This window comes from Belliella marina (genome assembly GCF_042682445.1).
GTDB classification, from domain to species: Bacteria; Bacteroidota; Bacteroidia; order Cytophagales; family Cyclobacteriaceae; genus Belliella; species Belliella marina.
Window position 1 is genome coordinate 57,672 of sequence record NZ_JBHUHR010000006.1, and the last position, 54,169, is coordinate 111,840.

Consider the following 54,169-nt stretch of genomic DNA (forward strand, 5'->3'; position numbering starts at 1 on the left):
TTCTTTGATGCGCTTGTCCAGGAAAGGGCCTTTGAATTTGCTGGTGAAGGAATCAGGAAATATGATCTGATCAGATGGAATCTTTTGGAGACAAAGCTAAATGAAACCAAAGCAAATCTTGCGGCTATGGCTACCAGAACAGGGGAGTACGCAAATTTGCCTACCACGATGTATTATGAGGCTGGCTCAACAGAGTTGAATTGGTTGAATTCGTTCTACCAGCCACAGCCTACACCTGCACCAGCAGGTTCGGCGAGTGTGTCGTGGGTTGGTCCAAACATCAACACCACAATCCTGACCTTTTATGCTGTTGGTTTTACACCGGGTAAGAGTGAGCTGCTACCGCTTCATACATCAATTTTGGATGCCAATCCAAAATTGAAGCAAGAATATGGCTATTAATGTTGACCCCAAAAACCTAAATGATATGAAAATCTTAAATAATAATGCATTCAGATTTGTAGCATTGCTGATGGTATTGGGCTTGGCATTCTCAGCCTGTACCGATATGGACAATGATTATGAAGTGCCTGACGATATGAAGCGATTCAGGCCTGTAAGGATTACAGGTGCCAACGGGGAAACTGCGGTGACTTTGACTTGGCCGGTAGCCTTGTTTACTGACCCGGGGCAAGTGAATTACAAAGTACAGATCTCCCAAGATAGCTTGTTTTCTTCCGTTACATTGGAAAAAGAAACTGTGGCTACTACCCTTGAAATCACTGATGAGGAGTTGGAAATACAGGTTGAATATTTTGCAAGGGTTAGGGCGCTTGGACTTTCATCAGCCCAAGATTCCGAGTGGCAAAGAACAATGGAGCCTTTCCAAATTACCGGGGAGCAGATTTTCTTGCCTACTTTCGATAATGAAATCGGCTCTTCAACGATTCTTTTGAGATGGAGACCAACATCAAACCCAACTAGCATCGTGGTAACTGATGCCATGGAAAACGTTACAACTTTCACTTTGACAGATTCCGATAGGGAAGCTGCACATAGAGTTTTGGAAGGCTTGACTCCGTTAATGGCTTACACAGCTGAGATATTTGAAGGTACCCGTACAAAAGGCAGTACTTCTTTTGTGATGAAAGAAGAGAGCATCTTTGATATTGTAATTGGTCCTGGGGATAATTTCAGGTCGATTATAGAGGATGCCGAGGATGGTTCCATCATTGGCCTTCAAGCTGGAACCTACGATGTAGTTGATTCGGAGGGAGCGTTTGCCAATCTGAGAATCATGGGTAAGACGATCACATTACAATCAGTTTCGGGTGATCCATTGGATACCAAAGTGAATTTCAGGGAATTGACTTTCACGGAAACAGGTGCTGGAATTACTGTGAATGGAATCACATTTGATGGTGGTCCTGGGGGAGGATCCTACTTCTTGAATTTTGCAGGTGGTGCGGCGCAGTTTACGGATATCATCGTCGAAAACTGTATTGTTGAAAATGTTGGGACTTCATTTTTCAGGGCCAATAGGGCAGGAAACAATGAACATAAAGTAGGATTGATCAAGGTATCAAGCACAATACTGAGAAACCATGCTGTTGACAATTACCATGTATTCCATTTGGACAAATTGGAGTTTCAGGAAATAGAAATAACCAACTCCACTTTTTCAGCTTTGGGAAGCAGGGGCTTTATCGGATGGGCGACCAATCTGACGATGTCATTTACACCAAAGATCACTGTGAACAATGTTTCCATCAATGGACTTGGTTCCAGAAATAGAAATGATGTCTTATTGGATTGCAACAACAATCTGGTTGAGTTTTCAATGAGGAATTCCATTTTGACCAATATGCCATTTGAAGACCAAACAGTTGGCTCTAGATTGGTAAGGGCAAATCCTGATTCCCAGATTTTGTTGAGCCATATGAATATGTTCAACCTCACTACTGGTGGTGCAGAACCTGAGCAATTGACATTGCAGACTTATGTCCAAATTTCCAATATCCTGAATGTTGATTTGGGATGGAATTCAAAAACCACAACACTGACATTACCGGCTGCTTCTCCATTGAGGACTGCAAGTACTACAGGTGGTCCGATAGGTGACCCTAGGTGGGCGTTCTAAAACAAAAATGTTGAATTGATTTATAAACCCTAGGCTATGGGATGACAGCTAGCCTGTTGTTCCATAGCCTTTTTGTTTGGCCCTGAGACATTAGATAAAAGAAGCAAGAGACGAGAAGCAAGAGACGAGTGTGACCATGACCACTAAGTCACCTCGACGGCAGGAGAGGTCTCGTCCCGTCTATGGACAAGTAAGTGAAAAATGAAAAGGATGTCTTGATTTCAGTTCGAGATTTCTCTCTACTGTCTCCCTATCGTGAGATAAATTCGAAATGACCACCAGGTGACTTCGACGGGAGAGAGGGTTCTTTACTTGGACTAAGAGGTATTTAAGAGAATTGAAAACAAAAGAAAAACAATAAAAAAATTGTCAACTAATTTCAGGACGTGACACTTGTCTTGATGAAAATCAAGGATACAAGAAATTTAGGTTCTGAAAAACCCCGAAAGGGGTTAAACCTTGATTAACCCCGGGTTGCAACCCGGGGTTCAAAGGAAATGATGGTACCAACAACCACGAAGTGCCTGCCTGGCGTCAGACAGGGTTGAATCTCTTCATTTGAAAGGAAAAAAGTGTCAAGCTTTAGGGGTAGATGCTAGATGTGAGACAAAAGATACAAGACCATTGAAATAAAGTAGAAATACGATAGAAATAAATTGAAATACACTGTCTCGAATATTTTTGATCCATTATTCGGAGTTCAAAATTCTAAATTAAAAAATGTCAAACACTGAATGTCAAATTTCGAATCACGAAGTATAGGATAGAGAAATGATGTGTTTTTCTGTCGTGCGTCAGCCAATCCCTATAAATCGGAACAAGTTCCTTCAACCTTCCAACTTTAAAACCTTATAACCTTCAACGAATCTCTATAATGAAAAACTTAAATTTATTTTCTCTTTTGCTTATTTTCTCTCTTTTTTGCTTCGCTTGTTCAGACAAAGCCGACATAGATCCAGTAATTGAAGATGAAGAACTACCTTCTGGATTCAATCCCGTTGAGGAGGAAGCGTTTGCTTTTCCTGGAGCAGAGGGATTTGGAAAAGTGGCAACAGGTGGGCGTGGCGGTAATGTGATCAAGGTGACCAACTTGAATGATTCCGGGGCCGGAAGTTTTCGGCAGGCAATCATCACTCCAGGTGCAAGGATTATTGTCTTTGAAGTTTCCGGAAATATTGAATTGGCAAGTAATATTGTAATAGGGACAGGAAATGTAACTGTAGCTGGTCAAACAGCACCTGGAGACGGGATCACCCTAAAAAACCATTCACTCATAGTCAATGCAGATAATGTGATCATCAGGTATATGAGGTTTAGAATGGGCGATGAAGGAGCTGCGGAAGCTGATGCCCTCGAAGGAAGATACAAAAAGAACATCATCATAGACCATTGCTCTATGTCTTGGTCGACAGATGAAACAGCCTCGTTTTATGGAAATGAAAATTTCACCATGCAATGGTGTATTTTGTCCGAAAGCTTGACACTATCTGTGCATGAAAAAGGGAAGCATGGCTATGGAGGGATTTGGGGCGGCAAGAATGCTTCTTTCCACCACAACTTATTGGCACATCATGACAACAGAAACCCAAGGTTTGACCACCCAGGAGTATACAATGCTACAAATTCAGTAGAGAACCTAAGAGGTGTGGTAGATTTCAGAAACAATGTAATCTACAACTGGGGTACGGATGCCGCATATGGCGGGGAAGCTGGAACTTTCAATTTGGTCAATAACTTCTTCAAGCCCGGGCCTGCAAGCAAAAATAAAAGCATGTTTTTGAATGCCTACAAGCAGGCATCCAACAGTGCGCCGGTTTATGGATATGGGAAGTTTTTTGTGGAAGGAAATAAACTGGATGGAAGAGATGATATTAGTGCCGACAATTGGCTTGGAGTCGTTGCCAAACAGGGAAGTGCGACAGATAAAGCGAATATGAAATTGGATTCTCCACTCGATTTTGGCACGTATGGTTTTGTACACAATGCAGTCCAAGCTTACGAAAAAGTCCTGGAATTCGGAGGTGCGAGTTACAAAAGGGATCTTGTTGACCTTCGGGTTTTGGCTGATGTGAAAAACGGTAGCTTTACAGCTGAAGGATCCAGGGGAAGTACCAATGGCCTGATAGATTCACAGCAGGATGTAGGGGGGTGGCCTATGTTGAATTCACTGCCCGCACATTTGGATACAGACAATGATGGCATGCCTGACGATTGGGAAAAAGCCAATGGCTTGGATCCAAATAAAAACGATGCCAAAGAAAGAAACCTGAGTACAGCCTATGACAATATTGAAGTATACATCAATAGCTTGGTCAAAGATATCACGCAAGGGCAGTATGGGAATTAGTTCGTTGGTTATTGGCTGATTATGCAATTGGTGATATTGAATGATATCTTCTTTATGAAGTATAGTTATTTGTTGCGATAGGTTGTTCCAATAGCAATGCTGATGGCTAACTTTAGCAACAGAAAACCTGTATCCATTATAAAACTATAAATATGAAATTTGAACACTTCGCAATAAATGTTACCCAGCCATTGGAAATGGCGGAATGGTATGTTGACAATCTGGGATTGAAAATCGTCAAACAAATGGAAGAGTCTCCCTACATGACATTCCTTGCCGATGACAGTGGAATGATCATGCTGGAAATCTATAGCAATCCTAAGGGTGCAATTTTGGATTTTGAAAAACAGCATCCATTGGTTGTCCATTTGGCATTTGTATCTGAAAACCCAACGGAGGACAAAGAAAAATTGTTGGCTCAGGGGGCAACAGAAGTTTCTGATGATGTCTTGGAGGATGGATCACACTTGGTCATGCTGAGAGACCCTTGGGGATTTTCGATCCAATTCTGCAAAAGAGCGTTTCCGATGTTGAAAAGCGCCAACTGAGCACCTCTAGCAATTGAAGTTCGATTTCAAATTATTGAAAGCCAAGGTTTTCAAGCAAACTAGCATTTCCATGAAAAATATACTTATCACCTTTAGTTTATTATCCTTTACCATCGCTTGTAAAGCACAGGTTGTCGTACAAAATACGGATAGTGAAGTTAGTCAGCAAGATCAAACCTTGGCATTTCCGGGAGCTGATGGTTTTGGGAAATTCACTACAGGAGGAAGGGGAGGTGAGGTGTATATCGTGACTTCCCTTGCTGATGATGGCCCAGGAAGTCTGCGGGAAGCGATCAGAAAAAAAGGACCGAGAACTATCGTATTCGCCGTTTCGGGAAATATTGAGCTAAAATCAGCCTTGGATATCAACAATGGGGATTTGACAATCGTCGGTCAGACTGCTCCCGGAGATGGGATCACCATCCAAAACTACCCGATCAAAATCAAGGGAGACAATGTCATTATAAGGTTTATCAGAAGTAGGCTGGGAGACTTGTATGATGTTCAGGATGATGCTATGAGTGCCATCCGTAATAAGGACATCATCATAGATCATTGTTCTTTGAGCTGGGCAACGGACGAATGTGGATCGTTTTATGACAATGAAAATTTCACATTGCAGTGGTCGATTATTTCCGAAAGCCTAAACGAATCAGTCCATGCCAAGGGAGATCATGGTTACGGTGGTATTTGGGGAGGCAAAAAAGCTACTTTCCACCATAATTTACTATCGAACCATAACAGTAGGCTTCCTAGGTTTAATGGCTCTAGGTACCACAAGGAACCCGAGTTGGAAATTGTGGATTTCAGGAACAATGTTCTTTACAATTGGAAGAGCAATAGCTCTTATGCCGGCGAGGAAGGCAAGCATAACATAGTGGGCAATTACTACAAATTTGGACCAGCAACACGATCCAATAAATTTAGGATTATAGAGCCATACAAGCCATACGGCACCTTTTTTTTGGAAGGTAATTATGTTTACGGATCTGAGAAGACCAGCGAAAACAACTTAAATGGTATTGATGGGGTAGCCGCTGAGATTGTTGCAGTTATTACTCCCTACGAATCCCTTTTGGCATTTGAAGAGTCGGCGCAATCTGCATTTGAATCTGTTTTGGGTTTTGCGGGAGCGAGTTATAGAAGAGATGCCGTTGATCTGAGGTTGGTGGAAGAAGCCAAGCAAGGTGAAAGCAACAGGGGCAAAAATTCAGATGGGATCATTGACTCCCAGAAGGATGTCGGCTCTTGGCCCGTCTTGCAAAAAGGGGAGGCGATGGTGGATACCGACCAAGATGGCATGCCTGATCTGTGGGAAGTAGAAAATGGACTTGATCCAAACGATCCATCCAATGCAAATTCCTATGACTTAGATTCCAAGTATACGAACCTGGAGGTGTACTTCAATGGTTTGGTAAACCACCTATATCCCAAAGGAGTGATAAAGTGATGGCATAAAAATCCAAAATACATAAACAACCTGTCCAATCGACATGGAAATATTACTTTTAGCACAAAATCTCGCATTCCCTTGGCATCTGTCCCCACAGACCAAAAGCATTACCTTGGTATGTGTCCTCATAGACTAAAAGAGATCGGCCTAAAATGGGAATCCAATTCCGAGATTGCTAAAAGCGATTTTCCTGTTATTTACAGAGTTTTGGGGCTGATTATTGCTTATGTGATAGTATTGTGATACATTTAGTCTCATATTACAGATTGATTACCAAATAGCAGAGCAATTTTACATGTATTCATTTTTTCTATATTTAATGAGTGGATTATATGTTTTTGCTGGAGTGATGCATTTTGTGAAACCAAAAATGTATCTCCGAATAATACCCCCATACATACCCTTTCCGAAACTGATGAATAAATTGGCAGGAGCCTTTGAAATTCTTTTTGGAATAGGTTTGTTGTCAGAATTGACAAGGCATTATGCTGCGTTTGGGATAATTATTTTATTGATTGCGGTATTTCCTGCCAATCTTTATATGTATCAGAAAGGGGCAAAGGGAATTCCCAAATGGGTACTGTTGCTTCGGCTTCCCCTGCAATTTGGTTTGATTGCATGGGCTTATTTATATACTTAAAATCACAAAAGTTTTGAATTTCAATAGTTTTAATTTTGAGGCGTCACTACAAGAAGGACTTGACGCCATGGGTTTTGAAAAGCCAACCCCAGTTCAAGAAATGGCAATCCCTATCATTTTGGAGGGAAAGGATATCATCGCCTGTGCCCAGACAGGAACAGGAAAGACGGCAGCATTTATTTTGCCGGTATTGAATAAGATTGCAAAATCAGGGGAAAGCAAGCTGAATACTTTGGTATTGGCCCCTACCAGGGAATTGGCTATACAAATAGATCAGCAAATCCAAGGGTTTGCATATTTCCTGGGGATCAGTTCTATCTCAATCTATGGTGGTGGTGATGGTTTGGTATGGGAACAGCAGAAAAGGGCACTCGAACAAGGTGCGGAAATTGTAGTCGCTACCCCAGGTAGGTTGATTGCACTGCTTGCAGGCGGGAAAATCGACTTGGCAAGTTTGCAGCATTTGATTTTGGATGAGGCTGATAGGATGCTCGACATGGGATTTTCCGAAGACTTGTTGACCATTGTCAATTATTTGCCTAAGAATAGACAGACAATATTATTCTCTGCCACAATGCCTCCAAAGATCAGGCAGTTTTCCAAAAAACTCTTGAACAATCCGGAAGAGGTAAGTTTGTCATTGGGGAAAACAGCGGAAGGTGTAACCCAATCTGCATATTTGGCTTACGATTCCCAGAAAGAGGATTTGGTAAAACATATCCTGAGACAAAAAGAATATGAGGCTGTCATCATTTTTGCATCAACAAAAGACAAGGTAAAAAGCCTCTTCAAGGTTTTGAAAAAAGAATTTGAAGTGGAAGCTTTCCATTCGGATCTAGAGCAGGTTGAGCGTGAACAGATCATGTCAAGGTTCAAGAATAGGGCTTTGAGGATTTTGGTCGGGACGGATATCATCTCAAGGGGAATTGACGTCGTGGGTATTGAGTTGGTGATCAACTTTGATACTCCAAATGATCCAGAGGATTATGTCCATAGGGTAGGCCGTACAGCAAGGGCTGATAGCAAAGGTGAAGCCATTACTTTTGTCAATGACAAGGACAAATTCAAGTTCAACAGAATAGAAAGTCTAATAGGAATGGAAATCGAAAAGATACCATTGCCCGAAGGGTTTGAATCTGGCCCTTCTTATTCCGGTTCCAAAGGAAGCGATTCTAAGCCAAAGAAAAATTTCGGAAACGAAAGCAATAGGAATTCAGGTTCGGGGAAGAAATTCTCTAACAAACCAAAAACCAATGATTCGGCCAACAGACCGAGAAGGCAGCGGGAAAATAGTGAGATATCAAAGGAGGTACAAAAAGAAACACCACGTCCCGCATCAGAAAACAAATCGATCAAACCGAGAGTCAATCCTGTCATAGAACAGAGTCCGGAATTTGACAAAAAACCAAAGGAATCTAAGTTTGGCTCGAGAAAAAATGTGATCGACTAAGCCATTTATTTAGATTGCCAATAAGAAAAAACCCTTCGAAGGTTTTCAATCCTCGAAGGGTTCTGTGGTTTGCTTTTATGATTTTTTACAGTTTTGCCAGACGACAGAAAACTGTCGATTGATTGGCTAAAACAGCATCAAGAATACATTTCGGCTCTCAAAGCTTTGATTTCAGCACTTTCCAAGTAGTCATCAAATGGCATCCTTCTGTCGATAGTACCTTTTGGGGTAAATTCAATAATCCTGTTGGCAGAAGATTGAACGAAGGCATGATCATAGGAAGTCATCAGAACAGTTCCGTTAAAATCTATGATTGCGTTGTTGAATGCGGTGATGGATTCCAAATCCAAGTGGTTGGTTGGCTCATCCATAACCAGTAAGTTCGGGTTTTGAAGCATCATCTTGGAGACCATACAACGAACTTTTTCTCCTCCGGATAGAACCGAACATTTCTTCAAAGACTCTTCACCTGTGAAAAGCATCCTTCCCAAAAATGTGCGGACATGTGCCTCTTCTTGGTTGGATGAATATTGTCTCAGCCAATCGATCAAACTCAAATCGGATTTGAAAAACTTGGAGTTGTCATTTGGCAAATATGCTTTGTTGATTGTTACTCCCCATTTGAAAGTTCCTTTTTGGGTAGGGATTTCTTCCATGATCGTCTGGAAGAATTTGGTGACAGCCTGTTTGGTTTTTGAGATAAAGGCAATTTTATCCCCTTTGTCCACCATCAGGTTGACATCTGTAAAATAAACTGCGTTTTCATCTTTCAACTCCAAGCTTTCAGACATAAAAACCTGGTCTCCAGCTTCCCTTTCAGGTTTGAAGATGATACCCGGATATTTTCTGGTAGACGGTTGGATATCGTCCACGTTGAGTTTTTCCAACATCTTCTTTCTCGCAGTTGCCTGCTTAGATTTGGCAACGTTGGCAGAGAATCGCATGATAAATTCCTGCAATTCTTTTCTTTTTTCTTCGGTTTTCTTGTTCTGATCAGATTTTTGCTTGGCGGCAAGTTGTGAAGATTCGTACCAGAAGGTATAGTTACCTGAATATATTTTGATCTTGCTGAAATCTATATCTACAATGTGCGTAGATACCGCATCCAGGAAATGCCTATCATGGGAAACTACGATTACCAAGTTTTTGAAATTCACCAAGAAATCTTCCAACCAATTGATGGTTTCAGCATCCAGGTCATTGGTAGGTTCATCGAGAATCAGAATGTCTGGATTTCCGAATAATGCCTGGGCCAATAATACCCTTACTTTTTGGTTACCGGCCAATTCTTTCATCTGCATGTAATGCATGTCTTCAGAAATACCAAGACCGGAGAGCATGGATGCAGCATCTGACTCCGCATTCCATCCATCCATTTCAGCAAATTCAGCTTCCAATTCAGAAGCCCTGATTCCATCCGCTTCGGTGAAATCTTCCTTCATGTATATCGCATCTTTTTCAGACATGATTTCATAAAGCTTCTTATGGCCCATGATGACTGCTTTCAACACTTCCACTTCGTCAAATTCAAAGTGGTTTTGATTTAGCACCGCCATTCTTTGTCCCGGCGTTACATTGACTATACCCGAGGTACTGTCTATTTCACCTGATAGAATTTTAAGGAAGGTTGATTTTCCCGCTCCATTTGCCCCAATTACACCATAGCAGTTGCCTGGGGTGAATTTAAGGTTAACATCTTCGAAAAGTGTTCTTTTACCAAATTTGAGCGAAAGGTTGTCTACTGAAATCATGAATTGCTATTTTTTGAAGGTGCAAAGATAAGCATTAATGTGATTGATCACAGGATTTCATCAATATTGATCTGTTCCGCTTTGTTGGTGATGTTTCTGATGATATTATCCAATTCATTGGTTGAGGTGACGATTTGCTTCAGAATCTCTGATTTAGGGAAATCTGCATCTTCATTTTCCATGGAGAGAAGGTTGACCAGTCCCATCAACCTCGCCAACGGAGCCCTTACGACATGGGATTGAATCCATGCAATTTCCTTCAATTTAGCATTTTGGGTTTCTATGGCGTCTATATATTGATATTTCAACGTGACATCATTAGCCAATACCAGAAAGGCCTTCTGTCCTTTGAAATCTATTTGGTTATAGCTGATCTCCACATGGATCATTTCACCATTCTTTTTGAAATGTTGGAAGGTGCCCGGCGTGTTGATCTCTTTGCCTTCTACATTTTTTGAGATAATGTCAAGGGCTCTCTGTTTTTCGTGGTCTGGCCTGATATCCAAGACGGTCATGTTGAGAAATTCCTCTTTCGTATAACCATAGTGGGATATGGCAGTCCTATTGACATCCAAAAACCGGTACGTGTTTTTGTCAAAAACGTACATGGGCAGTGGGCTTAGGTGGAAGAGTTCCCTGTATCGCTTTTCTGAGTCTTCCAATTGGTTGAAAACCTTTTTTCTTTCAATGGCATAGATGATGCTTTTTTGGAGTATGTCTGGTTGCATCTCATCTTTCAACAAATAATCAGCTGTCCCCAAGCTGATAGATTTGATGGCGAAATTCTTGTCCGAATACCCAGTAAGGACAATTACAGGGATGTTTTCTGCTTTTTTGAGAATGTCATTGACCAAATTCTCACCGTCCTTGTCCGGTAAGCTCAAATCCAGCAAGATCACATCGTAATGGGATGGTTTTTTGTCCAGAAAATCCCGATAGGTTTTGGCCCGATCAATCCTCAGGTTTTTGAATACCTCCTCCAAATATTCAGAAATGAGAATAAAATCCCCCAAATTGTCTTCTATGATGAGTATGTTTTTTGAACTCTGGGCTTCAGTCATAAACAATCTAATTGTGGGTGGGAAGTTTGACGAGTGACAACCAAAAATCTTCAATCTGAGAGATGACTTTAAGAAATTCAATGCCTCCTACTGGTTTGGTTATATAACAATTTGCATGTTCCCTGTAGGATTTTTGGATATCTTTTGGTGTGGAAGAAGTAGTCAGCATGATGACGGGTATCTGCTTTATTTCCTCAGACTGTTTGATATGCTTCAATACCTCATGGCCATTTTTCTTTGGCAGATTGATGTCTAGTATGATGATGTCCGGTTTCTGGCCAATGTCTTTGTCCAGAAAAAGTATTGCATCATGGCCATTTTTGATTACCTGGAGCTCATAGGGGATTCTGCCTTCTTCCAAAGCCTCTTTGATCAACAAAATATCTCCATCGTTGTCTTCGACTAATAAGATCTGTATTTTTTTCATACTTGAATAATAGATTAGAGATATGTGTTGGTGTAATAAGAGGGTAGAATTATCGGAAATCTCATTCAATGATGTTTGCGTTTTTGTTGTTTTCCGGTTTCCATTTCGAATTCAATCAGAACCAGAATTTTTTGGTTTTGACCAAATGTGCTTTATCCAAATTGGAAAACGGTTTTGTAAAAGAGCGAATTGTTCCTTTGGATTATTCGTTAAGACTAAATATACTAAAAATGTTTTTCTAACCACTTATCCGAATATGATTTTCAGCGAAATTGGACAATTGGAAATCATTTTTTGATGGTAAAAACAAACTTGCTTCCCAATCCTTCTTCTGACTCTATATGTATGGAACCACCAGATTTTTCTATTATTTTTTTACAGATTGCCAATCCTATACCAGTGCCTGAGTATTCATCTTTTTGGTGCAGTCGCTTGAATATTTCAAACACTTTGGTTTGATACTCCTTGGGAATACCTATTCCGTTATCTTCGATTGCAATTTCCCAAAAACCTTCCAGATCTCTGCCTGTAACGAGTATTTTGGGAATTGAACCTGGAAATTGATATTTCAATGCATTGGTGATAAGGTTCTGCAACACCTGCATCAAAGGCCCTTTTTCAAAATAGACTTTGGGAAGATTTTCCCAACTGAGTATCGCCCCCAAATCATCCAAAGTGTCCTGGTTAATCAATTTGATCTCCAACATCAATTCGTTTAGATCTATTTTTTCCATTGGATTATCATTTTTCCCAATGCGTGAAAACTCCAGTAAATCCAAAATGATCTGTCTCATCCTGACTGCCCCATCAGTGGCATAATGGAGGTATTGCAATCCCTTTGTATCCAAGGTGTTTGAATATTTTCTTTCAAGCTGACTGAGGAAACTGGTCACCATTCTCAGGGGTTCTTGCATGTCGTGGGAGGCTATGAATGCAAACTGTTCCAATTCGGCATTGGATTCAGCCAATTCTTTGGCTTTTTTCGCCAATGTGTCATTGAGTTCGAGCATTTGTTCCTCGGCAGCTTTTCTGTCGGTAATGTCCCTGAAATAAACTGACAAACCTTCATCGGATGGGAAAGCACTGATCTCGTACCAAGATTTCAATGGAGGGAAAAATTCTTCAAACCTGACTGGTTTGTTTTTCTTTTTTGCTTCGGCAAAGTAAGGGTGGAATTTGAGTGTTATGGCTTCTGGAAACATCTCCCATATATTTTTGCCCAAAAGTTCCTCCCTCTTTTTGCCAAGTAGGACTTCCGCTTCATGGTTCCAATAAGTGATGGTTGCCTCATTGTCTATTGCATAAAACCCATCTTGTATGCTTTCCAAGGTATCGGAAACTTTCTTGTTTGATATTCTGATGGCTTCTTCCTGTTGCTTTTTCTCTGTGATGTCTTTGGCGATTCCAAACATCAGCTTTTCTTCCAATATCGGTGTGGATGTCCAAGCCAGCCAGACATATTCTCCAGATTTGCTTAAATATCTATTCTCAAAATAGGAAATAGATTTGCCCGAGTCTAAGGTGTCTACAGAGTTTTTGGTTTTCACCTTGTCATCAGGATGTGTGAATTCATAATAATTTTTTTTCAGCAATTCTTCTTCAGTATAGCCCAAAGTCTTGTAAAAAGATTTGTTGACTTTCTTGAAATACCCATCGAATCCTGCGATACAAAGCAGGTCTGGAGACAATTCAAAGAACATATTGAGTTCATATTCTGCTCTTTTTCTTTTGATCATGGATCCCAGCTGTACAAGAAAATCGCTGTCGAGTACGGGGATGTCTTGAAAATCAACATTTCGATCTATACTCGAAAGGATGATTCCAGCAATAAATTTACCATTGAAAGTTATGGGGTAAGCCATAGCTGATCTGATGTTGTTATCATGGATAAAGGGACTGCTGGCGATATTTTGGTAATTCCTGAGGTCTTTTATAAAGATGGGCTCATTGCTTTTGAATAATTCGGTTATCAGACCAACTTTTTCGTCATTTGATCTGATTTCTTTTTTTGGTTGGATATAATCCGGTCCTTCGTGGGCAGCAAGGACTATGTTGTTGGAGTCCAAACTTTGGAGCCAAGCTTCGGCATAGTCAAGGCCAGAATATTTCAAAAACAATCCCAATGATTTTTTGATGGAGCTTTCGAGATTCAGCTCTTCGGAAAACACTTTGTTGATGGCAACTCTTAAACTATTGTTGCGTTCCTCTTTTTTCTTATGGGTGATATCTGTCATGATGCCCCTCAGCAGGCTCGGCTTTCCTTTTTCTAAAATGACACTCACTACATCATTCAGCCAGACCACAGTACCGTCTTTGGCAATAAACCTGTACTCAAAATTGTGGTTTGAGCCTTGCTGGACCTGGCTTGAACAAAAGTTGATTGTATTTTCCCGGTCGTAGGGATGGATTCTGGATTCCCAAAACCCCTCTGCTTTCCACTCTTCCGGATGGTAGCCGAGAAGCTTGTAAGATTGGGGACTGACATAAGTGAATATGAGTGGATTGACCTCAGCTTCCCAAAATATCCCATCAATAGACGTGATCAGGTCATGGAGTTTTTTGCTTGTGCTGAAAAGGGCTTTTTCGGCTTCCATTGCCATGGAGATATTTTCGGTTGTGTGCAAAATGTGCGTCAACTCATTTTGTTCATTGAAAATTGGCGTGAAAAGTGGATCCCAATACCTGACTTCAAATTGGTCTGTCCCTCTTATTGGGATATCATATTTTTGGATGGGTGCACGATAGGGAGCTTTTGTTTCCAGTACGGTTTTGATGGCCTTGAGTATTTTGTCCAAGGCTTCGGAACTCTCATTTGGGTTTTGTGGAAAAGCCTCGAAAAGACCCTTGCCGATCAAGTCACTAGGTGCCCCATTTATAATTTTGTAGTATGCATCGTTGGCTTCCAGCAATGTGAAGATAGGATCATTCGCCAATATCAATAGCGAGGGTAGGGGTGAAGCATCAAATAGCTTTTTAATCAGCAGGTTATCGGTCATTTGAAGATTGGTTTAGTTCTTTTTAGGCAAGGAAAAGAAGAAAGTGCTCCCTTCCCCGTACTTGGATTCTACCCAGATTTTACCGTCATATTTCTCAAGGATTTTTTTGCAGATGGAGAGTCCCATACCTGATCCATCGTATTGGTCTTTGGGATGTAGTTTTTGAAAAAGGATAAATATTTTGTCCAAATAATCAGGCTCTATGCCTATCCCATTATCCGAGATGGAGAATATCCAATTATCCCGGTCCTCGATATAACCAATGTTTACTTCAGGACTTTCTTCGGTTTTGTGGTACTTGAGTGCATTGCTGATTAAGTTTTGGAATATTTGATGTGCTGGCGTTTTTTCTATCCTTATTGTAGGCATTTCAGACCAGTGGATTTTTGCATTTTTTTCTTTTATGATCCTCCTGTACAAGATGACTATGTTCTTCAGCACTTGGTCTATCTGAATATCTTCAACTTTTTCGTCATAATTCCCAATTCTTGAATATTCCAGGAGATTTAAGATAATCTGGCGCATCCTTTTTGCCCCATCGGTGGCGTAGAAAATGTACTTTTGTCCTTTTTCATCGAGGACATGGTTGTATTTCACCTCCAATTGATTCAGAAAACCAGTGATCATTCGCAGGGGCTCCTGCAGGTCATGGGAAGCGCAATAGGCAAACTGTTCGAGTTCGGTATTGGAGATTTCCAATTCTCGTGCCCTTTCAGCCAGTTGCATGCTTACCTGAATCAACTCGTTTTCAGATATTTTTCTTTTGGTGATATCTTTAGTAGCCCCAATCATTCTGGTAGGATTCCCAATTTGGTCACGGATGATTAAGCCTTTGTCCAAGACGTATGCGTAGTCACCATTTTTCTTTTTGAAGCGAAATTCACACTCCCAGTATTCTTCCATACTCTTTCGGACCTCAGCGAACTCATTTTCAACCCGAACCCTATCGTCTGGATGGACGTGGTTTATCCAGAACTCAATTGTTGAATTATTTTTGTCAACTGTATACCCAAACAATTTTTCGAAATTGTCAGATCTGTATACATTTCCTGTTTTGACTTCCAGATCCCAAATCGCCTCCGAAGTTGCCTTGGCTGCAAGTTCAAATCGGGTATTGCTTTCCTTCAGTTCACTTGTTTTCAAATCCAACTGCTTTTGTAATATGGAGGGCATTTTGGTCAAATAATAGGCCAGAACCCCAAGAAAAGCTGACAGAACGATCCTTAGGATTAGAAATGGCATGACCTCCTTCAAAGCAGTAGACTCCTTTAGTTGTACAGAGAGCTTCCAATCCCCTTCTTTCAAGATCGTCTCGTTTTTGTATCCAGTGAGTGGTTTGGCAGGAAGTGGGAGGAAAAAAACTTCTTTTTTGTCTGTCAGGTTGATTTTGGAGATTTGTATGTGAAATGGGTTTTGTTCTGACAGTTTGATATCTGCAATTTCCAAGATTGCATCGAATTTGATAATGACAGCGGAAAAACCCCAGAATTCCCCGTTTTTAAAAATAGGATTTCTACCTACAACACCTATACCACCTTGTTTTAAGGTCATTGGGCCGGCAAAATAGAGCTGTTTTCTTTCAATTGCCAGCAGTGCTTCTTCCCTAGTCTCAGGGTTGTCCAAGATATTGTATCCGATTACCGATTGGTTGCCCTCCAGGGGATAGGTGAATTTGATCGTACCTCCTTCGACTAATTGGATGGCATCGATGAAGGTGTTTTCATTGATCAGTTCAGCTGCGATAATGTCAAAATCATTGTCGATACCATATGTATTTTCAATGTATTCTATGACCCTGGTAGTTGAGATGCTATTGCTTAGTGCATCGGAGATTTGTTTTTGTATTAGGTTCAATTGATCGTTCACCCGCTGGCTTTCTTTGTTGAGTTTGAGGTCATAGTCCTTCACTGTAAAGTACTGTAATCCTGTAATCAAGATGAATACAAGTGTTCCCGATATAACAGGGTATTTTAAGAATAAACTCTCTTTTTTTTGGGGCATTTACTTTCGGTTATAAAGGTTCTGAAAGGGTTTGACCAAGATTTGTAGTTTGGGGATGGGCATATGTGACAGTGGTTTGGTGATCAAATCAATTCTGTCCCAAACACGGATTGTCCTGACTCCTCTTAAAGGGCATAATTGCTTTTGAATCACATTAGAGATTTTTTTGGGGAATGGTAAAATAGAATATACTCCCTTTGTCAATCTCCGATTCAACCCAGATATTTCCCCCAAGATATTCGATGATTTTCCTGCAGATTGCCAACCCTATCCCAGACCCAGAGTATTCGCTTCTATCATGCAATCTCTGGAAGATGACAAATATTTTTTCAAAGTATTCAGGCGCTATTCCCAATCCGTTGTCTTCAACCGAAAAAAGCCAGTCATCACCTTGTGTTTTGCAACTTATCCTGATTTCTGGTTTGTTGTTTGGTTTTTGGTATTTCACTGCATTGGAAATCAAGTTTTGCAAAAGTTGGGAGAAGGCAGTTTTCTTGGTGGTAATCATGGGTAGATCTTGAGACCGAATTACAGCCTTACTGAATTGTATTTGGGTTTTGAGCAAATCTATGACTTCAATGAGGACGGCTTTGGAATCAAAGGTTTGGTTTTCAACTTCGCCCATTCTTCCTACCCTGGAATACTCCAGTAGATCTAGAATGATATTGCGCATTCTTTTGGCACCATCACTGGCAAAATGGATGTAGGATTTTCCCTTTTCGTCCAATATGGCATCGTATTTTTTTTCTATCAATGCGAGAAAACTTGTGATCATCCGGAGTGGCTCCTGCAAATCATGCGAAGCAGCATAGGCAAACTGTTCCAATTCTGAATTGGAGGCTGCCAGGTTTTTGTTGCTTATTTTCAGTTCATGGTTCAATTCTTTGAGGGAATTTTCAAAATCTGCTTTTTCGATGGCAACTCCCAAATTGGAAGCAATTGTCTGAAGAAAAGAAATATCATCTTCCAACCAGACCCTTTCAGTAGTGCAGTCATCAAAGCCAATAGTTCCGAAGAAAGTGTTCTTGAAATATATGGGGATCAATAGTATTGACTTGATATCCTGATCTTCCAGAATTTTACGTGATGCACCTGTGAGTTGGGATCTTGTAGCAGTGAATGGGGATTTTTCCATTGCAGCTTTCAGGAATTCGGGATGGAGCTCCAATGGGATTTCTTGATAATCAGGATTGTCGATTTGTGGAATAATTCCCTCCTTACACCATTCGCAGATATGTCTGACAAATAATCTTCCTGAATTGGGATATTGGTGGTTTTTCAAAAAATAGGCTCTATCCACGTCCATCACACTGCCCAATTCACTGAGGCTTTCCTGCAGGACGAAGCCCCAATCCTCATAGACCAACAAGGATTCCACAATTTTTGAAATGGATTCCAGGTATTTTGATTTCTTCAAGATAGCAGCCTGATACCTTTTGTTTTCTGTATCGTCAATCACCGTGGAAATCACAAGGTTTTGATCTGGAACAAGGATGCTTTTGGCGGTAACGGTTCTTTTTTCACCCGCCTTGGTTGTGATTTCCACATTGTTCCACATCATCCTGCTTGGATCTAGGCTCAGGATATCAGAATAGAATTGGCTGGTGATGTGTTTTTTGTATTCAGGATCGGGGAAAACCTTTTCGTAAAATTTCTCCAAATCCTTGATCTCATCCTCGGGCCAACCATATATTTCCGAAAAGGTTTTGTTTACCAAGGTGGCTTCTCCGGTGATGATGTTATTTACGGTAATTCCTATTGGGATATTTTCCAGTGTAGTCTCTATAAACTGGTTTCTTGTCAACAATTCGTTTTCAGCATTGCGTCTAGATGAAATATCCTGCATGGCACCCACTATGTGCAATGGCTTATTGTCTTGATCACGGATTATCAACCCCCTGTCCGAAACCAAAGCATACTCTCCATTTGCTTTTTTGAGTCTATATTCTTCTTGCCAACTATCAAAATTACTTTTGATTACGTTTGACAAACTTTCGGAGATCTTTTTTTGCTCATCAGGATGGATAAGGCTGATCCATTTTTCTCTGGTACTATCCAATTCTTTAAGATCATATCCAAATATATAATGGTATCCTTCACCCCATGTGACCGTGTTGTTGCTTATATCCAAATCCCAAACTGCATCAAATGTGGCTTTTGTGACATAATGGTATTTTTTGATCAGATATTTCAGGGATTCATCTTCAGAGATGTCAACCGTATTGATGATTACCCTGTCAAGTTTGTTTTCATAGCCGGGCACTACCGACCATTTGAATTGGCTCTCTTTTGCCTTGCCTTTTAGTGTCCGTATTTTGCTTGTGATTTCAAAATATTTTTTATCGGCGCAAATTTCAGTGATCAGTTCCAGATGGGCGTCAAAAGGTTCTCCAAAAAATGCAGGGGAAAGTTTTTCAATCAGTTCTTCTTTTGAATCTGTTCCATACAAATCCAAACAGGCTTTGTTGAAATTGAGGATTTTCGCCTTTTTGATGCATTCAAACAGGTTGTTTGGGTTTTTTGAAAAGTATTCCTTTACAAGGTCGTCATTACACCCAAAAATCCGGATGTCGACCAAATAGGATTTTAAATCAGAAAAATCCATTTCCCAGGTTGGGATAGGTAAAATCTCAAAAATAGATTCATATCGAGAATCTTTTTCTTTCATATTCGATCAGCTTAATAATGAAATTGCCATGCCCTTTGAACATGTTATTTTTATAGAGTACAGTCTAGAAATATCTATTCTGAAATCCTAATCAATATCACAATTTATAACTGATATGTGAAATATAATAGTGTAAATATTCTGTATTCCAATACTTTTTGATGAAATTCAAAGGTGAAAGGAATTGTTCCTTTCACCTTTGAATTTCAAACCATTTACCTTGTCTAGGAAGCTTCGTGAAATAATCTGTGGGGAGATAATCTTGATAGTAGTTTTTGAAACAGGCTCATTCCTATCTACAAATAGACCATTTTCCCTGATTTCACTGATTCATCACAGGCAAAGGCTATTTTCAGACTATTGAGAGCATCTTCAAGATGTTCCGTCAAATCAAGGTTTTCCTTGATGGCTTTGAAGAAGAATGCCTGCTCTCTGTCGCAGAGTTCCTGGTGGTTAGGCTCATCTTTCATCTCTATCCACTCATCTTCAAATACGAATTGATTGTCCTGATTTAAGTCAGATTTATGTATTTTGATTTTTTCTGTTTGGGTGTGGGAATCGATATTGTCTGATTTTCCTTTTCCTGAAGCACTGTCTGCCACTATGGAAACCGATCCTTTGGGACCAAATACGTCCTTGATAAAGAATGCATTGTCAGATACCATAGGCCCCCATCCAGCTTCATACCAACCTACCGAACCATCTTCAAAGCGAATTTGCAACTGGCCATAGTTGTAATTGTCATTTGGGACTTCTTCTGAAAGTCTCGCCCCGATGGCAGATACCGCCAAGGGCTTGCTTCTGGTCATCTGACACATGACATCGATATAATGCACGCCACAATCTACGATGGGACTGAGGCTTTGCATCAGGTTTTTGTGTACATCCCACATATATCCCTGTGATTGTTGGTTGAGGTTCATGCGCATGACCAATGGTTTGCCGAGGTTTTGGGCTTCTTTGATGAACCGTTCCCATGAAGGGTGGTGTCTCAGGATATAGCCCACCACTACTTTTTTGTCAGCTCGCTTTGCTGCTTCCAAGATTCTTTCAGAACCTGTGATGGTAGCCGCTAGTGGTTTTTCAATGAATACATGACAGCCGTTTTCAAGTGCTTGGACAGCCATGTATTCATGTGAGTCCGGATAGGTAGAGATACATACTGCATCGGGTTTTGTCTCTTCCATGGCATTTTCAAAATCGTCAAACAAGGGATATGAATTGCCTAGTTCCTTGTTCAATGTTACTTTGCTATCACCCCTTGCAACCAGTCCACAAATTTGAAATTCTTCCATTTGGTGATAGGCTTTTGCGTGCGAAGCACCCATATTTCCACAACCAACAATGAGTATTTTTATCTTTTCCATGCTTAACTATTTATTATCTTGCCTTTTGATTTAAGTTTTTAATTTATTTAATTCATTTTAAAATTTCAACCTAATATGACACTTATCAGAAATGTAGTCTTTGCTACGCATTTTTCCATTTTGATGATAGTTTTGTTTTCTTGTGAAAATTACAAATCGGATGGATTCTCTTATTCAATCGGAGATTCAGGTGAATATGAAGAAATGCTTGACATACCAATCACAGAACAAGCTCCTCCACGGATAAATGGGCAAGAAGAGCAAGTTGATGAAATGGGCTTAAAGAAATTTATCAAAACAGGTGGAGTTGAGTTTGAATCCAAGAATGTTGTTGATGATTTTGTTAGAATCCGTCAAATTTTACCCAAATATAAAGCATACATCGAATCAGAAAACCAAGTAAACAATAGATATCAAATAACCTATACTTTAATAATCAAAGTGCCTTATTTAGTGTATGATTCTGTTTTTCATCAATTGTCAAACATTGGAAAGCGAGTGGATCATAAGTATTCAAATATTGAGGATGTTACTTCAAGGTATAGTGATCTCGAAGCTAAAATCGAAACCAAAAAACTTTTGGAAAAGAGGTATAGGGAGTTGCTGGCTAAAGCTATCAGTATAAAGGATATGTTGGAAATTGAAAAGAGTCTCAATGATCTACGGGCTGAAATAGATTTATATGAATCAAGGTTTAAAGTCCTGAAACAACAAATCAAGTATAGTACTTTGCATGTCAGGTTTTATGAAAATTTGGAAAGCAATTCGCTCCAAAATGAGAAGGGTTTCTTTGTGAAAATCGGAAATGCTGTTAAAGAGGGTTTTATTCTTTTACAGAGTTTTATCGTTTTCATGTTCAAACTCTGGCCCTTTATTCTAATTCTGGTTGTTGGGATTTTTGTTTGGTTGAGGATAAGAAAAGTTTAGATTTAGCAGAAACCTTATGAAAATAGGATATTGAAGCTGTTTAATATCCTATTTTTTTGTTTTTGCATGTTTTTTTTTCGGATTTTTGTAACCCCAAATGAATAGAAATCCGTTATTCATTGAAAATTCATCACCCTATGCGCTTTTTATTGAAGTTTATACTTTCATCTTTTCTTTTCTGTCTAGTAAAATCAAGTCTAGTTTTGGCACAGACAAATGAACATGTTGAAGGAGTAATATATGAAGTTTCCAACAACAATCCACTGCCCGGTGCAAATGTCTATTGGGAAAATCACGCCCAAAAGGGTGTGGTGACAGATTTGGATGGCAGTTTTCGTTTGCAGAAGATTGATTTGCCGGCAAAGTTGATCGTTTCGTTTATTGGATTTGAAGAGACCATTCGCATCATCAATGAAAAAGATCTAGGCAAAATACAGAAATTCTACCTGAAAGAATCCCAATTGGCACTGGAAGAGGTCATCATCAGGGATAGAAGGCCTGACGAAAATGTCAAGAGCTTGGACATGGGGAAGTCCGTTGTACCCATCGAAACGATTAAGAATATCCCGGCTCTTTTTGGGGAAGTTGACCTACTGAGAAGCTTACAGCTTTTGCCTGGAGTACAGACAGCAGGAGAGGGGACTACGGGGCTATTTGTCAGGGGAGGCTCGGCAGACCAGAATTTGATTCAGATAGATGGAGCACCTGTGTACAACCCTTCCCATTTTTTTGGTTTTTTCTCGGTTTTCAATCCGGATGCCCTGAATGGGGTGGAGTTTTACAAAGGCAATATACCGGCAAATTTTGGAGGGAGAATTTCCAGTGTGATTGATATATCATTGAAGGAAGGGAATTATGAGAAGATCAGGGGAGAAGGAGGGATTGGATCTATCAGTTCGAGGTTGACGGTGGATGGTCCCTTGTTTTCGGAGAACTCAAGCTTTGTGATATCCGGTAGAAGAACCTATGCCGACATGTTTTTGAGGTTGTCATCCGATCCCGAAATCAAAAACAATGACCTTTATTTCTATGATTTAAGTGGAAAGTTTACATTCAAACTTGGGGAAAAGGATAAATTGGCGGTATCCTCCTACATGGGATCCGATTATCTGGGTTTCGCGATGCAGTTTGGATTGGGATGGACTAACTGGGTTTCCTCCGTTACTTGGAACAGGAATATTTCAGATAGGATGTTTTTTGATCTGAATGCCTACCATAGTGCCTATCAATACAGTATAAAGCTGACCGACCCTGATACTGGGTTTGATTGGGGCAATCGCTTGTCAGAGTCGGGAATCAAAGCTACTTGGAATTTCAGTCCGAATGAAAAGACCATGGTCAATTGGGGAGTCCATTCCCAATTGTATAATTTTGCTCCTATCAACCTTGATCCAACCCCGGGAAGTGCGATAGAGCCCATCGCTACCAATCCAAGAAACGGCATGCAAAACAACGTGTTTATTGGTGCTGCCACTGATGTGTCCGATAGATTAAGGGTAGATGCTGGGCTAAGGTTGGGCATCTACCAACTCCATGGCAAGGGGGTAGATTATGTCTATGAAGGGGGTATTCCTTCTCCAGATGTAGCGATTACTGATTCGCTTGTTTATGGTTCGTTTCAAAGGATCAAAGGCTTTGAAGGTTTGGAACCCAGACTTTCCCTGAGGTACATGTTGGATGATGAATTGTCCATCAAAGCATCCTACAACCGAAACTTCCAGTACCTGCAAGTGGCATCCAGCAGTTCTGCAGGATTGCCAATAGACCGGTGGATTTTGGCTGGGACATATGTGCCACCGATTCGGGGAGACCAAGTTTCGCTTGGACTTTTCAGGAATTTCAACAAAGATCGTTGGGAGGTATCTGTGGAAGGTTACTATAAAGACATCAAGAATGTCATTGACTTGAGGCAAGGTGCAAACATTTTGTTTGAAGACAATGTCGAAGCCGAGATCCTGACAGGCAATGGATACGCTTATGGTTTGGAATTTTTGTTGAGAAAAAATTCTGGGAAGACGACTGGTTGGCTTAGCTATACGTATTCGAGAACTTGGAGGCAAATTGACGGGATAAGTTTCGATCAGAGATATAATCCAAGGTTTGACAGGCCACATGATTTGACGATGGTGTTGAACCACGAGTTCAACAAACGGTGGTCAGCGGGCTTGACCTTCGTATACACTACTGGACAGGCTGTGACTTTTCCGGTAGGTTCTTACGAAGTGGACAATCAAAGACTGCCTTTGTATAGCGGAATTAGAAATGATGACAGATTTCCTGACTACCACAGGATGGATGCTTCCGTTACCTGGAAAAACGTAGATAGGGGAAGAAAATGGAAGGGAAGTTGGAATTTCAGTATTTATAACCTATACGGTAGGAAGAACCCATTCTCCTATCAGTTTACAGAAATATACAATGACCAAGTTAACTTCACCCCTACAATGGATAATGTAGTGGAGTCCAGACGGCCTGGGGTAGTCATGACCTATCTTTTTACTTTTTTGCCATCAGTCACTTATAACTTCAATTTCTGATATGAAAAATTTCATTTATATATTGATTGCAATAATCTTGGTTTCATGCCAAGAGGAAGTTTTTTTGGAACTGAAGGATTCGGAAAACATTCCGGTGATCGAAGGTATATGGACAAATGTTAGTGGGTTGAATCAGGTGAAAGTCAGCTATTCCAAAGATTATTATTCAGAGGAATCCGGCCAGATCGAAAAAGATGCAGAGGTCTTTATCATCAATCAAACTGACAACGAAATGATTTCATTCAAATTCAACGAGCAGCTTTCGAGCTATCTGCCTGTCAACAATAAGACGGGGGAATTGGGGAAATCATACGAACTGCATGTCATCATGGATGAAAAAGAATACATTTCTAAAGGCACTTTGCTCGAACCACCGACCTTGGATTCCCTGACTTACAAATTCCATGAAGTAAGAGGTTTCAAAGAGGAGGGCTACTATGTGACCTTATATGGGAAAATCCCATTTGTAGAGGAAAACAATTATCGGGTAAGGGTAATCAGAAATGATACCTTACTCAACAGAAATTCAGATTATTTGTTGTTTGATGATACATTTGGGACCAGTATTTTGGACAGGGGATTTGAACTTGGGGGCTTTACGTTTAGGGAAGGTGATCGGGTAAGGTTGGAGCTTTTCAGGCTTAATAATGATGTCTACAATTATTTGTTCCAATTGGTAAACCTTCTTTTCAATGATGGTGGGCTTTTCAGTCCGCCCCCACAAAATCCAGTGTCAAACATCAAGGTGGCTGATGGAAAGGGAGATGTCTTGGGGTATTTTATGGTCAGTCCATATGTGAGTGCCAATATAAATATCGAAGATGGCGATTCTGATGAATGAAAAAAGTTAGGGTGTCAGACAGATTCCTTACTTTTGCATTATGTTAGATTTTACGCAAAAAGGAAAAGTAGTCATTACTTTTAAAGATAGGTTTTCCCCGTTCGTTGAGCAAGAGCTTATCGATCTTGGTTTTAAACCCAAAAATGTTTTCAGGACCTATATAGAATTATACGCATCGTTGAATGAATGCATGTTCCTCAACATGCATTTGAGAGTGGCCAGTCATGTTCTTTTTGAGATCAAATCATTTTATCTTCATCATGCAGATGATATCTACAGAAGGGTAAAGTCACTTCCATGGGAGGAGTATATTACAAATGACACTTATTTCTCCGTGAATTCACATGTGGAAAATGACAGTGTTGACAATCCGCTCTTTGTGAATGTCAGGATAAAGGATGCAATTGTAGATAGGTTTAGGGAAAATACAGGGGTAAGGCCTGACACCGGGTCGGCTTATGAAGGAGCTGTTTTTCAATTGTTTTGGAAGGAAACACAGGCTACACTATATATCAATACCTCCGGTGAGACGATCGCCAAACATGGTTACAGGAAAATCCCGGGGAAAGCCCCGATGCTTGAAGCTTTGGCAGCAGCGACAATCTATGCGAGTGGTTGGGATAGAAAAAGTCCTTTTGTAAACCCCATGTGTGGTTCTGGTACATTGGCCATAGAAGCGGCATTGATTGCTACCAATAGGTTTCCCGGTTTGTACCGTGATCATTATTCTTTTATGCATATCATCGGCTATGATGAATCAGTGTATCAAAAGCTGAAGACAGAACTGGAAGAGAAAATATCATCCATGGGGGATATCCAGATCATCGCCAGCGATATAGCCGAACAAGCTGTATTGTTCACCAAAGAAAATGCGGCAACGGCAGGGGTTGAGGATTTGCTATCTTATGAGGTATGTGATTTTGAGGATACCACCATTCCCGAAAGTGAGGCAGGCATCATGATGGTCAATCCAGAATATGGGGAGCGATTGGGGGAAGAAGATGAATTGGAAGCTACCTACAAGCGTTTGGGAGACTTTATGAAACAAAAATGTGCCGGCTATACAGGCTTCGTATTTACGGGAAATTTGGACCTAGCCAAAAGGGTGGGCTTGAGGCCATCCCGTAAGATGGAGTTCTATAATGGGACGATAGATTGTAGGCTTCTCAAATATGAATTGTATAAAGGCAAGAAAGATCAATAAAACTTTTCATGATTTTTATCAGGAAGCGGGTTGATTTATGTTAGGATTTTGATGGTTGTATAGCGGTAATTTTGGTACTTATACTAAAATCTACCGCTTATGACTTTCACAGATATCAAGCCACATACTTTCCATATCCCGGTAATGGGACTTGGTTATACCTTAGAAACACCCCTCAAAGTAGGCAAATTCGGGATTTCTTCCGTGGTTTCGATTATGGATGACATGCTTTTGGAGAATATGAGACGCTTGAAAAGCCGGCAACTTGGTGTCCCTTATCTACCGATTGGGGATCTGGTAGAGGATGGAAGGGCCAAACGGATCACCGCATACCTTGATTTTTTGGACAAACAGGTAAAGACTCAAACAGAAAATTTGAAGAGCCAAGAATTTGGTAAAGGCAACGAAATAGATATGTACTTTGAGTTGCTTCCAGAAACGCATCCTGCAAAAAATATATATAGGAAATTATATTATTTGAATGGGGATGTACGTGCTTTGGTGGAAGGTCTATTGAGAAAGTATATATCTGCTGGGAAAATTGATGTCAATATCATGACCAAGGTAGACAAGCTGAATTATGATCCTGATGGGGAGACATTGCCAAGGGAGTTTTCGGATGCGTTGTCTGCACTGAGAGGGTTTGCAAACAGCACCCTGGATTCTTCGGTGGTATTTTCGGCAGGGCTTAATCCGGCATTGTTCAGCTATTTGGAGCAGTTCAAAGACTTTTTTCCAGATAGGGAAGGAAGCATCAAAAAACGGGTTATCTTAAAAGTGAGCGATTACAGATCTGCACTGATTCAGGGTAAATATCTTGCCAAAAAAGGAATTTGGGTATCTGAATTCAGGATAGAATCTGGATTGAATTGTGGAGGTCATGCCTTTGCTACCGATGGGGTTTTGCTGGGACCAATTCTTGAAGAATTCAAGGAAAATCGTGCTACGCTCAACCAAACACTACTGGAAGCCTGCAATCAAGCATTGCTGTCCAAAGGCAATTCTCTTTTGCTTTCGGATGAAAAAATCAGGGTCACTGTTCAGGGTGGGATAGGAACGGCGGTTGAAGATGCTTTTTTGATCAAGCACTACCAGCTGGACGGAACTGGTTGGGGAAGCCCATTTTTGATGGTGCCAGAAGCGACCAATGTAGATGAAGAGACCTTGTCCAAGTTGGTGAACGCCAAAAAATCAGATTATTACCTGAGCCATGCTTCACCTTTGGGAGTACGGTTCAACAATCTCAGGACAAGCAGTTCGGAAGAGCAAAGAAAACAAAGGATAGAGAAAAACAGACCGGGCAGTCCCTGTTACAAGAAGTATCTTAGTTTCAATACGGAGTTTACCGAAAAACCAATCTGTACAGCATCAAGACAATACCTAAACCTAAAGCTGAAGGAAGTGAAGTCCAAGCTCAAAGATACTGTAGATTTTGAAAAATATTCCGCCAAGATATTGGAGAAAGATTGTATTTGCGAAGGATTAGGCGCTCCAGTCCTATTGACAAATGGGGAGATTCCTGCAAGGAAACTCAAAGCTGTTACGATTTGTCCTGGCCCAAATTTGGCTTATTTTTCAGGTGTTTTCAGTCTCAAAGAGATGGTTGGCCATATTTATGGAAGGTTTTCTGTTATGCGTGATTTGGAGCGGCCTCATATGTTTGTGAAGGAACTGCAGTTGTATATGAAATACCTCAAAGAGGAAATGGAAAATTACCTGGAAGAACAACCAGCCAAATTTGAAGCATATGTCGAAAAGTTCAAGACAAACTTGGGAAAAGGTATAGCTTATTATCAAAAAATGTTAGAAGAGGTTCCGGTCGATACCGGAGAGGTGGTTGAGCAAATGAGAAATCAATTCCAGAAGACAATCTCAGAATTGGAAGAGATGGAGGTCCCTGCATACAGTTGATTCTATATCTTTCAAGATAAAAGGGCTTTCAGGTTTCTGAAAGCCTTTTTATTTGGCTTATATCATTAATTTTTTTAGTTGCTCTTTTTCTATTTTTTGGTATTTCCAGATAGCGATGATAGAAATAATCAACAACATCGCCACTGCCCAATATACCCATGAAGGGATGGGTACAGGATCACCAGCTGCATAGGAATGGAGACCTGAAAGGTAATAATTCACTCCAAAGGAAGTCATGATAATGGAACTAAATGCCCAGAGACTTGCCAAGTTATAGATGAGACTGTTTTTCAAAGAGGGGATCAATCTCAGATGCAATACGATGGCATAGACGATCACTGAGATCAATGCCCAAGTCTCTTTGGGATCCCAAGCCCAGTATCTCCCCCAGCTTTCATTGGCCCATACACCCCCTAGGAAAGTCCCCACAGTGAGCAAAAACAAACCGATGGTAATTGACATCTCATTCACAATATTAAGCTCCTGCAAACTCAGCCACCATTTTGCTTGTGGTTTTGTAGGCTTGAAAATCACCAATATCAAGCTCAATAATGCGATGATTGCAGAAAGTGCCAAGGGGGCATATCCACTGACGATGATGGCCACATGGATTTTGAGCCAATAGGAGTGGAGTACAGGCATGAGGTTGGTGATTTCAGGATTGAGCCAATCCAGAAAACCTACAAAGAGCAAAGTGCCTGAAAACAAGAGGGAAAGAGGAATGGTAAATTGGGATTTATTGGAAAAAACCAATCCGAAAAATAGGATTCCCCAAGCAACAAATACCATCATTTCAAATCCATCTGACCAAGGTGGATGTTTGGCAATATACCAGCGCAATGCAAGGTGGAAGGTGAATAAAATGAACCCAAGCCAAGTAAGAATCATTCCTATTGTCCAGGCTCTGTTGATTGTAGGGGAGTTTTTGAATAGCTTTGAAATTCCCAACACCAACATCAGAACTCCCAAAAGCCAAAATGGACCAAACAAACGGGCACTAAGCCTAAGCTTGTTGTAGAGCAGTTCTGCTTTGATTTCAGTCTCCCTTGGATAGACTTCTTCGCCTGCTTTTTGTTGATATAGGTCGATGTATGAGAGTGTTTCGTCTGACTCTTCCCAATCACCAGTTCTTATACCCTTATCCAAAGCCGCCAAATAGATGTTTGTGATGTTTTTGACAAATAAGGCATCATCTTCATCAAAACCTTGTGTCCATTGTTGGCTGGTAAACCAGGTGTTGTTTCCATCCAATTTGTTTGGGAATAATCTCAGGAAATCACCTGTCAGAAGGGCGTAGAAAATATTGAATCGTTCATCTGTTTTGAGGATTTCCTTATCAGACTCATTTCTTTCAGAAGGTTTAAGTTTATTGCTCGTCTCTACCAGTTCCTGCAATAGATAATTGCCGTCTTCATCCAAAAAGACCCTAAAACTCAACTGGTCAACAGGTTCGACCCCCAAAGCCTGAAATGCCAAGTGGGATTTCTTCCGGTCTATTTTGATCAAAGGCAGATGGCTGAATGTAACGGGATCAAGTTGAATTGCCAACAGAAACTGCTCTGGACTGAAATGGACAAACCCTGCTTCGGTAGGCACTTCAATCTTTGTTTTACCACTAAGTTTGCGGATGATCTCATTGGCTAGGGTATTGAGTGGTTTCATTCTTCCATCCAAATCCTGAACGATCAGCTTTCCATAGTCTTTAGCATATTCATCGGGTACCAAAGATTGTCTTGGATCTTGCATTGGAACTTCTTGGGCTATGGAAAAAGGCAAAGCCAAAAGAAGCAATACCAAAGTCGAGGCTGCTTTTTTACGGAGTATTCCCAGTTTTTTGTTCATCAAACTGAATCTACTTCCTTTTGCAAAAAGTGTCAGCATCATTCCAATTGTCAGCAGTGCATAACCCAAATAGGTAATGTATGTGCCAGGCCTATCTTGGTTCACTGAGAGGATAGTCCCTTTTTCGTCATTGTCATAGGAAGATTGATAAAACCGATAGCCTTTGTGATCCAAGACATTGTTCATGAAAATCCTGTAGGGAAACTCCTCACCATCAGAAATGACCATCACTTCACTGGCATAGGATGCAGGACTTTGGCTTCCGGGGTAACGTTCCAATTCAAATGCATTCAGATAAATCTCAAAGGGTATTTTGATCGCTTTTGGTCCGTAAGTAAGCGTATAATTCACACCTTGGTAACTGAATGGATACCAACTGGGGTTGAAGCTCACTTTTCTGATGTAAGTACTGAAAATCAATTCCCCCTTGGGATCAGCCACTTCCAGCTTGACTATATCAGGCATGTTTTTGGCCAGCATTTCATCCGATTCTTGCTGATAGACGATGGAAGCATCTTCTATGATTGATTTGATCATCAGTGCTCCACCTTCCCATTGGTAAAGTGAACGAAGTTTCAGTGGACTGGTATCACCTTGATGCATCACGGCCATTTGCTGTGTGCTCATTTCCATTATCTGTAGGTGGACTTCTGTGGAGATCATCCAAACACCATCCTCTTTGAATATTTTGATCGGGCTGTTTGTATTCTTTGAAGTGCCGAAGGATATATTTCCTAGGTTTATTTCATTTCCTTTTGTCAAAATAAAATCTTCCCTTCCTACACCCATGGCCACGGCGATGTCAATGTAGGTCTCTTCCCCGTCGATATATTTCTCGACTCCGCCTTGGATAAATTCTTTTATTTGTATTTGAAACCTGTTCTCCCCAAAATTGACTCGATGGACTTCAGGCTCAAACCTGTGTGGGATAATATCGATAGGCTTTTCGAATTTCAAACCACCCTCGTCCTGTATCATTTTGATTTGAAGGTAATCAGTGGTGGTGTAGAAAGAATCCACGGAGGAACCTTCCCGAATATGCATCACCCCATCTACACTGAGATATCTGGTGATTCCAGCACCAAGCAGAATTATTACAAAAGATATGTGGAAAAGTCCTACAGGCCAACGGTTTCGGTGGAATAGTCTGTATTGTCCAATGTGTGCCATAAAATTGAAAGCCAGCCAAATCATGATGGTTTCAAACCACCATGCATTGTACACTAGTCTCCACGCTACAGGTATCCCATGATCGTTCTCAATGAAAGTAGCTACAGCCATGGAGATGGCAAAGGTTACTAATAGGATTAAACTTACTTTGGTTGAAAACAGGATTTTCAAAAACTTCATATAGTTGGGGTAAAATTCCTCTAGGTTTATTTTTCAAAGTTGATCTCAAGATCAGCCAGAAATAAGCATTTTATTGGCGTATTAAAATGCTCCTTTGTGTTGTGTATTTTAACCCTTATCTACTGCTGATTACATTAATCGGTTTCTTGGCTTCCCTTGCTTTTCCATCCTTGAGCCATTTTGGTATGACTTGCTCCAGGAAAGTTTCCTTGGCTACTTTTTCGGCAGGTATATCCAGCCCGATGTAAGCTTGAAGTGTTTCTTTGTCAAACACTGGCATTTCTACAGGTTTGTTATAGCCCATGTCAGCCAAGAGTCTAGCCAATTTGATACGGGTTTCCTGAGCAATGCTTGTGGCGGAAGTTACTATTCTGCTAGTCTCCAGTGGAGCGTGGAATGCAGCTCCGTGTGAAGCTACTGCATAATCCCATCTCCACTGGGAATGACGGATACCCAGGAGGATGTCTTTCATCTGTGCCTCACTTGCCCCGAGTTCCCAAGCCCTGGCAGCTTCAACATGTGCCATGGCAAGGATTTTTTGGAGTTTGGAAGTGCCTTCCTTTATTTTTCTTTGCCTGTCATACACATCGGTCATCAGGTCTGTTTCTTTTTCTCTATGGCATACAAAGCAGGAATTCTCTACATTGCTCAGTGGGGAACCTATATGGTGGTCTGTGAATTTTTGTCCCCCTTCTGTTTTGTAAGGCATATGGCAGTCAGCACAAGAGACCCCTCTCTTTGCATGTACTCCCTGGGTGAAAAGTTCATAATCAGGATGTTGGGCTTTCAGCATTTTGGCTTTGGATAGGGGATGTACCCAATCGGCAAAGTCAATGGCATCATAATAGGCTTCAACAGATTCTACATCCATCCCGTCTTTCCAAGGGAAGGTTAGGTATTGCGCATTTTCCTTGCCCGGTTTGGTCTTGTCAAAATAGTACTCGACATGACATTGCGCACAGACTAATGAACGCATTTCTTGGTGGGATGCCTGATTGATGTCTTTCCCCATGGCCTCGTATGCTTCGATCAAGGCAGGCCTGGTGATGGTCAGGTTCATGGTTTCCGGATTGTGACAATCTGCGCAGCCAATGGAATTGATGACTTCAGATCCTAAGTCAGAGAGTTTTTTGCTGTAATATTCAGTCACTCCAAGTTCATTCATCAATCTGGGGACATCGGGGCTTTTACAGGTCCAACAGGTGCTTGGCATCACGCCATCTCCGGCTTGCATAGGTGAACCGATCCGCAATGTGTTCTGGACATCAGTAACGGCATAAGCATGCCCACGTGGTTGGTTATAGTCCTTGCTGAAAGCATATCCTGCCCACAGAATCACCAACTCAGGCTGCTCGTCCAACACACTCCTCAATGCGGAGGTGTTATACATGCTGCTAAAGGTTGTATCTTGGGTTTTCATGTAGGACTGATACTGTCTTGGGTAATTCAGCCCCCATACTGAATCCCTGGGCTCAATGTCTTCCAAACTGACTTTCGCTTGATAGGCAAACCTAGCTTCGGTTTTCCTATCCATAATCGTGTAGGCTAGCATGGCAAGTAAAAATACCGAAAGTGCTGTAAGGCCGAAAAGAATCCAATTTTTCATAGGTGTGGTTATTTATTTGATGCTTTATTTTCTTTTTTGCTATCCATTGACTCTTTTAGCCATTTGGGGACGATGCTCAAGTCTGCTGGGGAGTGGGCCTTGATCGGTTCTATTTGATGGCCAACCGAGGAAAGGCTTCTGGTACGGCCATGGGGTACTTCCCGATGGCATTCCCAACAGATTCTGTCTGTTCGTTTGGCATGGTGATCTTCTACAAAAGAAGCAGTCTTGGCATCCGTTACTTGTGGTTCATGGCATCTGATGCAGTTGCTCTGGATTACTGCAATCGAAGGTGCGAGGGCCTTGATTACTTCAGGCTCCCCTCTGATCGTGAATATGGAAGCATGATAGAGTCCATCCTTAGCTTTGAAAAAATACTTGTTGAATACATTGTCATGTGGTACGTGGCAGTCATTGCAATGGGCGACTTCCCGATGCGAGCTATGGGTCCAAGTTATATATTGGGGAGTCATGATATGGCAGTTGACACAGGCTTGTGGATCATCAGAAAGGTAAGAGACAGCATTGCTTAGTCTTAAAACATAGATGCCTAGACCAAAAATAGTAGCTATCAAAATGGTGGCATAAGGTCTCCATCTTCTAGGAGGGACAAGACTATACCTAAAAAGAAATTTTTTGAAACCTTGAAATTTAGACATGGTACCGGGATAGTTTGTGGTTCAAAGTTAACTTAACCTATGTCAATAGAATATGACAAAAATCATGGTTTTGATTAAATTTACAAAAAATATAACATATACAAGTGGTTTTCCCTAATATGATCAGTGAAATCCCTTTTTACAATTTCAAAACGAGAAACCCTTCGAGGAGGTGTCCAATTTAGGTGGATTGGTCTGTGGGGACACAGACCAAGGTGATTAAATTTACCCCCCTCCTAAGATTTTTTGGCTAAAAGCGATTTCCCTGGAAATATCATAGAACAACTCCAATAAATTTATTCCTCATATTTGGTCTGAAGATCAACATGAGATATGCCCAGTTTTGGTTGTTTTTAAGAGTTCCTCTATTCTGTAAGCTTTCAAAGGTGTCTGAGTGAAAGAACTGACTGTATCCACCCTGGAGAGAGATTGCCGAATTGAAGATGTAGCCAAAGGACAAATCTACTTCTGTCCCCAAATTCTTTTCTAGAGTATACATTCTATTGCTTGAATAGACATCTGCTTGCGCTAAAAATTGATGGACATCCGCTTGGACAAAAAAATTGGGATTGAAATCATATCTTCCCTTTACAAAATAATCCTGCAAGCCAACATTGCTTTCATGTGATCCCCCTACATAAAAAAGATCCATGTATCCATTGAAAATATGATTGGTACCATACAACGGAGTGAAAGCGTTGTTTTCTGCATTGCCAGTATTTGGGTTTCCACTAAGGATTTCCAATCCCCCAACCAATCTGAATTTTTTTCCTGCTTCCTTGTCAATATCAAACTGTTGTGTAATCTGGGCAGAAACATCAAACGCCTTGATTTTTCTGCCAAAAAAATCTTCACCAAGTTGATGGTAATAAAATCCACTGAGGATAGTATTGCGTTTTTGATATCTCAGGGTAGGGATTCCTATGGTTTGTCTATAATTGATTCCTTCTTCATCGATTCCTCCTGTGTCATTTAGAATTGTATACTGCCTTCCGTCATTCCAGAAAAGTAGGGAAAAATCAATTGGACCAAGCTTATTTTCATAACGGACCATTTGTGCAGTTTTGTAATTGTTCCCCACATCGTAGATGTCTCCTGCTAAGAACTGTCCACTTTGATTGTACCCACCTCCGAAATGTAGCTTCATGTCATCCTTTTCATACTTGACCAAAGCAAAATCATGTGCCCTTGCCTGAAGTGCCCAGTCTAGATTGCCAAGAAACCTGAAATTATCATAATTGAGCTCTTGTCTGCCGAGTTTGATTTTCCAATTTTCCCCAAGATTCGTTTCCAGCCAAGCTTCATGTACCGAAAGGAAATTATCTGTGGCTTTGATCTGAGGTGTGTTTCCCCATGTTCTCACATCTTGGATTGCCATGTAGAAGGTGATATTCTCCATCTTGTAGCTAGCTTGGAGTCTAGCTCTGTGGGCTATGAATTTTGCCGGTATTTCATTTTCAAGGATGGCTCTGTTGAAACCATTCCTGAATTCTCCTCTTTGTATTAGTTGACCATCAAGACTGAATTGCCCATAAGTTTGGTTGAATGAAAGTGCCATCAGAATGGTGATGGTAACAAGTAGTGATTTTCTCATATTGCTGGATTTGAAGTGTAATTCAGTTTTTGAAATGTGGAAACAAAAGATTGCGTATTACTGAATAAATCGATTGTAAGTTGCTATACAATATAATAGCCTTTTAAAAGCACGTATAGGATGCATTATAATACCTTATTAGCAATCAATAATGTAATATTAAGTTTTTGAGGTTGTTGAGAAAATATTTAAGATGGTGAAAGTTAAAGAGCTAATTCGGGAATAGAGATTAATTTATAAAACAAATTTATACTACTTATATGGCAAATGATATTACATGGATTCGAAAAGTTTTGACTATTTTAGATTTTAGTTAGAGCAGTAATGATTTTGTGTATGAAAAATTCCTATTGGGTAGTTTTATTCTTTGTTTTAATAATTAATACTAATCATGTAAACGCAAAAGGTGGGTTTGATTATGAAGGTAAATGGAACCAAGTAGAGGTTTTTGAGCTTAAAGACCTCCCGAAGTCAGCTCTGCTGCTGGTAGATTCCATTTATCATCAGGCAAAAGATGAAAACAATCTTGAACAAAGAGTAAAATCTTTAATTTACCAAAGTAAATTCACTATGGTTCTGGAGGAAGATTCCGAATTGAAAATTTTCAAAAGATTTGAAGAAGAAATCGACCTTACCGAGGGTTATCATAAAAACATATTGCAAAGTGTGTTTGCCAATTTGTTGCAGGAATACTATTCTAGATATCGTTGGCAAATATTGAATAGAAGCCAAATATCAGGAGCTGTCAAGGGCGATGATTTCCGTATTTCGGATGCTGAAAGTTTCATGGATTACATCACAGGGCTTTACCTTGAATCACTGAAAAATGAGGACTTGCTAAAAGAAGTTCCCCAATCTGCTTTGAAATTCTTCATTCTAGATTCCAAGGAAGAGCTATCAGTTTCCTCATTTTTTGAACCCAGCCTTTATGATATTTTGATCCAAAATGCACTTGAATTTTTCAAGAAGTTCGAAAAACCAGGAAGCCGTCCATTCGATAGTTTCACCATAAATTCAAAAAATCACTTTTTGAATTATAAAATTCAAGGGAATCAATCTAATGAGGAACAATCATTCGAAGAGATAACATTGAATGTTTATCAAGATGTGATTGATTTTCATATCAATGCAGCCCCAGAGACAGCAAGTGCATATTGGCTAATCGATAGGTTGGATTATGTGAAAAATAATGCAGTAGGGTTAGACATTAACTCCAATTACAATCGTGCATTGTTTTTATTGATTGATAAATATGAAGGGCTGGAGATCGAATCATTCCTTCGTTATAAACTAGCATATTCGTATTATGACTTGGCTAGAAAGAATGAAGAAAAGAAAGATCTGAGCTTAGGTCAATATTATGTTAAAGCAATAGAATCATGTGACAAAGCTATTTTTGATTTTCCTGAAAGCATTGGGGCAAGGTATGCAGAAGAATTGAAGGCAAAAATTTCAGCCCCATTTTCAGAACTTGATTTTAGTGGAGTAATTCCAAGCCAAACTCCCACTAGAGTAATTGTCAACTATAAAAACTTAGATAGTTTGACATTTAAAATTTTCAGGTTGACTCCCTCAAATAAGAAGGCACTTAAATCAGCTTTCAATAGAGAGGATAAAAATCTAATCATCAATCAGCTGAATGAAGTTTTTCAATGGACTGAAGAGTTTGTTGATCCAAAAGACCATACTTTTAGAATGATGGAAACTATGGTTCCAGCCCTTGATTTCGGTTCTTACTTAATGCTTACCCAACATCCAATTGATGAAGTAATTCATGGATATTCATTTTTTGATGTTTCAGATATTTCATTTTTCAAGCAGGATCTTGAAGGTAAAAGTGTATTGAAAATTGTTGATAGAACGACAGGAAAGCCAATTTCAAATGTGGAAGTGAGCTTCAGCACTTCTAATATAAATGCCAAAGGTAACTACTTTGGAAAAAAGTTCTATTCAGACGATAAGGGGATTGTCTCAATTGACTTCTTCGAAAATGTTTATGGTCTTAGCATTGATCTAAAGCAAGGAAATGACAGTATCCACTTTGAAAATTTTAGTTTGTATAAATACAACAATGTTATTGATAATGATGAGATTAATGTCAATGCTTTCATTTTCACGGATAGACAAATCTATCGACCTGGACAAAAAATATATTTCAAAGGGATTTTGGTAAAAAACAAAGCAGGTATAAGTGAAATTGTGAAAGGAGAATCACTTGTGGTTTCTTTGATAAATCCTAATGGAATAACAAACGAAGAAATTAAAATTTCAACAAATAAATATGGGAGTTTCTCAGGTGAATTTGAAATCCCAACATCAGGATTGACAGGTGAGTATGAAATAGAAGTGGAGGAAGATGATGAAGTAGAGAGTAAGTTTTTTGACCATGAGGATGTGTATTTTGATTACTCTACCAAGCGAATCGATGTAGAAGAATATAAGCGTCCGAGATTTGAGGTGAATTTCGACGAAATCAAAGAAAGATTTGAAGTAAATGACACCGTGAAATTGCAAGTTCATGCACGTGCATATTCAGGAAATCCCATTTCTTCTTCCGAAGTCACTTACAGAGTTTTCAGAAATATAAAAATGTATCCTCGGTATTATGATAGACGAGGGGTGGGGTTTTATCCAAGTGGTTCAAGACAAGAAATGGTAAATGGAAAATCCAAGACTGATTTAGATGGCAAGTTTGAAATAATTTTTCAAGCTATTCCGGATGAAAGTTTGAACAAAAAGGATTTGCCTGTTTTTGAATACGTTGTGGAAGTAGAAGTGACTGATATAAATGGAGAAACAAGGACTTCTCAAAAATCAGTAAATGTAGGTTATCATTCGATGATTCTTGTGGCGCATGTTTCAGATAAGATATCAAAAAATAACGCTGAAGAAAAAATTGTGGTTTCGGCTATGAATTTGAATCAACAAGAAACCAAAGCAACAGGAACAATTGAGTTTTTCAAAAAAAGCTATTCAAACCGTGTTACAGCCATCCCAAACCAAATGTTGGTTCCTGATTTTCCAAGATGGTCAGCTGATGAATTTGAAGGGTTGTTTCCGTTCGAACCATATCCATTCGATGAGTCAATTGCAAATACTACCAATGCAAAGAAAGTGGCATTTATGGAATTCAATACTGCAAATTCCAAAGAAGTCATTTTCAATGATTACGCAGATTGGGAGCCTGGAGCTTACTTTATCAAAATCACCTCCTATGATAGTTTGGGGACAGAAATAACTATTGAGAGAGATTTCGAATTAATTGATTTCAATGATTCAAAAGTGTCAGATAATAAGTTGTTTCAAATTTTCACAGATAAAAAGAGCTACCAAGTAGATGATAAAGTACTGCTTAGATTGGGGTCGGCTGCAAAGGATCTTACGGTGTACCTTCAGGTGGAAAAAAGCGGAAAGATCGTAATGGATCAAGCTTTCAATCTTTCAGAAGAAATAAAAGAAGTGAAAATTCCTGTTGAACAATTAGATGAAGGAGGTTTTGTGATACATTATTTTTATGCGTATGGAAACAAATCAGTTTCTGATTACTTGCGTGTACCAGTAGAAAGTCAATTGAAACCAATCAAAATTGTCACTGAAACATTTAGAGATGTACTTGCGCCTGGAGCCAAAGAAACATGGTTATTTAAAGTGGTTGGACAAAACAAAGAGAAATTCACCTCTGAAGTTTTAGCAGGTATGTATGACCTTTCACTTGATCAATTGTCATATTTTCCAAATAGATGGGCATTTGACCCAAATAAGACTTTAGCATATTATCCTAGTTGTGATATTTCAAGTGGAAACAGTTTTTTGGGAGCATCTTTCCATAGTTTCCTCGGTTCATCTTTTTCATATTTGAACGAAAACCGACTTCCTTCCGTCAATAAATTTAACCAATTTGGTTTTAGCCTTGTGCCAAATAGTGCTATTGGAAGAAGCTACCTTTCTTCTTTGAAAGCGAAATATTTGGAATCAAAAGTTATCAGAACTTCAGATTCTAATATTCCTGTTGGTTTTGTGAAAGGCTTAGTTACTGATGTTTTTGGTCTACCACTTGAGTTTGCAGTGGTTTCTGTAATTGGTACCGATAGATCTGTCAACACAAATGCTCAGGGTGAGTTCTACATACAAGCTGAAGAAAAAAATGAGGTTTTGTTAAGATACCCATTATTTAAATCTGAAATAATTAGGATAGGGAAGGATAATAAGCTCCATGTCATGCTCGTGGAAGAAATTAATGAGCTTGAACAAATCACGGTGACAGGTTATGGTTCACAAGATAAGAGGAGTATTTCGATTAGAGGAGCTTCAAGTCTAACAGGGTCAGTGAATGAAGTTTTGGATGAGGCACCTTTGTTAGAAGGGATGGTAATGGGAGTAAATGTCGATTACAATGTACCACCTCCATCATTTATTGATTTCGATCAATCTGTTTCAGATAAAATGATGATCGATCAAGTGAAGATAAGGTCTGATTTCAAGGAAACTGCCTTTTTCTTTCCACATTTGGAGACCAATAAAAAGGGTGAATTTAGTTTTTCATTTGATGCCCCAGAGTCTCTTACATCTTGGAAATTGATGCTGCTTTCCCATAGTAAGAATCTGAGGACTGCTTACAGTAAAGCAGAAGTGGTAACACAAAAAGAATTGATGATTACGCCTAACTTTCCGAGGTTTTTGAGACAGGGTGATAAGGTGGTTTTAGCTGCCAAGATCAGCAATCTGAGTCCGAAAAATCAAAAAGGAAAGGCTCAAATTAGTTTTGCAGATGAATTGACGGGGCAGTCATTAAGTGCATTAGGTGAAATTCCTGTTTTAGAATTTGATGTAAACCCATTCGAAAGTATAACTGTAGATTGGGAAATCGACGTTCCTGATGATCTACAGCTATTGCAATATAAAGTTTTGGCGCTGACAGAGGATTTTTCAGATGGTGAGCAATCAGTTTTACCGGTTTTGGGCAACAGGATCCTAATCACTGAAACAATGCCTGTCTGGGCAAATCAAGGTGAGAAAAGAACATTTACCTTTGATAAATTGAAAAAACAAGATTCAAAAACTTTGGAGAACCATTTGTTGACCTTCGAGCTGACAACAAATCCAATCTGGTATATTTTTCAGACTATTCCATATTTCAGTGAAATCTCTCACGAAAACTCTGATAATCTATTGTCAAGAGTATATGTGAATACAATTGGATTAAACCTCCTAAAGACCATTCCTGAACTAAAGTCAGTTCTAGAAAAATGGTCCAAAACCGAGATTCCAAAATCCCAGCTGCTAAAGAATCCTGAATTGAAATCAATCCTTTTGGAGGAAACACCATGGTTGATAGATTTGGAAAGTGAGGATTCAAAAATGGGTAAATTGACGGAGTTGTTGAATGATGAAAAACTAAAGCTCCAAATTGAAGAAGATATTCAGAAGTTGAAGGAATATCAATTGCCAAATGGAGGCTTTAGTTGGCAAAAAGGATTCCCTTTTGAAAATAAGCAAATGACTATTCATCTGATTGATGCATTGCGGGAAATCAAAAATCTTGATACAAGCGAAAAATCACCTGATTTAGAAAATATGGTCAACAAAGGCTTGGTTTACCTAGAAAATGAACTGAGAAAATCTTATAAAAACCTAACCTTCAGAGCAAGCTCAAAATCTGACACTGAAGCTTCAAAATATCTTCAAGAGAATCATTTGAACTCCAGTTTAATTGATATCCTTTATGTTTTGACGGTGAGTGAAAGACCAGATTCTTCTTCTGTTTCAAAAGAAGCATTTCAATATTTTATAGCTCAGATAGAAGACCATTGGATGAGCTTAGATTTATCAGAAAGAGCCAAGGCTATTCCGATATTGAATGCTTTGGGTAAAAACAGTTTCAATCCTATCCTAATTTCAATTTGGGAGAATAGCATTAGTTCAGATGAATTGGGTTCATATTGGAAAGGAAATAGTGTTACCAACAAATGGAATAATTCTCCTATCGAAACCCATTCTTTGATGATTGATTTGTTTTCGGGATTTGGGGAAAATGTTCTTGAAAAGGAAAAGAATGAGAAGTTCGTTGAAGAGTTGTTCCGTTGGCTTTTCAAACAAAAGCAAACTAATCATTGGCCGACTTCTAGATCTACATTAAGAGCTGTCTCTACTATTTACAATTATACAAAGACATGGGAAGGTGTTGATTTCAATGGAGAAATTAAAGTAGGGAATCAAGAAATACATCCTAATTTAGTCTATGCAAATTCAGGTTATTTGAAAAAATCTTGGGTTAAGGAGAGTATTGGTTCAGATTTAGCAGAGGTTTCACTAATTAACCAAGGGCAAACGATGTTTTTTGGTTCATTGTATTGGCAATATTTTGAAGAAATTGATAATGTGTCAAAGGCTGAGTCTTCAGTAGAAATTTCAAAGAGCCTTCTTGTGAGAAAGCATACATCAACAGGAATTAAGTTTGAACAAATTTCGATAGACGAAGAGATCAAAGTAGGAGATTTACTTAAAGTTAGGATTGAAGTGAAATTGGATCGAGATATTGATTTTGTGCATATTTCTGACCAAAGGTCTTCTGGATTTGATCCCATAAATGTTATTTCTGAATTCAAATTTCAAAATGGGGTGAGGTTTTATGAAAGTCACAAAGATGCCAGTACACACTTCTTTATAGAATCCTTGAATAAAGGGATTTATGTTTTTGAATATGAAGTTAGGGCTAGTCAAGCTGGAGATTTCACCAACGGCATTACAAAATTTGAGAGTCATTTTGCACCTGAATTTACCAATCATACTTCGGGCGGAAGATTGAAGATAATTTATTGATAATGTATAACCTTGGGCTAATCTTCAGGTCGGATGTCGTCACGCACCGGAGGATAAAAAAGCCGACATCCTGATTCTTCAAGATGTCGGTGATTTTCCCTTAATCATTTTAATGATTCTTTTTCTACAATACCACAATCAGCTTATCCATTTTCTCTTTCAAATCCATAATTGCAGCACTATAGCGCTCGTCCCATTCTTGTAGCCTCTCGGTTGACTTGAGTTCAACCTCGTATTCCAAACCGGGAAGAATCCAAGAAGCATAGCCGCTAAATGGATCATTGGAAGCATATAGTGAACGGTACCAAGATCCGAAATACATCCCCTTTGGGTCTAGAAAACTCTTTTCTAAGCTGATCAATCCTGTATTGATCTCCTTCAGTCTTTTCTTGTCAAAATTGCCGGAAGTCAATGAATTGGCAATTTTATTGTCCAAGGATTCAGCACTGATCTTTAATTCCTCAATAGCTTTGGTAGCTTTTACAAATCCCCCAAAACCTTGATCATAAGCTTTTACTTTTTTCACAGCATTGCCAAAGTGCAATTCCAAATCTTTTGCATACCGGCTATTGTGGTAGGGAATGATTTCTGCATTTGCCAATCTCAAACTCATGATTCCTACCAATTGCTCCACTGCTCCGCCCATTTTGAAACTAGGATCGGCAAATTTTTCATAGAAATGAAGGTTGTCATAATTGGTGTGGTAAAGGGTAGGACCACTTGCTCCTCCGCTCATGGAGGGAATTCCTGCATGCATGTAGAATGCAATATGGTCTGATCCACCACCGAGATTTCCAATGTTTGGTTCTTCTTGGTTTTTTGACCAGACTTCGAAAACAGTTTTTGAAGAATCAGGGAATGTCACTGCTTTTGCTGATTCCATGATGAGTTTCTTCAAAGTAGGAGAGGATGATGCCCCAAAGTTCCTTCCCGATACTGCCGCATCCAAATTGATATAGGCGACAGCTTTGGCTTGCAATTCATCCCGAAACTGCTCCACCCACTCTGTAGAGCCTATTACACCATGCTCTTCTGCATCCCAATGCGCTATCAAAATCGACCTCTTTGGACTTTTTCCTTCCTTTGCCAATTTTCCCAATGTTTCGCTCAAGCTCAACAACATTGCTGTACCGCTGTTGGGATCGGTAGAGCCAAAGCTCCATGCATCATAGTGGCAGCCAAGAATTATCCATTCGTCAGGATTTTCACTTCCCCTCATCATACCGACCACATTGTTTGCCCTAACAAAACCTCTCTTTTGATCCACCTTAAGTCTTACTTTGAGGTCTTTTCCACCTTCCAGTCTGTAGGTAAACGGCAATCCTCCTTGCCAACCTGCCGGAACAGCATCCCCATTCATCAGTTCCATGATTTCTTTGATGGAACCATATGGTAATGGTGTTACCGGAATGGTATGTAAACCCACTTCACTTTCAGCCAATCTTTTCACCTTTGTTTTACCATCCAATGGCAATGCAGGTTCAAAAGGGGTCAGTGGATCACCTGTCCAGTCAGCTGTCAGTAAAGATCCTCTTTGAATGGAAGATTCACTGTAAAAAGTACCATCAGGGTAAGTCAAACCTTTCATATATCCAGAGTCTCCGGGATCGGTAAAAATCAACAGGCCAACTGCCCCGTTTTCTTCTGCAAACTTCGCCTTAAAACCCCTGAAATTGCCACCATACCGTGCCAATACTATCTTTCCTTCCACTTCTATCCCCATTGATTTCAGTTTTTCGAAATCAGCTTTTGTGCCATAATTCGCATAGACCACTTCTGCTGTCACATCACCACTTCCCGAGTATGCATTCCAACCTTTCCAAAGCTCAGGATGCGCAGAATAGGGGTCTTTGTCCAAGATGTTTTCTTGTTGGTTCAATGGTTTTCTAAAAGGCCTAACCAATTCGACGACTGATTCCCCCGGTTCTTTGGAAAGATAGACATCGTAAGGATGTGTCTTTACATCCCAACCAGCTGCCTGCATGGTATTGACCAGATAATCTTTTACTTTCTCATTGGCTTGGGATCCAGCAGGGTGTGGTGCTGATGTGATCTCTGTCAGGTGTTTTTTGAATTTGGTAAAGTCGACTTTTTCCAAAAACTCCTTTTCTAGTGCTTTTTGCTTGCCTTGTGATGTTTCATAAAACCCATCCAGTTGTTGTCCTTGGAGAGGTGCCAAATGGAAGATACATAGACACAGATTGAATAAAAGTAATTTTTTCTTCATCATAAATTAAATTTGACCGTAAGTAAACAAATATATCTAAGCTATCTTTATATCAAAGAAATATTGTTTGATCGGAAGATTATAAATTTAAAAAAATGAAAAAATTACTTATATGTACTGGTGGAGGAGATTGTCCGGGGTTGAATGCTGTGATCAGAGGTATATTCAAATCTGCCAAAAAAACCAAAGAATGGGAAATTTATGGGAGTATCGAAGCCTTCAATGGGGTTATGGCCGAACCAACCCAGATCATCAAATTGACAAAGTCCAAAGTTGGGGGGATTCACGTGAAGGGAGGAACAATCCTAAAAACAACAAATAAGGGTAACCCATTGCAGTTTCCTGTGCAGGATGAAAATGGAAATATTGTTTTCGAAGATAGGACTGATTCCTTGGCCAAAAAGATAAAATCACTTGGCTTTGATGCGGTCATCAATATCGGTGGAGATGGCTCCCAAAAAATCTCCAAAGCATTGTTCGATCTGGGCGTTCCCATCATTGGAGTTCCAAAAACGATCGACAATGACTTGTCTGCCACAGATACTACTTTTGGCTTCCAAACAGCCGTACAGATAGCCACAGATAGTTTTGACAAACTTGTCACGACAGCCGAGAGCCACCATCGGGTGATGATCATGGAAGTAATGGGAAGGGATGCAGGTTGGATCGCTTTGCATACAGCGATTGCCGGTGGGGCTGAAGTCTGCTTGATTCCCGAAATCCCCTATGACATAGAAAAAGTAAAGGAGAAAATAGACAGCAGGTATGAAAAAGGACGTGGATTTGTCAATATCGTCATCGCAGAAGGTGCAAAAGCTAAAAATGGCCAGGTTTTCGGGACAGAGCGTGAAATGGTTTCTGAACATCTGAGATTGGGGGGAGTGGCTTTCCAACTATCTGCTGAACTCAAAGCTGCTGGCTGTAAGCCTGAAATCAGGGAAACCGTATTGGGACATATCCAAAGAGGAGGGACTCCTGTGGGGTACGACAGGGTACTGGCAACGATGTTTGGTGTCAAGGCATTCGAATTGGTCCGAGATGGTAAATTTGGACAGATGGTTTCATTCAAAAACAATGACTATTGCTCAGTATCCTTGGAAGAAGCAGTCAAGGACTATAATGTGGTTGACAAAGAGGGTTTTCTGGTCCAGGGAGCAAAAGCAATGGGGATGTCATTTGGGGATTGAGTAGGGAGATGCGAGAGGCTAGAAGCGAGATTCAAGACATAAATGAAGGTCTCGCAGAGATCACAAAGTTGCGCTGAGGATAGTAGATGCTGGATTACACTCAAGTACCTAGCGAATTCTTGATTCAATATTCGGAGTTCAAAATTCATAATTTAAAAAATGTCGATCCCCCCGATAGCTATCGGGGCCACCGGGAGAATTTTAAACATTCTGGATTGCCCTGAAATGCCTGTCCCGTAATCGGGAGGTATTTGATCCAAGCCTCGGGGATCATGACCCGAGGCTTATGCACTTTTTATTTAGCTTCCTTCTTTTCGTCCAAATTGAAAATAGATTTCAATTCAACGGCATCTTTTGGATCCATTCTTTTTGCCAAAACCAATCTTAGCTGCCTTCTTCTCAATGCTCCTTCATAAAGCTCGATTTCCTCTTCTGTCTCTGGTTCTACTTCCGGAACTTCGATTGGTCTTCCACCTTGATCTACAGCCACAAATGTAAAAAATGCCCTATGCGTCGTGATTTTTTTATTGGCAGGGATATCTTCTGCAAACACTTCAATGAAAACCTCCATCGAAGAATTAAATGCCCTCGTAACCTTGGCTTTCAATGTGACTACATTTCCCAATGCAATAGGGTGCTTGAAGGAAATGCTATCGGCAGAGGCGGTTACTACGATTCTTGTAGAATGTTTTTGCGCTGCAATGGCAGCTACCACATCCATCCAGTGCATCAACTTACCTCCCATGAGGTTGTTCAAAGTATTGGTATCGTTTGGCAAAACCATCTCGGTCATTACCACTTCCGATTGCTTTGCAAATCTCTTCTTGGTCATTTTTATTTAATTTTAGACAAAAATACAGAATATTTTATCTTTTGAAAATTAATGTAAATCATTTTCAGAATAATATTCTGTTTTTATGTTAGTTGTATTTGATAATACTTTAAAGTCTAGGAGTACAGACAAAGGGTAATTAAACTCCAAACCATTCAATCCTTTTATTCATTGAAGCCATTGATATTGGTCTTAAATGCTAAGTGTTTAGAAATAGCAATAATTAAATTTCTAATTTTAAAATCTTACAATTTTCTAATCCCCTAATCAAACCGATTGGCTTCTCCAGCCTTCTTCTCCCAATAACGGTACAAAGGCAAAATTGTCGTATTCTTCTTGGATGATTTTTTTTGCTGTTTTTTTTGTGAGCTTCATCATTTTTTGGGTTTTTCTATCACCTACTGGGATGACCAAAATCCCACCAACTTCAAGCTGTTTCAGTAGGGAATTGGGAACTACAGGTGCACCGGCCGTCACGATGATCTTATCAAATGGAGCTTGGGAAGGTATCCCCTGAGAGCCATCCCCAAAGTAAAAATGGATAGGGATCCCGAGCTTTGTCAAGAATTTTTTGGTCTTATCGAATAATTTTTTCTGAAACTCAATACTATGGACTTCTGCCCCCAAAAGGTGGAGGATTGCCGCCTGATATCCTGATCCTGTTCCGATTTCCAAGATTTTGTCACCAGGCTTTACTTCCAAAAGCTCTGACTGAAAAGCCACTGTGTAAGGCTGGGATATGGTTTGTCCTTCACCGATTGGAAAAGCCTTGTCTTCATAGGCATGGGAATCCAGAGCAGTATCGAAAAAAAAATGTCTGGGAATCGTACCGATGGCTTGGAGTACATTACCATCTTTGATCCCTTTTTTTTCCAGTAATTTCACTAAAGCATTTCTTTGACCTTTATGTCTGTATGTATCCTCAAGTTTGAGCATTGATATAAATGAATAATTTTAAGAAACTTTAATTGTAGCTGCTAAGTTAAGGTTAAAAATGGCTTAAATTTGATGCAAATTAAATTAGAAAGCTTACAATCTGAATTATTGGTATTTAATTTATCATAAATGTTTACAGGAATCATTGAGACCCTAGGGGTTATACAAAGAATAGAAAAAGAAGGTACTAATTTCCATTTTTACATTCATTCCCCAATTACCAATGAATTGAAAATCGATCAATCAGTAGCCCACAACGGGGTCTGCCTAACTGTCGTGGCAATCGATGGAGATGTATTCAAAGTCACCGCAATCGACGAAACACTGAAAAAAACCAGCCTCAAGAATTGGGAGGTAGGGAAGAAAGTGAATATTGAAAGGTGCATGCCGGCAGATGGGAGATTTGATGGACATATAGTCCAAGGCCATGTGGATCAAGTTGGACGTGTTGAAGGGATTTCGGGACAGGATGGGTCTTGGATATTTGACTTTTCCTTTGACGCCGATACCGGGAATGTGACTGTGGAGAAAGGTTCGATCACAGTAAACGGAACAAGCTTGACTTGCTTCAATTCAAAGAATGGAAGTTTTTCTGTAGCCATCATTCCGTACACCTATGAATTCACCAATTTTCATCAATTACAGGTAGGAGATGAGGTGAATTTGGAATTTGACGTAATCGGAAAATATATACAGAGGATTATCAGGGGATATTCTGTATAGGGAGGGCTTGGAGAGTGGATCTACTTGAAGATCGATTTTAGTCAATCTTCGAGGGTTTGATAAGATCAACCCTCGAAGATTCTCATGGGACTTTTGATTTGATAAAAGAACCGATATAAAATGAAATATATGCCGAAATCACCCCTACAAATGCACCAACCAACACATCTGCCGGGTAATGGACTCCAAGATAGATTCTGGTGTAAGAAAACAATGCTGCCCAAAGAAATAGCCATTTGACAGCCTTATAGCGGTCGGAAAGAGTGAGGGTCATGATAGTGGCTATCCCAAAGCTATTCGATGAATGGGAAGAAGCAAATCCATATGAACCACCGCATTTGCCAAAATTATGTATTATCCCTTCCCACATTGGGTCGTGGCATGGTCTCAAGCGTTCGAAAAATGGCTTCATAAAACCAGAAGTGAACTGATCGGCAAATAGAATGGTAAGCCCTATGCTGATCATTACCCACCAAGATTCTTTCCCGAATTTTTTGACAATGAGATAAATCAAAAATAGATATAATGGAATCCAGGGCCAAGTTTGGGTCAACTGGAAAACAATGGGATCAAGAAAGTCAATATGAAAACCATTCAAGTATATAAATAGGTTTTCATCCCATGCTCTCAAACTTTCTATCATCTTCATCTATCCTTTAAACCCAGTCAATCCCTTTTTTCAGCAATCCTAGTGTCTTGGCTTCTTCCGAGCCCTCAACTGTTTGGTGCATATACTCCCAATTGGCTTGGGGCGGCATACTCATCAAGATACTTTCCGTCCTTCCATTGGTGTCCAAGCCGAATTTTGTCCCAGCATCCCAGACCAAATTGAACTCGACATAGCGACCTCTTCTGAGTGCCTGCCAATTTTTCTCCTGATCCCCAAATGGAATCAGATGGTTCTTTTTCATGAAGTGGGTGTAAACCTTCGGGAATAAATACCCTATAGCTTTTGCAAATTCAAATATTTGGTTTTTTTCTTCCGGATTCTCTGATGTCAATCTATCAAAGAAAATCCCGCCAACTCCTCTGGTTTCATTTCTATGTTTGATGAAGAAATAGTCGTCTGCCCATTTTTTGAATTTTGGATAGTAGGTATTGTCAAACTGGTCACATGTATCTTTGACAGATTGATGGAAATATTTGGCATCAGCTTCATTTACATAATGTGGGGTCAGGTCTATACCGCCACCAAACCAATTGACCCCATTGCTCATCTCAAAATAGCGGATATTCATATGGATAATCGGCACCATGGGACTTTCTGGATGAATGACAATGGAAACGCCGGTAGCAAAAAAATCAGATTTATCGAGATTTAGTTTTTGCAGGATTTTTTCTGGGGTAGGACCTTCTACAGCAGAAAAAGCAACTCCACCTTTTTCTATGATATTGCCTTTTTGGATAATGCGCGTCCGTCCACCACCACCTTCGGGTCGAGTCCAGCGGTCTTCAGTGAATTTTGCTTTTCCATCAGCCAATTCCAACTCTTTGCAGATATGATCCTGGATTTCCATGAAATCCTTGGCGATCTGATCTTTATTCATGCTTTCTGATTGCTAATTTGTTAAAAATCAATTGTCCAACTCCAATACTTCCAATATATCCGCCAAGGCGTCGAAGTCTTTCAATCCAGGCTTGATCTCATCTCCACCTTCCAACGAGATCCCCTTCACTTGGGTGGATTCCAAAACCTCTTCAATTGTAGATGCATCTATTCCAAAACCTAAGAGTACTTGGCATTTTGTAGCCAACTCCTTTATTTTTGATGTAGTCAATTCATTCAGCTCCAATGTATCACTCACCAAATGAAGCGTTACGCCGAAGTCTGCATAAGAGCTTGATTTGGCTATAAGATCTTCGATCTCCTCGACTTCCTCTACTTTACACTTTAGGATCAAACCATAACTCGAATTCACCAACATCTTAAGATGAATTTCTTCCTGGATTTCCAAGTAGCCAATGCCGGGATATGCTTTTACAATCTCTAAAATTTTGTCTGGATGGCTTGCTTCAAATTCAGCAACATATTCCAGACCGGACAGCCAATCTGTGATCTCCTTGAATTTTTCTGGTGAAATATAATTTCCGTTATTCTCTTCCAAACTGAATCCCATTAAGTTAACATACATTCCTGCGCAATATCTGGCATCGCTAAGGTTGTTGATGGTACTTATTTTTACAAAAGTTTTGAGTGACATGATAGTAATTATTGATTTTATGGTTGCTAAGGTAAAAGATTTCGTCCGAAAAATGTATTTTTAGCCCCATGTTAGTACAGTCGTATGCGTAGTTTAAATATATTTTATCTTATAGCCATTTCCATAGGGCTATTGGCATGCCGGGAGATGGATGATGTCAATTTAGATCTAGGTTATGACTACCAGCCTTTGGAAGTGGGTTTGTTCTGGGAATATGAAGTGTCGGAGACAATAGTGTTTGGGGAGAGCGATTCAGAGGAATATAGTTATTACCTTAGGGATAAGATAGACTATTCATACCTCAATGAAGCTGGAGAGCAGGTTTTTGTGGTTTTGAGAGAGCAGTCAGATGATAGGGGCGATTGGATTGGGGAAGGGAATTTTTCACTCATTGTCAGAAAGCAAGCTTTGGTCAGAATGCAGGAGAATGAAAGGGTCGTCACTTTTTCTTTTCCACCCCAGCTCAACAAAACTTGGGACGGAAGGATTTATTCCTCAAATCAGCCCGAGACATTTGTAATGGATCTATCTGGTGCATATCAACTAGGTGAGTCCAACTATACCCAAGCTGTGCGGGTACTGCAAAATCAAGAAGATGATAAAATCACCTTTCGGGACAATAGGTATGAAGTTTACGTCAAAGGAATTGGTATGATAGAGCAATATTATGAAGTCTTTACTTATTGTTCGAGGAATGATTGTTTGGGTCAGGAATTGTTGGATTCTGGTAGCCAGATACATTTGAAAATCATTAATTATGGGAAAAACTAAAATTCTGCTTACATTTTTTTTCATCGCAAGCATCCAATTGACCTATAGTCAAGGGAAATATGCAGTACATTATAAATTCAAACCCCAAGAGAATTTTTCATTGGAAAATGCAGGGGAATTTTTGACTACAAAATCAATTGATAGGAGAGATAGACAAGGAATTCTGTTGGATAGTCTAGACTTACCCATATCGAATAGGTATGTGGAAGTAGTGTTGCAAAATTGTGAAACATTGCTCTACAATAGTAAATGGATGAATGCCTCTGTGGTAGTAGCGAATCAGGTTCAGGTCGATGCGATTTCCAATTTGGATTTTGTAGAGAAGGTTGAATTTGTAGCACCCGTTGGAAACCCAGGAGGGAGGATTTTTCGCGGGATCAAAGGAGGAAATACATTGAATTTAAAATTTAGACTAAAGTCCAAAAAAGAGGCATCGGAAGTCTATGATTTTCAAAATTCCCTTTTGGGAATACAAGACATGCATGGAGAAGGGTTCACCGGTGCAGGTATACTTGTGGCAGTATTTGATGCAGGGTTTTTGGGAGTTGATCAAGTTGAGGGTTTTAGGCATTTGTTTGACAACAACCAGATATTGGCTACAAAGGATTTGGTTGACATGGCAAATCCAAATGTCTTTACCAAAAGCCAGCATGGGACGAATGTGTTGTCTCTGATAGCGGCAAATTCCCCAGAAAGGCTAGTCTCCGGAGCACCAGATGCTGACTATATATTATGTATTACAGAGGACGTGCCTACGGAATATAGGATTGAAGAATATAATTGGCTTAGGGCGGCAGAATTTGCAGATAGCTTGGGGGTAGATATTATCAATTCTTCCTTGGGCTATTTGGATTTTGATGATCCGACGATGGATTATTATGCTGAGAATCTTGATGGGAAAACAGCTTTAATTTCGCAAGCAGCAGCAATCTCAGCTCAGAAAGGGATTTTGGTGGTGACGAGCGTAGGGAATTATGGAGGTAGGGGTGAATCGTCCCTCACGGCACCGGCAGATGCAGAAGGAGTGTTATCAATAGGCTCCGTAGACAGTAATTCAAACCGATCCCCATTCAGTTCCCAAGGACCAAATGCTTTGGGGAAAGTGAAACCTGAGTTGACGACCTTTGGTCAATCAGTATACATGATCCGTTCAAATGGGGTAGTAGGTACAGGAAATGGCACCTCTTTTTCCTCGCCTCAGATAGCCGCATTGGCAGCAGGCCTTTGGCAGGCTAAGCCAGAATGGAGCAAGGACAAATTGATAGCAGAACTCCTAAAAAGTGGTACCCAAGCCAATAATCCAGATAGCCAATTGGGCTATGGCATCCCTAACTTTCTAAGGGCATATTACGGAGAAGTCCTTTCTGTAGACGAAAAGACCGAAAATTCGGTGTGGAAGATATATCCCAATCCACATGAAGGAACGGAACTCTTTGTGCTATTTGGCAATTCGCTTGAGGCAAACTTCAGGTTATATGATGTCAGTGGAACTTTGGTGTCAGAGCAGGGTATTCGAAGGGACTCAAATCAGGATCCTTTTAAAGTGAACTTACCGTTTGTGGGAAAGGGGCTGTATATGGTGGAAGTACAGTCTGAAGCAATTGTGAAAAGGACAAAATTAATAAAAAGATAGGGGGCTAATAACTTTTTTATTTCCTTTGCAGGATAAATCCACTTATATCAATATAATGCCAGTCAAAATAGCCCCATCAATCCTTGCATCTGATTTTGCAAATCTCCAAAAAGAGATCGAGATGATCAATGTTTCCGAAGCTGATTATATCCATGTAGATATTATGGATGGCGTATTCGTCCCGAATATTTCCTTCGGAATTCCGGTAACAGAAGCAGTAAACAAACATGCAAAAAAGCCATTGGATGTCCATCTGATGATCGTCAACCCTGACCAGTACCTAGAAGCTTTTAAAAATGCCGGTGCTGCAATTATTTCTGTACACTATGAGGCATGTACACATTTGCACAGAACATTGCAGGGGATCAAACAATTGGGCTGTAAGGCTGGAGTAGCCATCAACCCCCATACTTCAGTTGAGTTGTTGAAAGATGTCATCATGGACATTGATTTGGTGTGCATTATGTCGGTGAATCCCGGGTTTGGTGGGCAGAAATTTATTGAGAACACCTATGCCAAGGTAAAGAGACTGAAGGAGATAATCATTGAAAAAGGAGCGGAAACAGAAATTGAGATTGACGGAGGTGTCAATGAAAACAATGCCCCTTTGTTGAGGTCAGCAGGTGCAGATGTGTTGGTGGCCGGGAGCTTTGTATTCTCTTCTGCCGATCCTTTGGACACTATCAAGAAACTGAAAAAAATTGATTGACCCACTTCTTCAGTGTAGTTCCTTTCGTCTGGAATTATTTCCTTTTAACAATATTTAAGGCATATATTTTGCATATTTTTTTGGTATAACGGTCTTTAAACGTTTTATTAGAGGATCGTTTTTGAACATAAAACTTAATTTAAACTATTGTCATGATGAAAAGAGTATTTGTATTAGCCTTCTTAATGTTAGGTATGATGAGCGTGCAGGCGAATGCACAAGAAGAGTCTGAGGAAGTTACTGAAGAAGAAATGATGAAATTTGCTGCCATGGAAGCTAATTTTGCTGCATTCATTGCAGGGAAGCAAGCTGAAATGGAAGAAATGATCAAATCCAATGAGGTCATCGAAGGTGGAGGGGCAAGGTATAATGAAATCAAAGCCGCTTGGGGAAATGATGAGAAACTGGCAGAGATCAATGCAACAGACGAAGAAAAAGCAGAGTTTCAAAGAATCCAGGATTTTATTGGTTCAATTGGGGAATCTGCAAAAGAGTATAAAACAGATCTAATCATGGATGCAGAAGTATTGGGAGCAGCTACTTACAACAAAGTGAATAAGGCGATGAAAGAAAATCCTGAAATAAAGGATAAAGTAGATACCCTTATAGCGGAAATGAAAAAGAAAAATGCTGAAAAATCAGAAGACCCAGTTACAGATATGTAATTGTCTTCATGAATACTATATAAAAGGAGGCCTTCAATTTGAAGGTCTTTTTTTGTGACTTGGCCTGATATGATTTTTGAAAACCACCCGTTATCTATTAGTAACCTGAGTTCGACTATTCTCACTTTGTCAACCTGCCTGCCGGCAGGCAGGAACGGTTTTAAATGGTAAGAACTACGAAAAGAAGGTGCGAACTTTTTTATGAA

The 54,169-nt window shown here is 39.9% G+C and carries 36 protein-coding genes (1 of these 36 running past the window's edge); 19 read left to right on the forward strand and 17 right to left on the reverse strand.

What is annotated here, in order from left to right; translation table 11 throughout:
* From ACFSKL_RS02985 to ACFSKL_RS03015, 7 genes are all read left to right on the forward strand, one after another.
* Window positions 1-402, forward strand: partial view of a RagB/SusD family nutrient uptake outer membrane protein gene (locus tag ACFSKL_RS02985; RefSeq protein WP_376883415.1) — the 3' end only. 1,356 nt of this gene lie to the left of the window's left edge; only the last 402 of its 1,758 coding nucleotides appear in the window; its start codon lies beyond the left edge, outside the window; its stop codon occupies window positions 400-402.
* A 25-nt stretch (window positions 403-427) separates the two neighbouring features.
* Entirely contained in the window at window positions 428-2,080 is a 1,653-nt protein-coding gene (locus ACFSKL_RS02990; protein WP_376883417.1) for a SusE domain-containing protein, read from the forward strand.
* 874 nt (window positions 2,081-2,954) lie between these two features.
* Complete coding sequence (locus ACFSKL_RS02995) at window positions 2,955-4,427, forward strand: pectate lyase (RefSeq protein ID WP_376883419.1); 1,473 nt, start codon at window positions 2,955-2,957, stop codon at window positions 4,425-4,427.
* 152 nt (window positions 4,428-4,579) lie between these two features.
* Window positions 4,580-4,975, forward strand: coding sequence for a VOC family protein (locus tag ACFSKL_RS03000; protein ID WP_376883421.1), 396 nt, complete (start codon window positions 4,580-4,582; stop codon window positions 4,973-4,975).
* Between the two features lie 70 nt (window positions 4,976-5,045).
* Window positions 5,046-6,425: a pectate lyase gene (locus ACFSKL_RS03005; protein WP_376883422.1), complete on the forward strand. Its 1,380-nt coding sequence runs from the start codon at window positions 5,046-5,048 to the stop codon at window positions 6,423-6,425.
* A 418-nt stretch (window positions 6,426-6,843) separates the two neighbouring features.
* Window positions 6,844-7,068 carry a DoxX family protein gene (locus ACFSKL_RS03010; protein WP_376883424.1) on the forward strand — a complete coding sequence of 75 codons (225 nt, stop codon included), beginning with the start codon at window positions 6,844-6,846 and terminating at the stop codon, window positions 7,066-7,068.
* Between the two features lie 13 nt (window positions 7,069-7,081).
* Window positions 7,082-8,518, forward strand: coding sequence for a DEAD/DEAH box helicase (locus tag ACFSKL_RS03015; RefSeq protein WP_376883426.1), 1,437 nt, complete (start codon window positions 7,082-7,084; stop codon window positions 8,516-8,518).
* Window positions 8,519-8,655: 137 nt separating this feature from the next.
* Here the strand turns inward: ACFSKL_RS03015 and ACFSKL_RS03020 are convergent, their stop codons facing one another.
* The 7 genes from ACFSKL_RS03020 to ACFSKL_RS03050 form a co-directional block, all read right to left on the reverse strand.
* The gene (locus tag ACFSKL_RS03020; RefSeq protein ID WP_376883428.1) at window positions 8,656-10,269 is read right to left on the reverse strand and encodes an ABC-F family ATP-binding cassette domain-containing protein; all 1,614 of its coding nucleotides are present in this window, start codon (window positions 10,267-10,269) and stop codon (window positions 8,656-8,658) included.
* A gap of 47 nt (window positions 10,270-10,316) precedes the next feature.
* Window positions 10,317-11,330: a PAS domain S-box protein gene (locus tag ACFSKL_RS03025; protein ID WP_376883430.1), complete on the reverse strand. Its 1,014-nt coding sequence runs from the start codon at window positions 11,328-11,330 to the stop codon at window positions 10,317-10,319.
* Window positions 11,331-11,337: 7 nt separating this feature from the next.
* Window positions 11,338-11,757 (reverse strand): response regulator, encoded by a 420-nt coding sequence (locus tag ACFSKL_RS03030; protein WP_376883431.1) that lies wholly within the window; start codon window positions 11,755-11,757, stop codon window positions 11,338-11,340.
* A gap of 287 nt (window positions 11,758-12,044) precedes the next feature.
* Window positions 12,045-14,753 carry a PAS domain S-box protein gene (locus ACFSKL_RS03035; protein WP_376883432.1) on the reverse strand — a complete coding sequence of 903 codons (2,709 nt, stop codon included), beginning with the start codon at window positions 14,751-14,753 and terminating at the stop codon, window positions 12,045-12,047.
* A 12-nt stretch (window positions 14,754-14,765) separates the two neighbouring features.
* Complete coding sequence (locus ACFSKL_RS03040; RefSeq protein WP_376883433.1) at window positions 14,766-16,754, reverse strand: ATP-binding protein; 1,989 nt, start codon at window positions 16,752-16,754, stop codon at window positions 14,766-14,768.
* A gap of 154 nt (window positions 16,755-16,908) precedes the next feature.
* Complete coding sequence (locus ACFSKL_RS03045) at window positions 16,909-19,422, reverse strand: ATP-binding protein (protein ID WP_376883434.1); 2,514 nt, start codon at window positions 19,420-19,422, stop codon at window positions 16,909-16,911.
* A gap of 296 nt (window positions 19,423-19,718) precedes the next feature.
* Window positions 19,719-20,789, reverse strand: coding sequence for a Gfo/Idh/MocA family protein (locus ACFSKL_RS03050; protein WP_376883435.1), 1,071 nt, complete (start codon window positions 20,787-20,789; stop codon window positions 19,719-19,721).
* Window positions 20,790-20,864: 75 nt separating this feature from the next.
* Here ACFSKL_RS03050 and ACFSKL_RS03055 point away from each other — a divergent pair, with 75 nt between their 5' ends.
* From ACFSKL_RS03055 to ACFSKL_RS03075, 5 genes are all read left to right on the forward strand, one after another.
* On the forward strand, window positions 20,865-21,716 hold the full coding sequence (locus ACFSKL_RS03055; protein ID WP_376883436.1) for a DUF4349 domain-containing protein: 852 nt from the start codon (window positions 20,865-20,867) through the stop codon (window positions 21,714-21,716).
* Between the two features lie 137 nt (window positions 21,717-21,853).
* Window positions 21,854-24,253 carry a TonB-dependent receptor gene (locus ACFSKL_RS03060; protein WP_376883437.1) on the forward strand — a complete coding sequence of 800 codons (2,400 nt, stop codon included), beginning with the start codon at window positions 21,854-21,856 and terminating at the stop codon, window positions 24,251-24,253.
* 1 nt (window position 24,254) lies between these two features.
* A complete protein-coding gene (locus ACFSKL_RS03065; RefSeq protein ID WP_376883438.1) occupies window positions 24,255-25,094 on the forward strand; it encodes a DUF4249 family protein in 840 nt (279 codons plus the stop codon).
* 40 nt (window positions 25,095-25,134) lie between these two features.
* On the forward strand, window positions 25,135-26,298 hold the full coding sequence (locus ACFSKL_RS03070) for a THUMP domain-containing class I SAM-dependent RNA methyltransferase (protein WP_376883439.1): 1,164 nt from the start codon (window positions 25,135-25,137) through the stop codon (window positions 26,296-26,298).
* A gap of 99 nt (window positions 26,299-26,397) precedes the next feature.
* Window positions 26,398-28,209 carry a hypothetical protein gene (locus tag ACFSKL_RS03075; RefSeq protein ID WP_376883440.1) on the forward strand — a complete coding sequence of 604 codons (1,812 nt, stop codon included), beginning with the start codon at window positions 26,398-26,400 and terminating at the stop codon, window positions 28,207-28,209.
* A 57-nt stretch (window positions 28,210-28,266) separates the two neighbouring features.
* Here ACFSKL_RS03075 and ACFSKL_RS03080 read toward each other — a convergent pair whose 3' ends face one another.
* From ACFSKL_RS03080 to ACFSKL_RS03095, 4 genes are all read right to left on the reverse strand, one after another.
* Window positions 28,267-31,401 carry a cytochrome c biogenesis protein CcsA gene (locus ACFSKL_RS03080; protein WP_376883441.1) on the reverse strand — a complete coding sequence of 1,045 codons (3,135 nt, stop codon included), beginning with the start codon at window positions 31,399-31,401 and terminating at the stop codon, window positions 28,267-28,269.
* Between the two features lie 115 nt (window positions 31,402-31,516).
* Window positions 31,517-33,007, reverse strand: a complete 1,491-nt coding sequence (gene nrfA / locus ACFSKL_RS03085) for an ammonia-forming cytochrome c nitrite reductase (protein ID WP_376883442.1) — start codon at window positions 33,005-33,007, stop codon at window positions 31,517-31,519.
* A gap of 8 nt (window positions 33,008-33,015) precedes the next feature.
* Window positions 33,016-33,666, reverse strand: a complete 651-nt coding sequence (gene nrfH / locus ACFSKL_RS03090) for a cytochrome c nitrite reductase small subunit (RefSeq protein WP_376883443.1) — start codon at window positions 33,664-33,666, stop codon at window positions 33,016-33,018.
* Window positions 33,667-33,940: 274 nt separating this feature from the next.
* A complete protein-coding gene (locus ACFSKL_RS03095) occupies window positions 33,941-35,260 on the reverse strand; it encodes an alginate export family protein (protein WP_376883444.1) in 1,320 nt (439 codons plus the stop codon).
* Between the two features lie 336 nt (window positions 35,261-35,596).
* On the opposite strand from ACFSKL_RS03095, the gene ACFSKL_RS03100 reads away from it, so the two are divergent.
* The gene (locus ACFSKL_RS03100) at window positions 35,597-42,079 is read left to right on the forward strand and encodes an alpha-2-macroglobulin family protein (protein WP_376883445.1); all 6,483 of its coding nucleotides are present in this window, start codon (window positions 35,597-35,599) and stop codon (window positions 42,077-42,079) included.
* A gap of 124 nt (window positions 42,080-42,203) precedes the next feature.
* Here ACFSKL_RS03100 and ACFSKL_RS03105 read toward each other — a convergent pair whose 3' ends face one another.
* On the reverse strand, window positions 42,204-44,306 hold the full coding sequence (locus tag ACFSKL_RS03105) for a M28 family metallopeptidase (RefSeq protein ID WP_376883457.1): 2,103 nt from the start codon (window positions 44,304-44,306) through the stop codon (window positions 42,204-42,206).
* Between the two features lie 95 nt (window positions 44,307-44,401).
* Between ACFSKL_RS03105 and ACFSKL_RS03110 the strand changes: the two genes are divergently transcribed.
* Window positions 44,402-45,493, forward strand: coding sequence for a 6-phosphofructokinase (locus ACFSKL_RS03110; protein WP_376883446.1), 1,092 nt, complete (start codon window positions 44,402-44,404; stop codon window positions 45,491-45,493).
* A 295-nt stretch (window positions 45,494-45,788) separates the two neighbouring features.
* On the opposite strand, the gene ACFSKL_RS03115 is transcribed toward ACFSKL_RS03110, so the two are convergent.
* Window positions 45,789-46,325 (reverse strand): acyl-CoA thioesterase, encoded by a 537-nt coding sequence (locus tag ACFSKL_RS03115; protein ID WP_376883447.1) that lies wholly within the window; start codon window positions 46,323-46,325, stop codon window positions 45,789-45,791.
* Between the two features lie 267 nt (window positions 46,326-46,592).
* On the reverse strand, window positions 46,593-47,261 hold the full coding sequence (locus ACFSKL_RS03120) for a protein-L-isoaspartate(D-aspartate) O-methyltransferase (RefSeq protein WP_376883448.1): 669 nt from the start codon (window positions 47,259-47,261) through the stop codon (window positions 46,593-46,595).
* A gap of 129 nt (window positions 47,262-47,390) precedes the next feature.
* On the opposite strand from ACFSKL_RS03120, the gene ACFSKL_RS03125 reads away from it, so the two are divergent.
* A complete protein-coding gene (locus ACFSKL_RS03125) occupies window positions 47,391-47,984 on the forward strand; it encodes a riboflavin synthase (protein WP_376883449.1) in 594 nt (197 codons plus the stop codon).
* 82 nt (window positions 47,985-48,066) lie between these two features.
* On the opposite strand, the gene ACFSKL_RS03130 is transcribed toward ACFSKL_RS03125, so the two are convergent.
* From ACFSKL_RS03130 to ACFSKL_RS03140, 3 genes are read right to left on the reverse strand one after another with little or no spacing between them, the layout of a single operon-like run.
* Window positions 48,067-48,627: a phosphatase PAP2 family protein gene (locus ACFSKL_RS03130; RefSeq protein WP_376883458.1), complete on the reverse strand. Its 561-nt coding sequence runs from the start codon at window positions 48,625-48,627 to the stop codon at window positions 48,067-48,069.
* Window positions 48,628-48,640: 13 nt separating this feature from the next.
* Window positions 48,641-49,531: an oxygen-dependent coproporphyrinogen oxidase gene (gene hemF / locus ACFSKL_RS03135; RefSeq protein ID WP_376883450.1), complete on the reverse strand. Its 891-nt coding sequence runs from the start codon at window positions 49,529-49,531 to the stop codon at window positions 48,641-48,643.
* 27 nt (window positions 49,532-49,558) lie between these two features.
* Entirely contained in the window at window positions 49,559-50,185 is a 627-nt protein-coding gene (locus ACFSKL_RS03140) for a phosphoribosylanthranilate isomerase (protein WP_376883451.1), read from the reverse strand.
* A gap of 84 nt (window positions 50,186-50,269) precedes the next feature.
* Here ACFSKL_RS03140 and ACFSKL_RS03145 point away from each other — a divergent pair, with 84 nt between their 5' ends.
* The 4 genes from ACFSKL_RS03145 (at window position 50,270) to ACFSKL_RS03160 (ending at window position 53,963) form a co-directional block, all read left to right on the forward strand.
* Window positions 50,270-50,956 carry a hypothetical protein gene (locus tag ACFSKL_RS03145; RefSeq protein WP_376883452.1) on the forward strand — a complete coding sequence of 229 codons (687 nt, stop codon included), beginning with the start codon at window positions 50,270-50,272 and terminating at the stop codon, window positions 50,954-50,956.
* The gene (locus ACFSKL_RS03150; protein ID WP_376883453.1) at window positions 50,943-52,589 is read left to right on the forward strand and encodes a S8 family serine peptidase; all 1,647 of its coding nucleotides are present in this window, start codon (window positions 50,943-50,945) and stop codon (window positions 52,587-52,589) included. Before ACFSKL_RS03145 ends, ACFSKL_RS03150 begins: the two co-directional genes overlap by 14 nt.
* 55 nt (window positions 52,590-52,644) lie before the next feature.
* Window positions 52,645-53,298 (forward strand): ribulose-phosphate 3-epimerase, encoded by a 654-nt coding sequence (rpe, locus tag ACFSKL_RS03155; RefSeq protein WP_376883454.1) that lies wholly within the window; start codon window positions 52,645-52,647, stop codon window positions 53,296-53,298.
* Between the two features lie 155 nt (window positions 53,299-53,453).
* Window positions 53,454-53,963 (forward strand): hypothetical protein, encoded by a 510-nt coding sequence (locus ACFSKL_RS03160; RefSeq protein WP_376883459.1) that lies wholly within the window; start codon window positions 53,454-53,456, stop codon window positions 53,961-53,963.
* Window positions 53,964-54,169: the final 206 nt, after the last annotated feature.

Excerpts from the sequence above, each read along its gene's own strand:
- ACFSKL_RS03130 (WP_376883458.1), bottom strand. The coding sequence starts at position 48,627 with ATGATAGAAAGTTTGAGAGCATGGGATGAAAACCTATTTATATACTTG.
- ACFSKL_RS03105 (WP_376883457.1), bottom strand. The coding sequence starts at position 44,306 with ATGAAGAAAAAATTACTTTTATTCAATCTGTGTCTATGTATCTTCCAT.
- ACFSKL_RS03120 (WP_376883448.1), bottom strand. The coding sequence starts at position 47,261 with ATGCTCAAACTTGAGGATACATACAGACATAAAGGTCAAAGAAATGCT.
- ACFSKL_RS03025 (WP_376883430.1), bottom strand. The coding sequence starts at position 11,330 with ATGACTGAAGCCCAGAGTTCAAAAAACATACTCATCATAGAAGACAAT.
- ACFSKL_RS02990 (WP_376883417.1), top strand. The coding sequence starts at position 428 with ATGAAAATCTTAAATAATAATGCATTCAGATTTGTAGCATTGCTGATG.
- ACFSKL_RS03045 (WP_376883434.1), bottom strand. The coding sequence starts at position 19,422 with ATGAAAGAAAAAGATTCTCGATATGAATCTATTTTTGAGATTTTACCT.
- rpe (WP_376883454.1), top strand. The coding sequence starts at position 52,645 with ATGCCAGTCAAAATAGCCCCATCAATCCTTGCATCTGATTTTGCAAAT.
- nrfH (WP_376883443.1), bottom strand. The coding sequence starts at position 33,666 with ATGTCTAAATTTCAAGGTTTCAAAAAATTTCTTTTTAGGTATAGTCTT.
- ACFSKL_RS03070 (WP_376883439.1), top strand. The coding sequence starts at position 25,135 with ATGTTAGATTTTACGCAAAAAGGAAAAGTAGTCATTACTTTTAAAGAT.
- ACFSKL_RS03065 (WP_376883438.1), top strand. The coding sequence starts at position 24,255 with ATGAAAAATTTCATTTATATATTGATTGCAATAATCTTGGTTTCATGC.
- ACFSKL_RS03125 (WP_376883449.1), top strand. The coding sequence starts at position 47,391 with ATGTTTACAGGAATCATTGAGACCCTAGGGGTTATACAAAGAATAGAA.
- nrfA (WP_376883442.1), bottom strand. The coding sequence starts at position 33,007 with ATGAAAAATTGGATTCTTTTCGGCCTTACAGCACTTTCGGTATTTTTA.
- ACFSKL_RS03160 (WP_376883459.1), top strand. The coding sequence starts at position 53,454 with ATGAAAAGAGTATTTGTATTAGCCTTCTTAATGTTAGGTATGATGAGC.
- ACFSKL_RS03035 (WP_376883432.1), bottom strand. The coding sequence starts at position 14,753 with ATGACCGATAACCTGCTGATTAAAAAGCTATTTGATGCTTCACCCCTA.
- ACFSKL_RS03060 (WP_376883437.1), top strand. The coding sequence starts at position 21,854 with ATGCGCTTTTTATTGAAGTTTATACTTTCATCTTTTCTTTTCTGTCTA.
- ACFSKL_RS03050 (WP_376883435.1), bottom strand. The coding sequence starts at position 20,789 with ATGGAAAAGATAAAAATACTCATTGTTGGTTGTGGAAATATGGGTGCT.
- ACFSKL_RS03115 (WP_376883447.1), bottom strand. The coding sequence starts at position 46,325 with ATGACCAAGAAGAGATTTGCAAAGCAATCGGAAGTGGTAATGACCGAG.
- ACFSKL_RS03080 (WP_376883441.1), bottom strand. The coding sequence starts at position 31,401 with ATGAAGTTTTTGAAAATCCTGTTTTCAACCAAAGTAAGTTTAATCCTA.
- ACFSKL_RS03040 (WP_376883433.1), bottom strand. The coding sequence starts at position 16,754 with ATGCCCCAAAAAAAAGAGAGTTTATTCTTAAAATACCCTGTTATATCG.
- ACFSKL_RS03005 (WP_376883422.1), top strand. The coding sequence starts at position 5,046 with ATGAAAAATATACTTATCACCTTTAGTTTATTATCCTTTACCATCGCT.
- ACFSKL_RS03055 (WP_376883436.1), top strand. The coding sequence starts at position 20,865 with ATGACACTTATCAGAAATGTAGTCTTTGCTACGCATTTTTCCATTTTG.
- ACFSKL_RS03075 (WP_376883440.1), top strand. The coding sequence starts at position 26,398 with ATGACTTTCACAGATATCAAGCCACATACTTTCCATATCCCGGTAATG.
- ACFSKL_RS03030 (WP_376883431.1), bottom strand. The coding sequence starts at position 11,757 with ATGAAAAAAATACAGATCTTATTAGTCGAAGACAACGATGGAGATATT.
- ACFSKL_RS03110 (WP_376883446.1), top strand. The coding sequence starts at position 44,402 with ATGAAAAAATTACTTATATGTACTGGTGGAGGAGATTGTCCGGGGTTG.
- ACFSKL_RS03010 (WP_376883424.1), top strand. The coding sequence starts at position 6,844 with ATGAATAAATTGGCAGGAGCCTTTGAAATTCTTTTTGGAATAGGTTTG.
- ACFSKL_RS03150 (WP_376883453.1), top strand. The coding sequence starts at position 50,943 with ATGGGAAAAACTAAAATTCTGCTTACATTTTTTTTCATCGCAAGCATC.
- ACFSKL_RS03000 (WP_376883421.1), top strand. The coding sequence starts at position 4,580 with ATGAAATTTGAACACTTCGCAATAAATGTTACCCAGCCATTGGAAATG.
- ACFSKL_RS03100 (WP_376883445.1), top strand. The coding sequence starts at position 35,597 with ATGAAAAATTCCTATTGGGTAGTTTTATTCTTTGTTTTAATAATTAAT.
- ACFSKL_RS02995 (WP_376883419.1), top strand. The coding sequence starts at position 2,955 with ATGAAAAACTTAAATTTATTTTCTCTTTTGCTTATTTTCTCTCTTTTT.
- ACFSKL_RS03145 (WP_376883452.1), top strand. The coding sequence starts at position 50,270 with ATGCGTAGTTTAAATATATTTTATCTTATAGCCATTTCCATAGGGCTA.
- ACFSKL_RS03020 (WP_376883428.1), bottom strand. The coding sequence starts at position 10,269 with ATGATTTCAGTAGACAACCTTTCGCTCAAATTTGGTAAAAGAACACTT.
- ACFSKL_RS03095 (WP_376883444.1), bottom strand. The coding sequence starts at position 35,260 with ATGAGAAAATCACTACTTGTTACCATCACCATTCTGATGGCACTTTCA.
- ACFSKL_RS03140 (WP_376883451.1), bottom strand. The coding sequence starts at position 50,185 with ATGTCACTCAAAACTTTTGTAAAAATAAGTACCATCAACAACCTTAGC.
- hemF (WP_376883450.1), bottom strand. The coding sequence starts at position 49,531 with ATGAATAAAGATCAGATCGCCAAGGATTTCATGGAAATCCAGGATCAT.